The organism is Pyrinomonas methylaliphatogenes, from assembly GCF_000820845.2.
Classification (GTDB): Bacteria; Acidobacteriota; Blastocatellia; order Pyrinomonadales; family Pyrinomonadaceae; genus Pyrinomonas; species Pyrinomonas methylaliphatogenes.
On the sequence record NZ_CBXV010000004.1, the window covers coordinates 400343 to 458013 of the forward strand.

Here is a 57671-nt window from a genome sequence, read left to right on the forward strand (position 1 = left end):
GCCGGCCAACGAACGCGATGCGTTCGACGAGTACGTGAGCGATCCCAGCAAGCCCGTCCCGTACATCAACGGCATCGCCATCGGCATGACGCGCGAGTACATGGTCGAAGATCAACGCTTCGCCGCGCGTCGTCCCGACGTCCTCGTCTATCAAACGGAACCGCTCGCGCAAGACTTGACGGCGGCTGGACCGGTCAAGGTGACGCTCTACGTCTCTTCGACGGGCACGGATGCCGATTACGTCGTCAAGCTGATCGATGTATTTCCGGATGATGCGCCCGACCCGGAGCCGAATCCGACCGGCGTGCGCATGGGCGGTTACCAGATGCTCGTGCGCGGCGAACCCTTCCGCGCGCGTTTCCGCAACAGCTTCGAGCGTCCCGAGCCGTTGCGTCCGGGCGAAGTGACCAAGATCGAGTTCGTCATGCCGGACATCAACCACGCTTTCCTCAAAGGGCATCGCATCATGGTTCAGGTACAGAGCACGTGGTTCCCGCTCGTTGACCGCAATCCGCAAAAGTTCGTCCCGAATATCTATAAAGCCAGCGAGTCGGATTTTCAGAAAGCCATTCAGCGCGTGCATCGTTCGCGCGCACACGCTTCACACATCACCTTGAATGTGATGCCGTGAAATTTCGATCGGTGGTTTGGTCGGGGGCTTCTTCGAGGAAGAGCGATAGGAAGGGATGATTGGAGCACGCTCTCCAACGCCGAGGGCGTCGAACTAATCTACGATCTTACGGAAGGCAATTGCACCAGAGCTGTTGGTTCGAGATCATCTTGGTGCCGCCCCCCTCGGCGTCATCCACCCGTTGATCAACGTGTTCCCCTATAGTTCTACTTTTACGAGAGGCCGCCGTCCATCCCACCCGTATCTATCTTCCCCGGCTTCTCCAGATTCTTCCAGAGCGCCTCATCTAGCTGCTGGGCCTCAACCTGCTGCTGGCGAGTCATGGCCGTGTCTCCTCGGGTTCTTCGAACAGGCGCAGATACGGTTCGAAACGTAATCGTCGGTTGCGGGCATAGCCCGTAATCTCTCTGAGCAATCCGATGTCAACCAAGCGGCGAACAAGGTCGTTGGCAGCAGGCGTTGTGGTGTTCAACCAGTCGCGCACGATATTCACCGTGACGATGGGGTGGTCGAAGAGCTTCTCCATGACGCGATGTCCGTTCGCCGCTGCTCGCCCGGGCTTTTCGGTGATCCTAGCTCGGTACTCTTCGCACATGCGCAGGATCGCTGCTGCTTGCTCGGTTGCCTGCCGGCTCACTTCGGCAACACCGCGGAGGAAAAAGCCCAGCCATCCTTCCCGATCTCCCTCGTCGCGCACAGCCTGAAGCCGGTCGTAGTATTTGGCGCGATGCCGTTTGAAGTAGTACGAAAGGTAGAGGACCGGTCGGGATAGAAGGAGCGTGCAGCGAGTCAAGCCAACGCTCAGCCAACAGACGAAAGGTAGAGGACCGGTCAGGATAGAAGACCCTTTTCTATCAGCAGAAAGGTAACCAGCAACCGCCCGATACCACGGCAGCGTGGCAGACCCAGCTCACGAGGGCTGGGGAAAGGGGACACTAATTCTTGGTTGCTGAACACTTCAACCATTTGCAAAGGCATGTCCAACAAGACGCTCAAGCAGACCGTTCAACCAGCCTGTCTTTACATTAGAGATTTCAGCGTATCGGCCCTTGATGCCGAGGTGGACTGATTCTCTCTTTCCAAGATGCAACTTTGTTGACGAAGAACGCTTTGATTTCAGACCAGCGACTTTCCACCGTTTCTTGCTCCTGCATATTTTCCGCATCATCGAAGTATGTCAAAGCTTTGATTAAGATGCTGGAATTGTAGTTCGGGTATTTCTTTTCGGCCATTTGGATCAAATCATCGATCTCCCAATCGTGTGTTTCCATCAGATACCAAAGATCGTAGAAGTCTTTCTTCTCGCCACGTTGCGCGACTGCCACCGCTTTCATGCAGGCGATGTCTTTGTCGCTCGCCAGTTTGATGCCAACAGATGGCAACGTTTCGGTTTCCGCAAGCAGATCATATGGGTATTCGAAGAAAGAGATCTTTGTTCGTTCAATTCCGATCGTCAGCGTATGAGAAGCTTCATAGATGGTCTCGAAATGTGGACTGATCCGGGCGAGCTCTCCTTTGTAGAAGGATGTGTTAAGCTCCATGCCCGGCAGAAGGAAGAGATCCAGGTCCGTAGAAATGCGGTGCTGATACTTCAGAAGCAATGCTGTTCCACCCGCCAAATAGACCTCAGCGGAAAGGGGGCATGTTCCAAGCAGCGCGAGGATTCTCCGCAAGCGCTCGATTGTACTCTTCATCGGTGACGTCCAACATCAGCTTCCAGAAAGTCCGGTTTGAAGCGACAAACTCGCCGATACGACGCAAATAGATCTCCCGAAGGCGCTCCGTTTCGTATGTCTTCATTATCGTGATGATCTCATCGGTCGTGCCCAGACACATGGCGCGGATGATGAGCGACTCCTCGTCGCGTTTCCCGTCCCACGAATATTTCTCCAGAAATTCTTTCGGAGCAATCATTTTGACGTTCTCCCTAGCCCCCGTTAGCTGTCCCATGACACGAAGCCAGTCGCTTGAAGTTGTAAGTCTGCGCTATATGCGCATGGTTGATTGACAGCAGCCCTGCGGCGAATGCACACCGCAACGATTGCGTCGGTCGGGATGACAAGCCCGCAAAGTACACAACAAAATTGAACCGTTTGATCATCTCAAGCAACCTGTTCGGTTATGGGTGGGTGCTTGATCATCAACGTCAGATTCAGTTATTTCAGCTCAAATTGTAGTACAAATCGTTCAATGCAAAGAGCGCGCTTCCTCCAAGGCAGAAGCTCCCGCGCAAATTATATCGCAAATTATATTAGGCGTCGCGGCTCATGAGATCGCGTTCACTTGGTTCTCGAGCGCGTCGGCGAACCGATCAATTCGGCACATCCTCAACAGCAGGCCAAGCGCGATGGCGAGACAAAGCATCAAGGTGCACCTACGTGGTGCAACGAAGCGACGGCAAAATCCCGGTGAACAAGATCGTCGTCGATGACCCGAGAAGGTAGGCGCGCCTTGTTCACTTTACGCGAAAAGCAAGCAGCTCACCACACAACAGAAATTAAGAGAGGCAGCGATGATGTACGGAGTGGTGCTTCATGAAAGATAAAGGTGCGGTGTTTTCTAATTTCGTCGAAACTGATAAGATACATGAGGCGCTGCAACGAAAGTCCGCGTGCTTTGCTCAAAAGAGCAAGCCCGGACGCGCGCGCCCCCCGGAGAGCGCTGCGCCGCCCCCTGGAACGCGGCGCGCCTTCTGCTGCCGTCAAGCGTTCTTCGGCAGCGAGTCGGCGCCTTTCGGTGTTGACTTCTGCACCGCAGTTTCAAGGCAACTCCGCCTACGTCAACTACCCCACGCCTGAGGGTTGGGGCACCCGGCGCCGCAAAAACCCGTGGGTGAATCGCATTGCCACCGGGACGCTACGCGCGGCGAGCAACAGCTTGGCAGCGGCGTCGAATCCGCCAGAAGGAATTCCCGCGCCTTGCGGCCCTGGGGAGGAAGTCGAAACCATCCTTGTAGCCATGAGCACACGAATAGAACGAAGTCTCTTTCTGACGATAGTTGTCTTAACGCTGTTTTGTTCGTATCCGTTCGCTATGATGTCGCAAAACATCTCGTCTGACCCCGTTGCGGCGAAGCCGCCGGTGGCGAAGAAGATCCCGAAAGTCATTACCGCACACGGCGAAACGTGGACCGATGATTACTTCTGGATGCGCGACAAGAAGAACCCGGAAGTGATCGCCTACCTCGAAGCGGAGAACGCTTACGCCGATGCGGTGATGAACCACACGAAGGCGCTGCAAGAAAAACTCTATCGTGAAATGCTTGCGCGCATCAAAGAGACGGACACCGATCCACCGTACCGCGAGGGAAACTACCTCTACTACACGCGCAGCGAGCAGGGCAAACAGTACAAGATCTACGCGCGGCGGCGCGGCTCGATGGATGCGCCTGAACAGGTCTTGTTAGATCTCAACGAAATGGCCAAGGGCCATCCGTTCATGGCTATCGGCATCTTCGATGTCAGCCGCGACGAAAACCTGCTGCTCTATTCGACCGACACCACGGGCTATCGCGAATACACGCTTTACGTCAAAGATTTGCGCACCGGTCAAAACACGAAGATCGCTGAGCGCGTGAGCAGCGCTGCCTGGGCCAACGACAATCAAACGATCTTCTACGTCGTCGATGATCCGGTCAGCAAGCGGCCCTACAGGTTCTATCGCCACGTGCTTGGAAAATCTGGCGACGAACTTCTTTACGAAGAGAAGGACGAGATGTTCGCCGCGCGCGTCGGTCGCACGCGCAGCCGCGGCTTCATCCTGCTGACGCTGGCGAGCCACACGACTTCGGAAGTGCGTTACGTGCCGGCTGATCGGCCCGCTGAAGTGTTGCGTGTCATCGAGCCACGCGCGCACGGGCACGAATACTACGTGGATCACCGCGGTGATACGTTCTACATTCGCACCAACGACGATGGTGCGCTCAATTTTAAGCTGATGACAGCCCCCGTCACCGATCCGCAACGGAAGAACTGGCGCGAACTTGTGCCGCATCGGCGCGATGTGATGCTCGAAGACGTTGACCTGTTCGCCGACTTTATGGTCCTGTCAGAGCGCGAACAGGGCTTGCCGCGACTGCGCATCACTGACTTCAAAAGCGGTCAAACCCATTACCTGCAATTCCCCGAACCGGTCTATACGGCTTCGCTTGGCGTCAACCGCGTGTTCGACACGCGCACGCTGCGTTACAACTATCAATCGTTCATCACGCCTGTGTCCGTTTACGATTACGACGTTGACAAACGGCAGAGCCAATTGGTCAAGCAGCAGCCCGTGCTCGGCGGCTACGATCCGACGCAGTACCAGTCGGAACGCATCTATGCGACGGCCAAGGATGGGACGCGGATTCCGATTTCGCTCGTCTATCGCAAACCTTTGGTGCGCGATGGCCGCCGCCCGCTGCTGCTGCAAGGCTATGGTTCTTACGGCATTCCATTGAACGTTACGTTCAACTCGAACCGTTTGAGCTTGCTCGATCGCGGCGTCATCTTCGCCATCGCGCACATCCGCGGCGGCGGCGAACTCGGCAAAGCGTGGCACGATGCCGGACGGATGATGCAGAAGAAGAACACGTTCACCGATTTCATCGCTGCGGCGGAGCATCTGATCGCTGAGAAATACACCTCAAAGGATCGTCTGGTCGCGACGGGCGGGAGCGCCGGCGGCCTTTTGATGGGCGCGGTGGTCAACATGCGGCCCGATCTGTTCAAGGCGGTCGTCTCCTATGTTCCGTTCGTCGATGTCATCAATACGATGATGGATGCTTCGCTGCCGTTGACGGCAGGCGAGTGGGAGGAGTGGGGCGATCCCATCAGAAACGCGGAACACTTCCGTTACATGAAATCCTATTCGCCTTACGACAACATAGAGGCGAAAGAGTATCCGGCGATGCTGGTCCGCACGGCGCTCAACGATAGCCAAGTGCTCTTCCACGAGCCGACGAAGTATGTGGCGAAGATGCGCGCGTTGAAGAAGGACAAGAACCCGTTGATCTTGAAGATCAACATGGGCGCCGGACACGGCGGGGCTTCGGGCCGCTACGATGCGTTGCGCGAGACGGCCTTCGATTATGCCTTCATCTTGTGGCAGCTTGGCATTCAGGATTAATCCGAAAGATCATTCAGGATGGTGAAGGTGCGATAGTCTCTGCGCATTGTCCGAATCGTTACATATGCTCTCGCGCTGCGTCGTCCAAACCGAGCGCGCGTAGCAGTTTATCGAAGCGGGGATCGAAGTGAAGCGCGTCGAAGGCCGGGTCCGTGCCAAGGAAAGGCACGCTCGGGTCGTGCGCCCGGTAGGCTTTCTCAAGCCATTCCAATGCCTTCTCCTTCTCTCCGAGGCGCAGGTGTTCCACTGCCAACGTATAGCCAGAGGTGTAACCGGTTGAGGATGATCGCGTCGCTCGCTCCTCTTCATCGATTCGTTTGCGCCAGAGCGCCTCCCACTTCAGAGCATGATGTCGGTTCGCCGATGGATTCGAAGCGGTGCCCGAATTTATCACCATCGCCGTCATAAACTCTTCGGCGGCTTCCGGCAGCATCCCTTTGTGTTCGTAAGCTCTGCCGAGTTCGAAGCGGGCGCGGACGAATTTCGGATCTATCTCTAGCACTTTCCGGCACGCTTCGATTGTTTGATCATAGCGGTGCCAGTAATAAAAGACCTCTCCAATATCGGTATTAATCGCAAGCGATGTCGGATCAAGCTCTTGTGCCGATTCCAATTCAGAGAGGGCCTCATCGAAGCGGCCCATCGCGGCTAAGTATTCACCGTACCAGTGGTGAGCTGCCGCGTAACCGGGTTTAAGATGGATGGCGCGTTGGAACTCCTGTTCGGCGCCGGCCCAGTCCCAATCGAACCGGAATTTGATGTAACCTAAAGAGGCGTGCGCTTCGGCCAGCTGATCATCTATTTCAAGGGCTTTGGTGATGGCGGTTTTAGCTTGCGCGAATGATTCGGCGGGCGGAGCTATCCCGTACAGGCTGAACAGATTGTAACAATCGGCTAGACCGACATAGGCAAGGGCGAAATTGGGATCTACGGTCACCGCTTGTTGGAAATACTCGATCCCACGCTTGATCCCTTCCGTCGTCCTTCGGCTCCAAAAATAGCGCCCCTTCGCGTAGGCCTGGAGCGCCTCGATCTTCTCCGTCGCATGTCGTGTCAGCCTCACTGCGGCTCGATTCCCGATGTTAATCCTCAAGGATTTGAGGACGTGTGCCGAGATCCGGTCTTCCACAGAAAACAGATCAGTGAACCGTTCATCGTAACTGTCCGTCCATAGTGTGCGGCCATCCGCCACTCTGACGAGGCGAATGGTCGCGCGAAGCCTATCGCCGTCCCTTTGGAGCGTCCCTTCCAATATCGCATCGACGCCAAGTTCGCGCCCGATCTTGATCCCATCGAGTCCCTTCGCCGTGTATCCGCTCACGGCGCTTGTCGGGCGCACGGCGATCTGATCTATGGCCCCTAGCCGCGTGATCAACATATCGGCGAGGCCGAGGCTAAGGTACTGATCGTTCTCACTGTTCCCGATGGTCTTAAAGGGCAGGATCGCAATGGCGCGTATGGGCTGATCCGCGCGTGGATCGAGGGGGCGAGCCGAGCGAGTGTACAAAGCGATGAGAAGCGCGCTTGATAGGAGCGCGCAAATCGACAAAAACAGTCGCAAATTCTTTGGTCGCGTAAATGCGGACGGCGAACTTCGGTCGACGTGTTGCGGCGAAAGCATCCCTGCTTCGTTGCTTTCACCAGGCTCGATTAATTTTACTTCATGGACGAAACGGTAGCCCCTTTTGGAGACCGTCTCTATGTAACGCCGCCCGTTTGCGTCGACGCCCAAAATCTTCCTCAGCGCCGAAACGTGTACGGTTAAGTTGCTCTCTTCGACGAACGTATCCGGCCAGACGGTTCTTAACAGTGTGTCCTTATCGACTACGTGACCATGCTTTTCAACGAGCACAAGCAGGAGATCGAAAGCCTTGGGATAAAGGGGAACGATTTGACCGTTTCGCCAAAGGATTCGTTCCTTGGGATCGAGGCGGAAGGAGCCGAACTCGTAGATCAGATCGGGCTTCATCTTTCCGTGCCTGTTCCCTTTGCCTTAGGAACTTTTTAGGAAAATTTTAAGCCTTTTTTCGAGACTCCTTGAGCCGATGGGCGAAATTATAGCCCTCGATCTGACGGTTCACAACTTCGTTGATTGGATCGTGGCTTCCCCTACCTGGGCTATCTTCTCTGCGACTTTGCAGGGTAGACGATCGAGATTGATTCGCGTTCTTTGCGGGCTGATAGAAGTGGAACGGCGCGGACTACCGCGTAGACGATCGAGATTGATTCGCGTTCTTTGCCTCACCGTATGCAAGGACTGGGAGACTTTTCTCGGCATGTTCGATGGGCCGATTACTTTTGAGATCAGCGACCTGAAGGTCACGACGGGCGAGGACGTGGCCTTTAGTCACAGCATCCAGCACTTCGCTGGAAAGTTGAAGAACGGTAGTCCGCTCGACGTTACGGTGCGCGTGACGGACGGTTATCGCAGGGTCGGAGGCAAGTGGCTAATCGCGCACGAGCACGTTTCCGTGCCAGTTGATCTTGAGACTGGAAAGGGCGACTTATCGTCGAAGCCGTAGTTGTCGCCGCGTCGGTCAACTTAGGTTAGCCAAGCTGCCTTTTAACTGCGGAAGCGCGCCTGATCAGTCAATAGCTGGTGAGGTCACAGAAGATCTGTGCGCTATGTCTCCCATGGTGAGTTGCGCTTTCTCAATGTCAATGGAGAGCGAGATGCCAATCTATTCTGTGATTGAACCTGACGAGCAGGGATTCCACTGGGCGATTTCTGAAAAAGGGATTTCGGTATGCGGTTACAACGGGAGCCGCTTGACTGGAAAGACCAGAGAGGAAAGAGAGGAAAGGAGGATCACATGAGACTGAAAATCTGCTCGATCGTTAGCCTTCTCTTCGCTTTGGCCGTCGTGTACGTCATCGGTGCCAAGGTGGAGGCGAACAAGAATGGGTCGTCCTCGGCGCGTTACCAGGGGCAGCACGTATCCGACTTCGACGATCGTGACGATCGGTTTGATGACTTTGAGAGCCGGGTGCGGAAAGGATTTGCCATCGCTCCGGTGCCGCTCAATCTCAAGGGGAAGAACCGCGATCTGGTCGGACTTGGTAGCTATCTGGTCAACGCCGTCGCCGGTTGCAACGATTGCCATACCTGCCCGTCTTATGATCCGAACGATAACCCTTACAGGGGGCAGCCAGGGAAGGTCAATGCGCAGAACTATCTGGCCGGAGGCGTTCCGTTCGGACCCTTTGTCTCGCGCAATATCACGCCTGATGCGAGCGGCAAGCCTGCGGGCATGACCTTTGAAGAATTTCTCCACGTGATGCGCACCGGCGAAGACATCGAACATGAGCATCCGCAGTTCGGCCCATTGTTGCAGGTGATGCCGTGGCCCGTCTATCGGCACATGAACGAACGCGACATTCGGGCCATCTACGAATATTTGCGTGCGATCCCGCATGCGGAGCCGGGAGTTTGCTCCGGCGCCGGTCAGTGAGAGTTGTGACCGATTGGGATGCCTCGCATTTCGCTGCGGCGAACATTATTGATGGAGGTCTCGGTTGATGAGAGGGAGATTGGAACTGATAGCGATCGGTGGAATTGCGTTTCTAGGCTGTACCGTCTCTTGCTCCGACATGTCTTCACCACAAGCGCAAATAGAGCGCTGTCGTTACTTGGTTGAGCGCGTCGCCATGTGCGGCGATTGTCATACGACGATGACGGCGAGCCTGACCGAGCGCATTGGTTGCAAGGCAGCCAACTCGATTTCGTCCCACGCCATCCGATCCCGAATTGGGCCGATGCTGCGCCCGCCATAGCTGGTTTGCCAAGTTACACGGTAGAGCAAGCGGCGACGATTCTGGAGACGGGGATCACCCCGGAGGGCATCATCTCCGCTCGCCGATGCAGCAGTTTCGCATGAGTCACGAGGACGCGATGGCCATCGCTGCCTATCTGAAGTCGCTTGGACAGCAGGACCAGCAGAGGCGATGATGAGGCTGAACGATTAACGGCAGCTTACGGCCCTAATTGGGAACGGCTTCGCGAGCTGAAGTCGCGTTGGGATCCGGACATCTTCTTCCGCATGAATCAAAACATCGAGCCCCAAAAGGCCGTGTAAGAGTTGAGGGCAGCGCGGACCACGCAATCAGAGCAAAGCCATGAGCGGAACGGTGATCGGAAATTATCGGATCATTTGCAAGCTCGGCGAAGGCGGCATGGGGCAGGTCTTTCGCGCCATTGATGTGACGCTCCAGCGCGAAGTCGCCATCAAGATCCTGCATCCGTATTTGACGCAAGATGAGGCCATGCTTCAACGCTTTCGCGCCGAAGCGATCACCTTAGCGAAGCTCAACCATCCGAACATCGCCCTGCTTTACAGCTTCATCGAACACGGCGATGAGTGTTTCATGGTGATGGAATACGTTCCGGGCGAAACTTTGGAGAGCCTTTTGAGGCGCTGCGGAGCGCTGCCTTTACGCCAGGCTTTGGAGTTGTTCTGCCAAGTGCTCAGAGGTTTCGAGCATGCCCACGCCAAGAGCGTCATCCATCGCGACATCAAACCGAGCAATGTGATGCTGCGCGAAGACGGTCAAGTGAAGATCACCGACTTTGGGATCGCGCGTGTGCTCGGCGCGACTAAATTGACGCGAACCGGAAGGCTCATCGGTACTCCTGAATATATGTCGCCTGAGCAGATTCAGGGGCGCGAACAAGACGCGCGTTCAGACATCTACTCATTGGGGATACTGCTTTATGAAATGGTGACCGGACGTGTGCCGTTCAGCGGGGCGAGCGATTTCGAGATCATGCGCGCGCAGTTGGACTCATCGTCGCCTAGCGCGCGCGACTTGATCGCCGGGTTGCCGTCAGAGGTTGAAACGAGCATACGGAAGGCGCTGGAAAAGGATCCCGAAGCCCGATTTCAAAGCGTCGAGCAATTTCGCCAAACGCTCGAGCCAGTCATCGAACGGCTGCCTGCAACCGGGCAGCGAATACTTCCGCAAACGCCAACCGTGCCGGAGACAAGAATCGTCAACTCGCCGGATGGAGTGATCCTCAAAGAGACGCGCCTCGCCGATCGAACCGGCGCTGAAGCGGCGAGCTTGCCCTTCGCGACGACGAACGCCCGACAAGATTGAACCTTACCTCACCTACGACCACAACCCTTACAATATTCCGATCAACGGGAGGCACACCGGCTCTGGTTTTGTCGTTTCGAGCGATGGTTTCATCTTAACCAATCGCCATGTGGGAGCGGCGTGGCGGACGCGATTCGAGTTCCCCAGGGATAACCCTCTTTACCAGTTCGGCGTCGTCTTCTCCGCGGATAAGAGACGTCCGATCTATGTCGGGCGGATGCAGCCGCCGTTCGATTGGGTGCCTGCCGAGACTCAGCAAGAAGGCATTAGCGGCACCTTTGAGGGACAGAATGATATTTTGGATGTCGCCTTCCCTAATAGCGAGCAGCGTATCCCGGCCAAACTGGTGCGCGTCTCCGACCGGCATGATGTCGCCATGCTGAAGATCGATGTGCCGGAGGCGGTGCCGAAAGTGGAACTCAATGATAACTACGACACGATCAAGCCGGGGGATACGGCGATCGTCATGGGATATCCGTCGGTCTCGCCTCCTGTGGTCGGCATCATCAAGTCGGAGGACGCTTTCAATCGACAACCGAAAGTAAAATTGATCCCCGATCCGACCATCGCCGTCGGCAACATCGGGCGCATTTTGCGCAGCAAGGATCAGCCCAGCGATAAGGATTTGATCTATAGTTTGATAGGCGATGCCTATCAGCTTCAGATCAATACCACAGGCGCTGGCAACTCAGGAGGGCCAGTGTTCGATGACCGCGGTCGCGTCATCGGCATCTTTTATGCCGGGTCGGCGGCTGGAGGAGCATCCGTCACCTTTGCTGTTCCGATTCGGTATGGGAAGCAGTTGATGTCGGTCGGCGCAGCGTCAAATTGAGCGGTCGGCGCGTTGGAGGCGAAAAGCGCGAAGCCTTGATATGCGACCGTGCCTTCTTCAGCTCGGTTCAATTGTCGGCGATTATCGCATCCTCGGCTTTTTGGGACGTGGCGGGATGGGCGAAGTCTACCGCGCGCAGCACATGAAGCTCGGGCGTGTGGTCGCCATCAAGATCCTCACCGGCGCGCTCCAGGATGCGACGGCGCTGGAGCGCTTTCGTAACGAAGCACGCATCCAATCGCGTCTGCAGCATGCGAATATCGCTACGCTTTACGATTTCATGGAGGTTGATGGGCGCCCGTGCATCATCATGGAATATGTTGACGGGCTGACCCTGACGGAATTGATCGCCAGGCGCGGTCAGTTGAGCGTCTCCGAAGCGCTTGACATCTTCCGCTCGCTCGTTAAAGCGATCGCCTATGTTCATGAGTGCGGGATCGTCCACCGTGATCTTAAGCCGAACAACATCAAAGTCGATTCCAAAGGCGAAGCGAAGCTCCTCGACTTCGGCATAGCGCGCGCCGAATTGACGCCGAGGTTGACGGCCTCTGGACATATCGTTGGCACGATTGAGTACTTGGCTCCGGAGCAGTTGCAAACTGGATGCGCGGACCAACGATCAGATATCTGGGCCCTCGGCGCTCTGCTTTACGAAATGCTCACAGGGCGCGCGCCTTTTGCCGCTTCCACCATCGGCGAGATTTGCGATCGGATCAATCGCGCAGCTTATGAACCGCCGTCGCATCTTAATCCGGCTATCTTCCCGGAGTTGGAAGGTCTGATCGCTCGTTGTTTGAAGCGCGATCCGTCGGCGCGCTATCGATCCGCGGATGAACTTCTGGCCGATGTCGAGCGCCTCGGACGGCAGTTGGAGCAGAGAGCGGCTGGATCGCCCCGCGATCGGCTTGAACCGGCCAAGATGCATCGTCGACAATGGGCGCTGATCGGCGTGGCTGCGGGCACGCTCATCGTGCTAATCATCTTGGCGTTTTGGGCTTCAAGTTACAACGAGGGTCAAAGCGGTTCAGTCTCCCTGACTCGATCGGTCGCTCAGTCGGCCTTCCTCTCTCCCAAAGTAGACTCAACCATTGGAACGGCGCGGCCTCACACCATCATCATCGATGTCTTTGAGGGCCACGCTCAAGTCTACCGGGATAATCAGTTGCTGGGAACGACGCCATACGAGTTGACTGCGCTTCCGGGCCAGGTCGTGCGATTGAATTTAAAGAGCGAAGGCTTCAAAGATAAGACCGTCGAGTTCACCGTGAGCGAAACGCGCCACGTCTATACCTTCAGGATGGAAAGATAGCGCTATGTTCGGCAGATACCTGTCTCGTCTCCGACGCGGCGGCAAAAACGGGGGGCTGGCGAGCGGATTTCAGCAAGAGCGCGTGACGTCAGCCTTCGAAGTGGTCGCCAGTTTGCGAACTGATCCCGGTTGCATGCGCGATGTGAATGAAGATAGCGGATGCCATGTCCATCCGGGTGATCCTCATCTTCTCGGCGAACGTGGGATTTTAACCGTGGTCGCCGACGGCATGGGCGGTCACGCTGCCGGAGAAGTCGCCAGTCGGATCGCCATCGAAACCATCAGTCGGTCCTACTATTATGGATCGGGCGAACCTTCGGCGGCGCTCCGTCGCGCCTTTATGGAAGCAAATCGTCGGATCTGCGAAGTCGCCGCCGGGGCCGACAATCTACGCGGTATGGGGACGACTTGCACGGCGTTAGCGCTATGCGGAGAGAGGGCTTTTATCGCGCATGTCGGCGATAGCCGACTCTACTTGTTGCGCAACGGCAGGCTCTATCTTCTGACCGAGGATCATTCGATCGTTATGGAGATGGTGCGTCGCGGCACGCTCTCGCGCGAAGAAGCGCGTCATCATGCGGATAGGAATGTGATCACGCGCGCCTTGGGCACGAACTCGAACGTCGATATCTACATGCCCGCTTCACCGCTCACCGTACGGATTGGCGATATCTTCATGCTCTGTTCGGACGGCTTGCATGACTTAGTCGAAGATCGGGAGCTGGAGCAGATATTAGTCATGACCAGTACGCCTTATGAGGCGAGCGAGCGATTGATCGCCCTAGCGCGTGCGCGCGGCGGCTACGACAACATCACGATCGGCGTCGTGAAATTGCGCCCGGTGAATCGATCGGCGACCGAGCGGGCGCCAGTCACGCGCGAAACGGAAGCCGTGGAGTGAACGAACATCCTTCGGGGACGGTTCTCAAACGAGGCCTGACATGATGAGCGGTTCGCGATCCGCGTCCGCTGGCGCATCGATGATCTCCCACGCCCGCTCATCGCGCAAGAGGCGCGTAAGCAGCAGCGCGTGAAGCAGGTGTCCGCTGCGTTCAGCCGTGACCCGACCGATGATCGGCAGTCCGACTAACGCCAGATCGCCGATGATGTCAAGCGCTTTGTGGCGCACGAACTCGTCGCGGTAGCGCAATCCGGAAGGGTTGAGGATCCCTTCGGGAGTTAGAACGATGGCGTTATCGAGCGACCCGCCGCGGATCAAGTTGGCGCGGCGAAGCTGTTCTATTTCCGCCGTGAAACCGAAAGTGCGCGCCGGCGCGATCTCGCGCGCGAAGAACCGCTGGTCCAGTCCATCGACGCACAGCCGTTGTCGTCCGATGATGGGATGCGCGAACTCGATCTCGCAATCTATTTCGTACCCATCGAAAGGCTCGATGCTGATGCGGCGTTCCCCTTGCTCGATCGACACTCTACGTCGCACACGAAGCGCTTTGCGCGCCGCCGTCTGCTCGATCAACCCGGCGCGCTCGATCAACGCGACGAAAGGCTCAGCCGAACCATCCATGATCGGGATCTCCAGATTGTCGACCTCGATGTAGACGTTATCCACGCCGCAGCCGCGCAACGCCGCGAGCAGATGTTCGACGGTCGAGAGCATCACGCCTGTGCGCATGAGCGTCGTCGCGTAGCTGCAATTGGCGATATATTCGATGCTGGCTGGAATCTCGAAGCCGCCCAGGTCGGTTCGAATGAAGACGTATCCCGTATCGGGCGGCGCCGGGTGGAGTTTGACCGTGACCGACACGCCCGTATGTAAGCCGATCCCGCTCGTCTCCACCCCTTTCGCTAGCGTCGTCTGTCTGATCATCGCGTCTTAACGCCAGTTCGTTAAGCAAGCTTCATACCTTACGAGTCGAAAGATCGGTCCGACGGTCGCCTATGAACGTTTCGTCTAGCTCGCGAACTGAAAAATAGCCACTGAGCCTTGTGCTTTAGCGCTTCCCGGAGCGAGCGGATGGGATGGCGATGTGTGGCGCGAGCGCAACAATGATGTGGCTTGGGCGCGACACTGAGCTTGCGACGCTTGCTCTGTGGAGCGCTTGGGGGCGGCGCAAGATGGTGTTTGACACCGCCTAGAGGGGCACTTATGATCATCTGCAGCATGCCGGAAAAGGAGATAAGCAAGAGGGAAGAGAAGCCTACGGCGCGACTCTTTCTGATAGATTCGATGTCGCACATCTTTCGCGCCTATTTCGCCCCGATGGGCGCGCGGCTCGAACCGCTCACTAATAGCAAGGGCCAGGTGACGCAAGCCATCTTCGTCTTCACAAACATGTTGCGCAAGCTCCTCACCGAAGAGAAGCCGGATTACATCGCTGCGATCTTCGAATCTGGCGTGCCGACTTTTCGCCACGAAAGCTTCACCGCCTATAAATCGAATCGCGCCGCGATGCCCGATGAGCTCGAATCGCAGCTTCCGTGGATCATCAAAGTTTGCGAAGTCTTTCGTATTCCGGTCATCAACTTTCCGGGCTACGAGGCTGACGATGTGATCGGCACGTTGGCTGTACGCGCTGCCGAGCGGGGCATTCAAGCCGTCATCGTTTCGAACGACAAGGATCTCTGCCAGCTCGTGCGCGATCCGCTGATCATTTGCTTGAGGCAGAATCCGCAGAACATCAAACGGCGTGAACCGGTGCCGCCCATCGAGTGGTGCGATGAAGCGTGGGTCAAAGCGCGTTTCGGCGTCCCGCCCGAAAAGATTCCCGACCTGTTGGGATTGATGGGCGATCCGATCGACAATATTCCGGGCGCGCCCGGCATCGGCGCCAAAGGCGCAGTGCAGATCCTCGAGCAGTTCGGCTCGATCGAAAACGCGCTTGCGCATTGGGCGGAAGTGAAGAACAAAAGATACCGTGAAGCATTGCGCGACCATGCGGACCAGATCTTGAAATCGCGCGAGTTAGCGACGATCCGCACCGATGTCCCGATCGCAATCGAAATCGAAAGTCTGCGCGCGCAAGAACCCGACCGCGCCGCAGCTTACGCGCTCTTCCGCGAACTCGAGTTCCGTTCGCTGATGCGCGAATTTGCCGACGCCGCACACTTCGTGCAGGTGCGCGAAGGGCGAAACTATCAACGCCTCAGGACGAAGTCTCAACTGGAGGGGCTCGTCCGTCGTTTGTGGGATACGGACGGGTGGAGCTTCGCCGTCGCGGATTCGACTCCAGCTGGGGCCGGAGAACAGGGCGGCGCGCACGATGCGCGCGGAGCGCCTTCGGGAGTGGCGATCGCGACCGCCGCCGGCGCGGCAAATTACATCGACCTTAAGAATTTCGAGGGCGGACTGGATGAGGCTGCCGCGCTGCTGCGCGACGCCTTCGGCAACGGCTTGGTGAGCAAAGTCGTGCATGATCTCAAGCGCGCTGTCGCGCTGTTGGACCAGTTGAAGATCGAAATCGAAGGCGTCGCTGACGACACGTTGATCGCTGCCTACTTGCTCGATCCGGTGCGTAGCCGCTACGAGTTGAACGATCTGGCGCGCGATGCGACGGGAGCGGAAGCGTGGACCGAACCGGCGGAAGGCTGGACCGGCGATGAGTGGCGCGCGGCAGAAGCCGCCGACCTGACTCTGCAAGCGGCGGATGTTCTTCACGGGCGCGTGCTGGAGAACGGGCTGGAGATGATCTACAAGGAGATCGAGCTGCCGCTTGCCCCGCTTCTTTACCGCATGGAGCGGGCCGGGCTGCGCGTCGATTTGAAGGTCCTGCGTGAGCTGTCCGGTTACTTTGGCGAGGAGCTGCGCAAACTGACCGAGAGGATATATCGCGTCGCCGGACGCGAATTCAACATCAATTCGCCGAAACAGGTCGCCGAGGTCTTCGAGGAGTTGAACATCACGACCGGACGCAAGACCTCGACGGGAAGGATGTCAACCAGCCGCGCGTTGCTCGAAGAGTTGGCCCAGCAGCATGAGTTGCCGCGCTTGATCATCGAATATCGCGAGCTGGATAAATTGAAGAGCGTCTATACTGACTCGCTGCCCAAGCAGATCGCCGCTGATGGGCGCATTCACTGCCGATTGAACCAGACGGTGACGGCCACCGGCAGACTCTCTTCGAGCGAGCCCAACCTTCAGAATATTCCGATTCGCACCGAACTCGGCCAGCGCATTCGCCGCGCCTTCGTGCCGGACGATGGCTGCCTGTTCGTCGCGGCTGATTACTCGCAGCTCGAGCTGCGGCTTCTCGCACACATCACGCGCGATCCGGTCATGCTCGAAGCCTTCCAAAAAGGCGAAGACATCCACGCGCGCACGGCGCAACTCGTCTTCGGGGCCAAGACCGAAGCCGAGTTGCGAGAGAGAAGGCGATTGGCGAAGATCGTCAACTTCGCCATCGCCTACGCCATCGAACCTTACGGGCTCGCGCAGCGAGTCGGCATCTCGCGCAAAGAGGCCAAGAAAGTCATCGAAGATTACTACGAAACTTACAAAGGGGTGCGCCGTTTCATGGAGGAGACGGTCGAACGCGCGCGGCGCGAGGGCGTCGTCCGCTCCATCTTCGGGAGGATTCGCCCGATCCCGGCGATCAACGACCGCAACGCGCAGGTGCGCGCCCGGGCCGAACGCGAAGCGATCAACATGCCGATCCAAGGCACGGCGAGCGACATCGTCAAACTCGCCATGCTGCGCGTCGATGAGGCTTTCCGCCGCGAACGTCTGCGCGCGCAGCTCGTCATGCAGGTGCACGACGAGCTGCTCGTCGAAGCCCCGCGCGAAGAGGCTGAACGTGCGGCGCAGATCTTGCGGCGCGAAATGGAGGGCGCCGTGGAACTTGACGTGCCGCTTCAGGTCGAGGTCGGCATCGGCCAGAATTGGATGGATCTGAAGGAGTAGGTGGCACGGCCGTTCCCATCCCGCAAGATTTCTTGCGAACTGAGTTAAACCTTTGGCTGACGGTCAGTTATCCTGATTGGAGGCGGGCCGTTGGGAAGGATTTTCCGATTCGCGCTGGTCTTCAGCTCTATCATCGCGAAGCTCGGTCGAGGCCGCTAACCTCTTTGCAATCTCTCACATAGTCGGCAGATCGAAAGGTACGGGGCGGAAACGGCATACCCCTTGCTTCAGTCGCTTCAGCTAGTCGGGAGTCGAGCGCGACTACGCATGAAGGGTCAAATCATGGCTTTGTCAACGGTCAGGATCCTTTACGTCGAAAATCAAGCGTTAGTTTTCCTCACAGTCAAACAGATGCTCGAGCAAGAGGGATGGGAGGTTGACTACGCGCGCAACATGATCGGTGCGCTTCAGAAGATAGAGCGAGAGGAAGAGCGCTATGATCTGATCATTCTCGATTCAAAACTGCGCGGCGGGCGTGGGCTCGAACTCTTGCGGCGCGTCCGCGAATTGCCCTATCGGCGGCGAACGCCGGTCCTCATGTTCACCTCGGAGGAGTGTTTGAGCGAAGCGTTGAGCGCTGGCGCGGACGCTTATCTGCCGAAGCCCGAAGGCATAAGGAGCATTACGGCCACGATCCGTCGGCTGCTGAAGGCTCGAAAGGTGAGCCTCAGTCGAAACGTTCACTGACGGGTTTTCGGCTCCGCGAGGCGAGGTCTCTGAAGAGGCGGTTGTGGGCTTGTGCGGCGTGATGTGCTAGTATCTCGCCCCGGAAGTTATGGTTATGGCAGAGAGGAGACAGGAACGCGCCACTTTGCTCGATGGCGCTCGCGTTGCTGAGGAGATAAAGGCTGAGGTCAGAGAGGAGGTCGCCCGCCTCGAAAGGGAGCACGGGATCATCCCTTGTTTGGTGACCGTTCTGGTCGGCGATGATCCGGCATCTGCTGTCTATGTGCGCAACAAAGTGAACACGAGCATCGCGCTCGGTCTACGTTCTGAGCACCATGCGCTCCCGCACGAGACGAGCACCGAGCAGTTGCTCGCGTTGATCGCTCAATTGAACGCGCGTGCAGATGTCGATGGCATACTGGTGCAATTGCCATTGCCCAAAGGCGTCGATGCGATGCGCATTCTGGAGGCGATCGATCCGGCGAAGGATGTCGATGGATTTCATCCGGTCAACGTCGGGCGTATGATGTTGGGGCAGACCGCTCTTCCACCTTGCACGCCTGCTGGGATCATCGAGCTATTAGATCGTTATGGGATCGCCATCGGCGGCGCGCACGCTTGCGTCGTCGGACGGAGCAATATCGTCGGGCGTCCAGTCGCGCAATTGTTACTGCAGCGTGACGCGACCGTGACGATCTGTCATTCGCGCACGCGCGATCTCGCCGCGTTGACGCGCCAAGCCGATATTCTGATCGTCGCTACGGGGCGCGTGGCTTTGATCCGCGGCGAACACATAAAACCGGGCGCCGTCGTCATCGATGTCGGGACCAATCGCGTGACCGATGAAGAGACGATACGCGCCCTCTTCGGTGAGCGAGCGGAAGAGCGCGTAAACGCTCTGCGGCGGCGCGGCTATACTCTGGTCGGTGATGTGCATCCAGCGGAAGCTGAAAAGGTCGCGGGCTATTTGACTCCAGTGCCGGGCGGGGTCGGTCCGTTGACCGTCGCCATGCTTATGCGCAACACCGTCATGGCTGCACGCCAACGCAGGTTAAGATCGAATTGAAGTGACCGAAGATGTTGCGTGTCGGTCTTACGGGGTCGATCGCGGTCGGCAAGTCGTTTGTCGCTTCGGTGCTGCGCGAGTTGGGATGCCACGTCATAGATGCGGATGAGATCGCGCGCGCCGTCGTGGCGCCGGGCACGCCCGGATTGCGCGCCATCATCGAAGAGTTCGGGCCCGAGTTTTTGCGCGCCGATGGGAGTTTGGATCGCGGACGATTGGCCGCGGTCGTCTTCGCAGATGAGAGGAAGCGTAAGCGACTGAACGCGATCCTTCATCCGCTGATCATCGCCGTTCAGGAAGAGCGCTTGAAGGCTCTTGAGCGGGAGGACCCGAATGGGATCGCCGTAGTGGAGGCCGCTTTGCTGGTCGAAACGGGCGGATACCAACGTTTCGATAAGTTGATCGTCGTCCATTGTCGTCCGGAGATACAACGCGAGCGCCTGATGGCGAGAAATAAGCTGACGCGCGACGAGGCGGAACGTTGGATCGCCGCGCAGATGGCTCAGGAAGAGAAGATGCGTTATGCGGACTTCTTGATCGATACCTCAAACGGATTCGAGGATACGCGCCGGCAGGTGGAGGAAGTCTATCGCCGATTACGTGTGTTGGCTGGATCGAATTGAAGATCGCAGTTATTGGGAGGGTGTGGCGATTGTTGCATTGAGCATCTTGTCTATCGATTGTGCGCCGTGATAACGTGATGACGCCAGTGAACTCCCCCCCGTTCTTCGATAAGGTGGGAAATCAGATCCGTTTTCAGATCTCGCGGCGCGCGATCGCGCAAAAGGCCGTTTCCCGCGAGCGGCCTGCGGGCGGGATCGAGCGAGGATGGCGATTGGGTGATCGTTCGAACTTGCCCTCTCTCGTTTGGGATAGACTCTGCGAAAGCATAAGAGTTGGGGATTGGGCGAGAAGATGCTGAGCGCATGAGATGAGCGGGCTAATCTTTGGGGGACGGAGGATGAGAGGACGAGCGATCGGATCAACGATCTTAGCGCTCACGTTAGCGATCGCCTCTTGTTCCGTTCAATCTGGAGAAGCGGAGTACTTCGGAAAGACTGCTCCACCCGAAGGGCAAGTATTGCGTTACGTCTCCGGAGCGGAGCCGGAATCGCTCGATCCGCAGATGAGCACCGGACAGCCCGAAGCGCGCCTCTATATGGCGCTGTATGAGGGGCTGGTCGAATATCATCCGGTGACGCTTGAACCGATTCCGGCGATCGCCGAAAGATGGGAGGTGAGCGCTGACTCGACCGAGTTCACCTTCTATCTCAGGCGAAACGCGCGTTGGTCCAACGGCGAGCCGATCACGGCGCAAGATTTCGTCTACACGTTCCGCCGCGGACTGTCGCCCGAACTGGCCTCGCGGGCGGCTTATTTGGCCTATTACATCAAATACGCGCAGGCTTATAACGAGGGCGGCGTCTTCGTGCGCGATCCGCGTACCGGCGAGTTTCTGTTGAAGAGGGATGTTCCGCCGAGTGGCGATGAGAGCGCGCCATCGGCTGAGGGCGCGACCGTGATCGAAGGCGGAGCGCCCGATACCCCTTTTCATCGCTTCATCCGTTCGCCGTCGCGCCTCGTGCTTCCCGGGACGGAGCAGGAGCGCGCGCGCCTTTTCGCCGCGAACCCGAAGCTCAAATCGTTCGTCGCCGGCAAGGAGTTCGTCCCCGTGCGCGCTGAGGATATCGGCGTCGAAGCCGTGGACGATTACACGTTGCGCATCACGCTGGATCAACCGGCGCCTTTCTTCGTCAAACTGCTGGCCCACCAACTCTTCCGTGTCGTGCCGCGTAAGGCGATTGAAAGATATGGTGAAGCATGGACCAAGCCGGGGAATATCATTACCAGTGGTCCATTCATCCTGCAGTCGCATCGTCCGTATAGCGAGATCGTCATGGTGCGCAATCCATACTATTGGGACGCCGCGAACGTCAAGCTCGATAAGCTGATCTTCTATCCGATCGAAGATATGACGACGATGATGAATCTCTACAAGGCGGGATATATCGATGCGACTTACAATCACACGGTGCCGACCGGTTGGGTCGATTTCGTTCGCCGACTCAAAGATTACATGGACGCCCCGGAGGCTTCGATCTCCTACGTGATGATCAACACGACGCGCCCGCCGATGAACGATATCCGCGTGCGGCGTGCTTTCAGTTTGGCGATCGATCGGCAGGCGCTGGCGAAGTATCTGCGCGTCGTCAAACCTTTGACGGCTTTCTCTCCCGAAGGCATCTTCCCGAACTATCCGCAACCGAAAGGTGAAGACTTCAATCCGGAACTGGCTAGGAAACTTTTGGCGGCGGCGGGATATCGCGACGCGGCGGGCAATTATGATCCGAGCAAGTTTCCGGTGAGCGAGGTCGAGTACGTCTACAACACGAGCGATCGTAATAAAGAGGTCGCCGAATTTTTACAAGCCCAGTGGAAACAGAACTTAGGTCTGACGATCCCGATCCGGAACATGGAGTGGAAGACCTTCCTCGATTATCGGGCGAAGCTCAACTACAAGGGATTCGCGCGCGGCGCGTGGGTCAGCGACTATATGGATCCGAACACATTTCTCTCGCTCTTCTACACGAGGGGCGGCGACAACGGCACGGGGTGGTGGGATCCGAAATATATGCGCCTACTTGATCAAGCGAATCGCACGCTCGATCCGCAGAGGCGTTACGAACTGTTGGCGAAGGCGGAGAAATATCTGCTTGACGCCTGCCCGATCATCCCTCTTGCCACGTATGCGACAAATTGGTTGAAGAAACCTTACGTCAAAGGCATGTACCCGAATCCGATGACTTTGCATCCGTGGAAATTCGTCTACATCGAACACGATCCAGCGAAATGGGATCGCGGCATGCCGCAGATGGCCGAGGTCGTGAGATGAGCGGGGAGGTGGCGCGCAAAATTCGTCGGGCGAGGGGATCAAGAGTCAGATGACTATGTTTCGATTCATCATCCGTCGTTTGGTCATCACCGTTCCACTGGTTCTCGTCGTCATCTCTTTGACTTGGGGGCTGATCCGTTTAGCGCCGGGCAACTTTTACTCCAGCGAAAAGGCGCTGCCGCCCGCGATCGAGAAGAACATACGCGAGAAATACGGCCTCGATAAACCCTGGTATGTGCAGTATGGGCGGATGATCGGCAACGTTTTGCGCGGCGATTTCGGCCTTTCGCTCAGATATCAAGGCCAATCGGTCAATCAGATCCTGGCGCAGACGTTGCCCGTCTCGGCGACGCTCGGTTTGCTCGCTTACGGGTTGGCGCTCGTCGTCGGCGTCGCCGCCGGAACGCTGGCGGCGGTCAAGCAGAATTCGCGCCTCGATTACATTTCGATGGCGCTGGCGATGCTCGGGATCTCGGTCCCGAACTTCGTCCTCGGACCCATCCTCGTCCTCATCTTTTCGCTGAACCTGTATTGGCTCCCGCCATCCCGTTGGGGAGGTTTCCCGAGTTGGAACTTGGTCCTTCCGGTGCTGACGCTGTCGGCCGTTTACATGGCCTACATCGCGCGGTTGACGCGCGCCGGGATGCTCGAAGTATTGCGCTCGGATTACATCCGGACCGCGCGCGCTAAGGGATTGAGCGAGCGAGCGGTCATCTTCCGCCATGCGATGCGCGGCGGTCTTTTGCCGGTCGTTTCGTTCACTGGACCAGCGCTCGCCTTTCTGATCTCGGGCACGGTTGTCGTTGAGCGCATCTTCGCGCTGCCCGGGCTGGGGAACTATTTCATCAATGCGAGTTTGAATCGGGACGAACCGTTGATCATCGGCATCGTCGCTTTCACCTCGATCTTGATCATGTTGCTCAATCTGGCCGTGGATATCGCTTACGGGTTGATCGATCCGCGGATAAGGTACTGAGGGCGATGAGTGAGAGAAGTGATGAACGCCTGACGGGGATCGAAGATACGGTAAACGGCAAGCCGCATCTCATCTCGCCTGAAGAGATGGTTCCCGATAGAGCTGAGGCGTTCGGCGCTCAGGATGAGGAAGCGGTTGCCGGCGTCTCGCTCTGGCGGGATGCATGGCGGCGATTGCTGCGCAACAAGCTCGCCGTCTTCGGTCTGATCGTCGTCATCTTGATCGCTTTGGCTTCGCTCATCGGTCCGCCCATCATTCGTTGGGCCACCGGTTACACGTACGATTACATCCCGCGCGATCCCGATCTGATTCGCGCCTTCCCGCCGTTTACCGCGCCGGATGGCTCTTTCTCGTGGGCGCATCCGATGGGCACGGACACCGCCGGTCGCGATCTGTTGGCGCGCGTGTTGATCGGCGGACGGATCTCGCTTCTGGTCGGCATCATCTCGACGCTCGTTTCACTGTTGATCGGCGTCGCTTATGGGGCGACGGCTGGTTATCTGGGCGGGCGCGTTGACAACGTCATGATGCGTATCGTCGATGTGCTCTATGCGCTGCCATATATGATGATCGTCATCGTCCTGCTCGCCGTCTTCGGGCAGCGCTCGCCGATGGGGCAGCTCATCCTGCTCTTCATCGCGCTCGGCTCGGTCTCTTGGTTGACGATGGCGCGTATCGTGCGCGGGCAGGTGATCTCGCTCAAAAATCAAGAGTTCATTCTAGCCGCCCGCGCCACCGGCGTATCCACCCCAAAGATCATCTTCCGTCATCTCGTGCCGAACGTGCTCGGGCCGGTCATCGTCTATGCGACGCTCACCGTCCCGTCGGTCATGTTGCAGGAGGCGTTCCTTTCGTTCCTCGGTTTGGGCGTGCAGGCGCCGCTCTCCTCTTGGGGGAGTTTGGTCGCGGAAGGCATCCAGAATATCGCCATCTTCCCCTGGCAGATGATCTTTCCGGGTGCGACGATGGCGTTGACGCTCTTTTCGCTGAACTTCTTGGGCGATGGATTGCGCGATGCGCTCGATCCGCAGATGCGTAAAGTCTAGTCGGGGCTCGGCAGGTTAACGATGGACGGAATACTTCTTTCGATCAGAGATCTACGCACCTATTTTTACACCGAGGACGGCATCGTGAAGGCCGTCGATGGGGTGAGTTTCGATCTGCGCCGCGGCGAAACTTTGGGGATCGTCGGCGAATCGGGATCGGGGAAATCGGTCGCCAACCTATCGATCATGCGGCTCATCCCGGAACCTCCAGGGCGCATCGTTTCGGGCGAGATAATCTTCGACGGGGAAGATCTTCTTGCGCTCACGCCGCGCGAGATGCGTCGGATCCGCGGCAAGCGCATCTCGATGGTCTTTCAGGATCCGATGACCTCGCTCAACCCTTTCATGCGCATCTCCCGCCAGTTGATGGAGCTCACGCAACTCCATCTCGGGCACACGAAGAGGCAGGCGTATGCGCATGCCATCGAGATGCTCGAACGGGTCGGGATACCAGATGCGCGCATGCGCGTTGATTCCTACCCGCACGCATTCTCCGGCGGGATGCGGCAGCGCGTGATGATCGCGATGGCTCTCGCCTGCGAGCCCGAGTTGCTCATCGCCGATGAGCCGACCACCGCCCTCGACGTGACGATCCAAGCGCAGATCCTCGAACTCATCAAACGGCTGAAGCGCGAGACCGGGATGAGCGTCATCCTGATCACGCACGATCTCGGCGTCGTCGCCGGAATGGCCGATCGGATCATCGTCATGTATGCCGGCAAAATCTTCGAGATCGCGCCGACGGCGAAACTGTTTGCGACACCAGCTAATCCCTACACGAAAGGGCTTCTTAGATCTGTGCCCGATCCGGCGCGCGATGCGGGGCGCGAGCTGTATCAGATCCCCGGACTTCCGCCGGATGTCGCGCGGTTGCCGCCCGGGTGCCCGTTTGCGCCGCGGTGTGCGCTGGCGCAAGAGAGATGCCGTCGCGAATTTCCGCCTTTCGTGCAGATCGCGCCGGATCATCACTCGCTCTGCCATTTCGCTACGGAGGTGTATGCCGAATCGGTGCGCGAGAAGGAGGCGAAGGGGGCTAGTGATCTGAACCCGCTTTGAAGGAGTTCCGTCGGAAGTCAAAAGGCGATCTTCCCTCGAGTCGCTTTCACCAAAAGGTCGGTTTGCGGGCAAGACGCTCGCTCGGAAGCGCACGGGGGCGTCGATCCGTTAACTGAAAGGGGCGAACATCAACGTGTCTGAGGGGATGTGGGAAGCCATCAGCTCACAGAACGCATCGAGCGGATCGCCGAAGGTTCCGCCATCCGGCGATGGTCGCGATCTGCTGCTCGAGATACGCGATCTGCGCGTTCATTTCGATCTCGGTGGCGGGACGTTGTGGGATCGGATCACGGGCGGCAGCCCGGCGCGGCGCGTCGTCAAGGCCGTAGATGGCGTGACGCTCGTCGTCCGCTCAGGAGAGACGCTCGGACTCGTCGGCGAATCGGGATGCGGCAAATCGACTCTGGGGCGCGCCATCTTGCGTCTGATCGAACCGACTGGCGGACAGATCATCTTCCGCGGGCGCGACCTGGCGCGCTTATCGCGCGAAGAGATGCGGCGCGAGCGGCGACATCTGCAGATGATCTTTCAAGACCCATACGCTTCGCTTAACCCGCGCCTGACTGTGCGCGATATCATCGCCGAACCGCTTGAGACATTCGGCCTTACGCGCGGACTCGAAACGGAAGAGCGCGTGCGCGATCTGATGCGCAAAGTCGGCTTGAGTCCACGTTTCATCAAACGCTACCCACATGAATTCTCCGGCGGGCAGCGACAACGGATCGGGATCGCGCGCGCGCTCGCGCTTAATCCGAAATTGATCGTTGCCGATGAACCGATCTCCGCGCTCGATGTTTCGATCCAAGCGCAGATCATGAACCTGCTGAAACGGCTGCAACGCGAGTTCGATTTGACCTATCTCTTCATCTCGCATGATCTGCGCGCCGTGCGCTACGTCTCCGATCGCATCGCGGTGATGTACTTGGGGAAGATCGTGGAATTGGCCGAGGCGCGGGCCATCTACGAAGAGCCATTGATGCCGTACACTAAGGCGCTCATCTCAGCGGTTCCGGTGCCGGATCCGACGATTGAACTCACGCGCCGGCGAATCGTGCTCGAAGGCGACGTGCCATCGCCGCTCGATCCTCCGTCTGGTTGTCGTTTTCGTACGCGCTGCCCGTATGCGATCGCGCAGTGCGCCGAGGTCGTGCCGCCTTTGGTCGAGATCAAGCCGCGCCATTTTGCCGCTTGCATCCGGATCAGCCCGGATGAGCCGCAAATCGAGCGAGTCGCGGCAGGCGAAGCGCCGGGGTTGAAGCGCGCTTCGTGAAAATTTGGTCCCATTCGGATTATTTTATTGTTTGGACGGGCGGGCATCTTCAGACGCGCTCTCGCGCTTTGCCCCGGTCGGTGCGAGGGACGATCGGAATGTGAACTCTCGCCCTCTTCGATACAAGGAGTACATGGCAGATCGGTTCCAGGCGGTCGGCTGAAACTCCCTGCCATACTGAACCGCTAGTTTCTCTGGCTCCCGTGGCTTATGAGCGGAAAGAGCGTGTTGGAGGTGACCTCAGATTTCGGGAACGAATGAGATGACCGACGCAGCGCGGGGAAAAGTTGAAGGGCGTAGTGAATGGAGAGACGATGCGCCCGCCGATTGGCTCGAGAGGAATCGCGAGTTAGCGACTTCCTCAGGGCTCGCTGTCGCCATCGCCGCTCAGGATGAAGTGACGGTGGCCGCGTTCAATGACAACTCGATCTGTCGCGCGCTGCAAGCTTCGCCCAAGCATGCGCCGTCGTGCCAACCTTTCTGCGGGCGGGCGCTTGAACGCGCGCGCGAGGCTGGAGGCCTGGCCCACTATCGGTGTCATGTGGGGTTGCGTTGCGTCGCCGTTCCGATCGTCATCGGTGGGCGAGAGGTGGCCGTCGTCGGTGGCCGCGCCTTCCTCTTCAGCGCTGACTATCGCGCCTTCATCGAGCGCGTGCGTAACGGGGATTTGAGCGAAATAGATTTGAGCGAGCTCTTCCGGAACGTGCTTTTCACCACGCAGCAGCGTTTGGAACAGCTTGCAGCGCGGTTGGCGGAGATCGCCGCACGTCCGCAACCTTCGCTGGACGAGGCGGGCGCGGCGCACGTCGCCGAAGACCGGCGGGAGGAGCGTCTACAAGACGCGCTCGAAATCGCCTCGGGACAGACGTTGCGCGAAGTCTGCCATCGCCTTGGGCGAAAGTTGTCCGCGATGCTGAAGATCGACGCGCTCGCCGTGCTCGCGCGCTCGGGCCGCACGCTCGTCCCGCTTTATGTGAGCGGGTTGCTCATCTCGGAAGACTGGCGCCTCGATATTCAAGCGTTGGGCGGCGCAGCGCAAAGCTCCACTTTGCTCCTCGAAGCGGATGGGCACGGGAGAAGAGGAAGATCGGAGAGTTTGGAGATCTTCCCGCTTCACGCCGCCGAGGGGATCAGCGGCGCGATTGCGGTCAAAGTCGGCGCGCTTCTAGCTGAAAAACGCCAAGCGTTTCATTCTCTGTGCACGCAGATCGGCGCCGTGCTCGAAGTAGCGCGGTTGCGTGAAGAGCTCGGACGACGAAAGCACGCGACCGCGACGCTGCGATCTTTCCTCGAACGCGCGAGCGAGTTGGAAGTCGATCAGATGTATATCGCCATCTTACATCAGGTGGCGGAACTGTTGCGCGCGGAGCGTAGCTCTCTGTTGCTCTTCGATGAGGAGGCGAACGAATTGATAGTGCGCGCCGCTGTCGGTCCGCATGCGGAGGTGGTCCGCATGGAGCGGGTCCGTTTGGGTGAGATGACGTCTGGAAAGGTGTTGTGTGAAGGGCGCCCATTGCTCGTCCGGGACTTGACGGAAAGGCCTTCGGGAGCGGAGGAGAGGAGCTACCGGACGCGCTCCTTCATCAGCTATCCGCTCATCATCGGCAGCAAACGGATTGGCGTATTGAACGTAACCGACAGAAGCGATGGCGAGGCGTATGATGAGTTCGATCTGGAGTTGATAGAGATCTTGGCGCCGCAGATCGCTCTCGCCCTTTCGACCGCTGAGTGGCAGGAGAAGGCGCATCGCTTCCAGCAGCTTTCGGTCACCGATCCGCTCACCGGATTGTACAATCGCCGCTATCTAGAAGCGCGCATAATCGAGGAGTTGGAGCGGTCGAAGCGTCAAGGTTACGCGATGAGTTTCATGATGATCGATGTTGACGATTTCAAGCATTACAACGATCTCCATGGCCATCAGGCGGGCGATGTCGTCTTGCAGCGAATCGCCAAATGTTTGCGCGCAGATTTGCGCGCTAGCGATTCGGCGGCGCGCTATGGCGGCGAGGAGTTCAGCGTCCTTCTTCCGGAGACGAATTTGGCTGAAGCGGAGATTATCGCCGAGCGTGTGCGCCAGCGCGTTCAGTTGGATCAGCATCCCTTCGCCGAAGCGCAGCCGCTCGGAGCGATCACGGTGAGCATCGGGCTCGCCGCTTTCGGTCCAGCCCTCGATACGGCTGAAGCGATCATCGGCGCGGCTGATAAGGCGCTCTATATGGCGAAGAAGCGCGGCAAGAATCAGATCGCCCTTTATTCGGAGTCCGATGATGTCCTCAGAGGCGCAGAATAGACGGCATCCGATCCTCGGCCACGTCGCGCGCGCAGATTTCGTCGGGCGCGATGCGGAGTTACAGCGTATCGTGAATCTGGCGCGGCGCGAGACCGCCGAGCGCGGTCTGTTTCTGCTTGCGCCGCCGGGGGCCGGGCTTTCGGAGTTGCTGCGCCAAAGCTATGACGCGCTTTTCCATGATGAACTGGCGATCCCCATCTACTTCGCATGGAGTCTGCATGATCGAACGGCGAGCGCGGCGGCCCGCCACTTTCTGCAAACCTTCCTGTTGCAGTTGACGGCCTATCGGCGGCGTGAGCCCGCATTGATCGATGCTCATCCGACGCTCAACGATCTTTTACAATTGGCCGCCCCATCGGATTACGTCTGGCTCGAACAGTTGCTCGAATCCTACGAGCAGGTGCGCGCCGATGGGGACGAGCGTCAACTCGTTCGACTGTGCTTAAGCGCGCCGCAGCGAGCCGCCGCTGGCGGGGTGACGACCGTTCTCCTCTTCGATGACGTGCATCTTGCGGAACATCTGAGCGGCGAGACGGCGCTCGGCGCGGAAGTGGCGCGCGCTTGCATACGCGCCGGTACGCCATTCGTCATCGCCGGATTGAGGCGGCGCGTGTTGGAGGTCGTTTCTGCCGCCGACATGCTCTTCGAGCAGACTGGAACGCTTCACCTGGACCTGCTGAGCGAGGCGGATGCCCGTTCGTTGATCGAACGGTGGGCCGCGCGGCGGCAGATCCGGCTCAACGGCGCGACGTGCGATCTCATCGTTCAGGAATTGAAGGGAAGGCCGTTCTTTCTTACGGCTTTGCTACGCGCGGCGCAAGAGGCTAAAGAGGATCTCGACAACTTCCTCGCTTGTCAACGGCTTTATGTCGATGAGTTATTGGGCGGGCGCATCAATCGCCGTTTTGCTGAAGTTTGGGAGCGCATCGTGCCGAACGGGGCGATGCGGCGCGCCTTCGTGCGCGCCCTCTACGAGACGGCGAACGCGGCGCAGGGGCAGAGCCCCGTCGAGGCTTGGCTGAAGCGCTTGAGCATGAGTTCTGATGAGCTTCAGCGCACGCTGCGCCAGATGCACGCGCAGGAGTTGATCAACTTCAGCGGCACTTTCATCGAGGTTGCGGACGACACTGTTTGGCGCGATTATCTAGAGATCACTTACAGATTGGAGGTGGCCGCCGAACGGCGCGCGCTCGTCGTCGCCGATACGCTGTTGTCGTTGTTGATGCGCGCCCCGCAGACGATGGCGCGCCGTTATCGCAGCGAGGCGGCGCTGCATTTGCGCGAGTTGCTCGCGCGCTTCAACTGTCAGCGCGTGCCGGCCAGTCTCCTACATTACGATCGTTTCAGTCGGATGTACAAGGGGATGGAGCCGGAGGCGATCGCTTCGGCCCTCGATGCGGAGACCGATCTCGTGCTTTTGCCGCAGATCATCCATACCGCCCCGTGTCTCGCCTTTCATCAATCGTTCGAACGTCTGTGCGAGGAAGCGCAGTGCGTCGTCGCACACGGCTTCGATGCTGGCCAGTATGCGGAGGCGAATCAGATCGTTTGGTTAGCGGCGGAGATCGAGGCGAAGGTCGAGGTCGGGCGGGCGGTGGCCGAAATGTGGCATAATCGGCTCGTCGAACTCGCTCGCTCTTGCGGATTTAAGCGATTCCGGGTATGGTTAGTCGCGCCAGCGGGTTTCTCCGCCGAGGCGTGCGAATTCTTACGCGAGCGCGAGGCATACGGCTCGAATCGTCAACAGTTGGAGTTTCTGACGGCGCGCTTGAGCGTGCCTCTCTCCAAATCGACGACCGAAGCGCAGGCCGATGAATTCGAGATGGTCATCCCGATCGGCGAGGATACGGAGTTGATCGCCGCTCACACGGTCGAGCAGATTGCGCGCCGTTTGAACTTCGAGCCGGAAGCGATCAATCAGATCAAGGTGGCGCTCGTCGAAGCCTGCCTCAACGTGGCGGAGCACAGTTTGAGTCCGGAGAGGAAAATTTATCAACGCTTTCGCGCCGAAAGTGATAGATTAGTGATCACCGTGTGGAGCCGCGGTGTGGCTTTCCATGGCGAACCCAACAACAACGGCAAACAGACAAGCGGGAGGAGCAAACGAGGGTTGGGGCTGAAACTCATCCGCACGCTCATGGATGAAGTCGAATTCAAGCGTGTCGATGATGGGGCTTGTCTCCGCATGACGAAGTACTTACATCCACGGACATCTTCGTAAGAAGGGGGAGCTTACGGCGATGGAGAGACTACCGTCCGGAGGGCGTCAAGAGCCTCCCGGGATGACAGAGGCCGCGGTCGTCTACGCCGGGAATTACTTGAACCGATTGAGCGGCGAGAGGATCGAACGTGAATGTCGGCTTCGTTTAGAAGCGGGATGTCGCACGCTCATCGTCAATTTCCGCGATACGGAATTGGTCAACAGCATTGGCATTTCGATATTGCTCGGCATTATCGATATCGCACAGCAGTACAACGCCTCCGTAACGTTCGCCGAAGTCAACGCGCAGACGGCTGCGCTCTTTGAGATGCTGGGACTGACGCGATATGTCTCGTTGGTGCAGGGCGAGAGCGCGACGAACGGACCGAGACCTATCTGGCCGATGGATTGCTGAAAGGGGAGTCTGTGCTGGAGAAGACTGACCGTTTGCTGCACGCCTTTGCGGCGTTGGCGGATTTGGGGCAGGAGATCGCGGATGCGCAGAACTTCGAAGAGATGGCGCGCGCCTCGCTCTATGTCGTGCTCGGCGCGCTCGCCATCCGGCGCGGCGCGCTCGCCATCTATGACCCGAATCTCGAACGGTTACGATTCGTCGCCGCGCGCGGCCTCCAAAGTGAGTTGGCGGAGGAGGCGCTCGATCGGGAGACGGCTTCGCGCTTGGGCGATGGGCCGACGCGCGGCATATGGCTCGCGAAAGCGAGGGATCTGCCGGCGTTGAAGGCTTTGGCGGCGGCGCGGTTCGAGTTGTTGATGCCGCTTGTCGTGCGCGGCGAGTTGATCGGCCTTCTCTTGCTGGGCGATAAGGCGAGCGGAGAGCCTTTGCGCGACGGCGATCGCGAGATCATCGCGGCGATGGCGCGCCATATCGCCGTTGGGATTCACAATCATCGTTTGATGGCTGAAGTCAGATGTCGGGCCGATGAGAATCGCAAACTCTACGATGATCTGCGAGAGCTTTACCACGACACGGTGCGCGCTTTTGCCGTCGCCATCGATTGTAAAGACGCCTACACGCGCGGCCACTCCGAACGGGTCGGAAAGTATGCCGCGATCATCGCACGCGAACTCGGCTGGGATGATGATGCGGTCGAAGGGATCCGTGTCGCCGGATACCTTCACGACATAGGCAAACTGATCGTCGATCGCGAAGTGATGAATTCGCCGCGCAGGTTCTCAGCGCGCGACGTGCCGGAACTTCGGGAGCACACGATCGCTGGCTACGAGATCTTGACGCGCATCAAACACCCTTATACGGATCTGCCATTGCTTGCGCGATACCATCACGAAAGGCTCGATGGGACCGGTTATCCCGAGGGTCTACAGGGCGATCAGATTCCCTTGGGGGCGAAGATCGTCGCGCTCGCCGATGCTTTCGACGCGATGACGACGGATCGCCCATACCGAAAGAGACGGCACTTCACCGAAATCATCGCCGAATTGAGGCGTTGTACCGGGACGCAGTTTGCCTGCGACGTCGTCTCGGCGCTCTGCCGTGCGCTATTGCGCGAAGTCGATGAGGCGTTGCGGAGTGGCGAGCGACGCAAGATATTCGACGAACTCGAATGGGATTACATACAACCGGAGCACACGCGCCCGTTGCTCGAGGCGCTTCTTACCGAAGCCCATCTTCCGCCCCAGTTTAACGCTCCATCAGGCCTCGCCTGGGGGATCGAGTGAGCGCTCGATCGCGCGCTTGTCGTATTGACAGGCGCGCTTGCCCTATAGTAGCGTCTTTGTCTAGACGCGATGAGCTATAGATGGTGCGTAAGCGCTATTGTCGCCGATGGTCTGCCATCCGCTGAACCTGCGTCCCTTTTACCTCGACGAGCAAGGAGATAGTTTCGCGGTTTGAAGAAGGTAGCTCTTCCACCACGAGGAGTAGAGACCCTTTTCGGCGTCCATGACCAGAACATCAAGTATCTGGAGTCGCTGCTGGACGTGCGCGTGGACGCGCGCGGACAGGAGTTGATCGTAACGGGCGATCCACAGGATGTCGAGACGGTCGAGCGCATCTTGGAGGATTTCGCCGCGCTCATGACCGAGGGGCGATCGTTCACCGATCGCGAACTACGCGAAGCCTTCGCCCAGATCGCCGAAGATCGCGCCTACAGCCTGCGCGATTACTTCACCAAAGCGCGCTTCAATCCGGCGGGCAAGAAACAGGTGGCGCCGAAATCGGCCAATCAACGCCGTTACATCGAGGCGATCCAAAAGAACGACATCGTCTTCGGCATAGGCGTCGCCGGAACGGGGAAGACGTATTTGGGAGTCGCAATGGCCGTGCAGGCGCTCATGCAGAAGCAGGTGAGCCGCATCATACTGGCGCGTCCGGCGGTGGAAGCGGGCGAAAAGCTCGGTTTCTTGCCCGGCGATTTGCAGGACAAGGTCGATCCCTACTTGCGCCCGCTCTATGATGCGCTCTTCGATCTGATCGATGCCGATCGCGTGACGCGCCTTATCGAGAAGAGGATCATCGAAGTCGCTCCGCTCGCTTTCATGAGGGGCAGAACCCTCTCTGATGCCTTCATCATCCTCGATGAGGCGCAGAACACGACGAGCGAGCAGATGAAGATGTTCCTGACGCGCATCGGCTTCGGATCGAAAGCCGTGATCACGGGCGACGTGACGCAAATAGATCTACCGGCAGGGAAACGGAGCGGATTGGTCGAAGCGCAGCGTGTGCTTTCCGGCATCGAGGGGATCGAGTTCGTCTATTTCACCGAAAAGGATGTCGTGCGGCATCGCCTGGTGCAGATGATCATCAAAGCTTACGAAGAGCATTCGAAGAAGAGTCAGCTTTGACCCTTTCGACCTTGCGGCGTGTGGTCCAGCGATGAGGATCCAGTCGTGAAGCATGAGCCGAAACGTCGTCGAAGTCATCAACAGACAACGTCGTCGCTCGATGGATTGCGCATACTGGAGACGGTTTGCCGAACGCGCGCTCGACGCCATAGGGTTAGAGGGCGCGGTGGCGACGGTCGTCTTCGTCTCGGATCGCACGATCAAGCGTTTGAACCGGCAGTTCCGCGGGCGCGATGCGGCGACCGATGTGCTTTCGTTCCCCATGGCTGAAGATCCGGTCGATCGGCGCCCTGAGGAGCCGCTCGGGGATGTGGTCGTCTCGGTCGAGCGGGCGGCGGAACAAGCGGCTGAACATGGTTTAAGCTTCGAACGCGAGGTGGCCCAGCTCATTCTGCACGGATTGCTGCACCTGTGCGGTTACGATCATGAGACGGATGATGGAGAGATGAACCGCTTAGAACTTCGCTTGCGCCGCCGCCTCCGCGTATGATTCACCTGCGCAACGTATGGAGATCGAGCTAGCCTTAACCGTGCTGTTCCTCGTTGCATTGGCCTTCCTCGCAACGATCGATATCGCCTTCAGTTGCCTGAGCGATGTGGGGCTCAGGCTCCTGTTGGCCGATCTCGAGGAGCGACCCAGTCGCGCGCGACTCTTCTTGAAGGAGATACTCGACGATCGCGCGCGTTTCCGCTTCACGCTCTCGACAACGATCCAGGTGCTCATCGTCTCGACGACGGTGCTCGTCACCTCGCTGGTCCTGCGATTCTATCCCTATCAAGGGTTCCTCGGCATCGCGTTCATCATCGCGCTCGCTCTAGCGCTCTCGTTTCGACAGATCATCCCGCGTCTGATCGCGCGTTACAGTCCAGAGCGGATCATCCTCTTTCTGCTGCCGGCGTTTCACCCGCTGTATCGCGCCCTCAGGTGGCTCCCGATGCCCGCTAATGGCGGATTGTCGCGCTGCCGACGAAAGGAGGCGGAGGACGAGGGCGAGACGATCGAGGATGAAGAGGACGATGACGAGATCCAGGCGCTCATCGATGTCGGAGAGGAAGAAGGGATTTTAGAGGAAGAGGAGAGCAAGCTGATCCACTCGATCATCGAGTTCAGCGAAACGCGCGTGAGCGAAGTGATGACGCCGCGCACGGAGATCGTCGCGCTCCCGATCACCGCGACGGTTCGCGAAGCGCGCGATACGATCATCGCCTCAAAATATTCGCGCCTGCCCGTTTATCGCGATCAGATCGACAACATCGAGGGGATCATCTACGTGCGGGATCTGTTGCAATATTGGGCCGAAGGGCGCGAAGATGAAAAGATCGCCGCGCTCTTGCGCCAGGCCTATTTCGTGCCGGAAACGAAAGAGGTCGCGGATCTGCTCGAAGAGATGCAAAAGGCCCATGTCCAACTCGCGATCGTCATCGACGAATACGGAGGCGTCGCCGGGCTCGTGACGGTCGAAGACATACTCGAAGAGATCGTCGGCGAGATCGAGGATGAGGATACAAAGCGCGAGGGCGTCGATGAGATCATCGAAGAGGCCGACGGCTTCTACCGCGTCCTCGGTTCGACCGAGATCTGGAAGCTCGAGCAGCTTTTCGATCTGAAACTGGAGAACGGCGATTTCACGACCGTCGCCGGAATGATCATCGACCAGTTAGGATATGTGCCGCGTCCCGGCACGCGATTGCAACTGCATGGTCTCGAGATCGAGATCTTGGAGGCGGACGATAGGCGCATAGAACGCTTGCGTTTGCGACGTGCGATCGAAACGCCGAATGAGTCGGCATCGATGTCATAAGCTTCTCGCCGCTTGATTCGATCCCTTGGTAAAGCGAAGACATCCCGGGCGACGAAGGGGGATGAAAATCGCCCCACGGTGTTGATTCTATCGTTGCATTGCCGATAATTACATCTGGCCTCGATGTGGAACGATTCAAAGCGCAAAGTTCAGGGCGCGGTGAGCGAAAATGAAGGAGTGGGACGATGAGTAAAAACGGACAGGGAGGTCAAACGCGGATCTTCTATAATTGCGAGCGGTGCCCGGCCTTCTGCTGCGCCGTCTATGAACGCATAGCCGTCACGCGCCGCGATATCGCGCGTTTGGCTCGCCATTTCGCCGTGACGATCGAGGAGGCGACCAAACGTTTCACGAAACTCTATGCTGGAGAGCGCGTGCTAAGAAGGGCTCGCGATCCGCTCTTCGGACAAGCGTGCATGTTCCTCGATCGCCAGACGCGCCGTTGTTCGATCTATCATGCGCGCCCGCAAGTGTGTCGTGACTATCCGGCCCGTTCGCGGTGCGTCTATTATGATGTGCTCAAGTTCGAGCAACGGCAGCAGGATGATCTGACCGTATTGCCGCTCGTGCAGATAACCTTCAACCGCACGAGCGCCGACCGAAATGGTCGCCAGTAAAGGCACGTCTTCGCTGATCTCGGCTATCGGTTGCGGAGAAGAGGAGATGAGAGAGTTCTTAGCGGAGCTGATCGGAAAGAAAGTGGATCTGCTTTGTCTCGGGATGGCCAATCTGCGCGGCGAAGTGGTGCGGGTCGATGGCCACGTGCTCCACTTGAGGGATGGCGATGGACGGATCGGGTATGTCGCGATCGATAAGATCGTCGCCGTTTGGGAAGCTCAGGATAATGAGCATCGCGCGGGTTTTACCGTGCCCAAATGATGAGGCTTAGGGCTTAAACCAGACGCCTTCCGGTCGATAAACTGATGGGCAATCCCCCGGGATACCTCGCCTAAACCCGAACGAGGAGATCGCGTTCCGGAGAAGCGGCGATGTGATCATTCGGCAAGTTGAATGACTTTATCGGGAATGCGGCGAAATCCGTCAATACGCTCCAGCCAATAATCGTTGAAAGGAGAATAGGTCACGCCTTGCGAACGCGAGGCATGATAGAAGCCGTGTTCATCGGCGACGATGCCGACATGCGTCAGATTGTTGAAGAAGACGAGCGTCCCGAATTTGAACTCCTCGCCCGCCGGAACGGGAGCCAGACGCTGCCAAAGCGAACGGGCGCTGCTTCGCTCGAAGTTGATGCCGATCGCCTGGAAGACGCTCCAGACGAAGCCTGAGCAATCGAAACTGTATGGCCCAGCCGCTCCGTAAGCGTATGGCGCGCCGAGCCGTTCGTTTATCGCCATCAATAGCAGATCTCTAAACGGAACGCTCGGAGCTTTCGCTGTGGGGATGACCGGGGAGGAGGGAAGCGCAAGATCGTTCATCAATAAAGGCGCTCCGTTTGCCGTACTCGTTACAGCCACGCGACGTGGGCGCGTCTGCTGAGCCGCAGTGCCCGAAAGCATAAGAAACCCAACCAGAACGCAGGAGCAAAATCTTCCGAAGAGCATGGGGGACTCGTTCACCTCATCATCGGAAAAATCGAAACTCTCGCCAAAAACTGCGTGAGGAAGGGTTGCGGGCGAGGATTCTAACGCGGTGCGCTGTTGCGACGCAACAAGCAATCTGACCGTTTTGTGATGAATCACACTGAAGGGATGGGCTGAATCGAAAAAGGACGGTCATTTCGCTTCGCTTTCGGACTTGGAAGGTGAGTCTGAAAAGAGGGAAATGGCCGATCCTCGCCGGTTTGGGGGAGAAGGGCAGGGGGGATGTGTCTAAATGGGACAGGCGGATCGGGCTAGCCATTTTCGAGCTTATCCGAGGCACCTAGGGGCCGCGCTCCATAGCGAGAGCGGTCGACGCGTTTCAAGCCTATTCGAAGATTGCGGGCCGTTTGGCTAGCCCTTGGGGATGGAAGCGTGATAGCATGGCGGGCCGCAAACGGCGGAAGGAGGGGTAGGGAAGGATGATTCGTTTTGAGGCGCGTGTATCCGATCATCGTGTGGAGGGAGCGGCGAGGCTTCTGCTCCTCGAACGGCTGCAGGAGATGGGGTTTGTCCCTCTGATCCGCTCGACGAGAGCGCGATGTTTCGAGATCGCGCTCTCTGGGCCGACGCGCGTCAAAGAGATGGAGCGTGCGGTCGCGGCTTGGATGGAGGCCGAGCGCGATGAACCTTACATCCGCGGAGAGGTCTTCTTCCTCCGCGACGTAGCGCTCTTTTTGATCTTCGGCGCAGAGGAGCCCATGCGCGCGGGCGTCGTTTATGACAAAGAGTTGGGGACGGAGCCGCTCGCGGCCCTCGAAGACTTTTGTCGGAGGATAGACGAAGCGCTCATCGCTTTGCGACGCGCTGGCGAGATCGAGTCGGTGGCGGCTGAAGGGTGGAGAAAGAGCGAATCGCCGCGCGGGCGCGGTTGGGATCGCTTCGTCGAAAGGGCGAGGGCGAGCGCCGAAAGCTTAAAAGGGAGCGCGTCGCAAGCGGTCGCTCTAATGGCGAATGAGGATGTTCGCCGTCTCTTACGACGTTTGAGGGAAGGGATTGCAGAAGGGCGAGCGGTGGCAGATGAAGGGCAATCTGATGAGGCGGCGGTCGCACAGTTGGCGGAGGCGGGGCTGTTACGGCGCGAGATAGTCATCGTTTGTCGTCGTGAGGGACGAGCCCTGTTTCGTTTGCCATCGCCCGGCGCGCTCAATCTGATCATGACGAGCAACGCGGTATGCAGCGAGTGCGGGGCAGCGGTAGCGGATGAGAAGGTCGAAGAGCGCGTCGCCTTGACGGAGCAAGCAAGCATGTGGCTCGATAGCGGCGCGTGGCTTGCCCTACGCATACAAACTTTATTGCGCGATTTGGGCATAAGCGAAGATCAGGCGGCCATCGCGCTCATGCTTGACGGTGACGTGCAGGCGTTGATCGAAGCGCATCGCGAGCGGTTCTTGCTCTTTGCGCATGATGGCGATTTTGCGCTTCAACACGCGCGCCAAGCGCTCGACGCTCTGATCGAATCGGAAGCGGACCATTTGCTCGTCGTGGCGACGGGACGGATCACACAGGAGGCACGTGCGCGATTGCGGGATTATGCGCGGCGCCGAGGTGTTGGGGAACTCGTTCTGGCCGAAGGTTTCGAGGCCGCGTTGGTTGAGATCCGCCATGCTTTCGATCGCGCCGCGCAACGGGCTTTGATCGCCGAGTTGAGCGAGTTAGACGGGAGTTTAGGGCTCTGCGTCGGCCATCTAGTTTGGACGCGCTTCAGGATGGCCCAGAAGGGCGAATCCTTGCGCGATGTTGCGGAATCGGCCATTGGCGCTGTAGTTGGGAAGTTAAAGGATCTTTGAGCCCCTCGATCGCGCGAGATGATAACAATAGGAAGGATCTTTGAGTCTTGGGAAGAAGGCAATGGATACTGTGAAACCTGCTGGCCTATGAAAGTGAGTTAAAGGATCTTTGAGTCACTCGATTCCTTGACACTGCGGGCATATCGATGCTTCAATGTGAAATTTGATTACGTGGTGATTTAGGGCGACTTGCGGCCACGTAAAACAAGCAGCTAAACAGCTCGGCGCGTCTTTCCGCCGTTCAACCCAAAAGGTTCAGATTCGAGGCGAGAGGCCCTGCGTCGTCCGAGCGCGGGGCTTACGTTTATCGGGGGAAGAGCGCCGGAGGTGGATACTGACTCGAACGATGAAAGATTTCCTCTCCACTCTGCGCGAGCGCATCGTCGTCTTCGACGGTGCGATGGGAACTAACATTCAGACCAAAGGTCTCACGCCCGATGACTTTCATGGTCTCGACGGTTGCAACGAGTATCTGGTCATCTCGCGCCCGGACGTGATCGCCGGGATTCACGCCAGCTTCTTCGAGGTCGGGTGCGATGTGGTCGAGACCGATTCGTTCGGTTCAACCTCGATCGTGCTCGCCGAATATGACATCGCCGATCGCGCCTATGAGCTGAATTTCAAAGCTGCGCAGTTGGCGAAGAGCGTTGCCGCTGACTTTTCGACCGCAGAGCGTCCGCGCTGGGTCGCCGGTTCCATCGGCCCGACCACGAAACTTCCGAGCCTCGGTCACATCAGCTTCCGCGAGATGAAAGCGGCTTACGATGTGCAGGTGCGCGGGCTACTTGATGGCGGCGCCGACATCCTGCTCATCGAGACGTGTCAGGACCTTTTGCAGACAAAGGCGGCGTTGCTTGCCGTCTTCGACTGTTTCGCCGAACTCCGGCGGCGCGTCCCCGTCATGGTGCAGGTGACGATCGAGACGACCGGGACGATGCTGCTCGGAACCGAGATCGGCGCGGCGTTGACGGCGATTCAACCTTTCGCCATCGACGTCTTCGGCATGAACTGCGCGACCGGTCCGCAGCAGATGACCGACAACGTCCGCTACCTTTGTCAAAACTCCCCGTTTCCCGTCTCAGTGTTGCCGAACGCCGGGATCCCGGAGAACATCGGCGGGCGCGCCGTCTATCGCGAGACGCCGGAATCTTTCGCCGCGGCTTTGCAGCACTTCGCGCGCGACTTCGGCGTGTCGATCGTCGGCGGGTGTTGCGGCACGACGCCCGAACATCTGCGCGCCGTGGTCGAAGCCGTTCGCGACATCACGCCCAAAGAGCGCCACGTCGAGTGGACGCCAGCGGCAAGCTCGCTCTACATCCAGCAGCCCTATCGTCAAGAGAATTCGTTCCTCATCATCGGCGAGCGTTTGAACGCTTCCGGCTCGAAGAAGTGTCGTGATCTGCTCAATGCCGAAGACTGGGATGGTTTGATCTCGCTCGCGCGCGAGCAGGCGCGCGAAGGCGCGCACGTCCTCGATGTCAACGTCGATTACGTCGGGCGCGATGGCGTGCGCGACATGCGCGAGCTCGCGTCGCGGCTCGTGACGGGCGTGCAGTTGCCGCTTATGTTCGATTCGACCGATTGGCAGAAGATGGAAGCGGGGCTCGAGCACGCGGGCGGCAAATGCATCCTGAATTCGACCAATTACGAAGATGGCGAGCCGCGCTTCAAGAAGGTGATCGAACTGGCGAAGCGCTACGGCGCCGGCGTCGTCATCGGAACGATCGACGAAGAGGGCATGGCGCGCACGGCGGACAAGAAGTTCGAGATCGCGCGCCGCGCGTATCGTCAAGCGACGGAAGAGCTGGGCCTGCCGCCCTATGAAATATTCTTCGATCCGCTGGCGTTGCCGATCTCGACGGGAACGGAAGAGGATCGGCGCAACGCGGCGGAGACGATCGAAGCCATTCGGCGCATCAAACGGGAGCTTCCCGGTTGTTTTACGCTGCTCGGCGTCTCCAACGTCTCGTTCGGATTGACGCCGGCGGCGCGCGTCGTCCTGAACTCGGTCTTTTTGCACGAAGCGATCGAAGCCGGTCTCGATGCGGCCATCGTCCATGCCGGGAAGATCCTGCCCCTTAGTCGCATCAGCGAGCACGAACTCGAAGTCGCGCGCGAGCTCATCTACGACAAACGTCGATTCGACGGGGGAGTTTGCACCTATGACCCGCTCGCCGAGTTCACCAAGCTGTTCGAAGGCGCGACGGCCAAGCGCGAGGCGAAGATCGCCGAAGATCTGCCGGTCGAGGAACGGTTGAAACGTCACATCATCGACGGCGAGAAGATCGGGCTCGAAGATAATTTGCGCCTCGCGCTCGAAAAATATTCGGCGCTTGACATCATCAATCAGATCCTGCTCGATGGGATGAAGGTCGTCGGCGATCTCTTCGGCAGCGGTCAGATGCAATTGCCGTTCGTCCTTCAATCCGCCGAGGTGATGAAGGCGGCGGTTCGCTTCCTCGAACCCTTCATGGAGCGGAAGGCGACCGACGCGGCCAAGGGGACGATGGTGCTCGCGACGGTCAAGGGCGATGTGCACGACATCGGCAAGAACCTCGTGGACATCATCTTGACCAACAACGGCTATCGCGTCATCAACCTCGGCATCAAGCAGCCGATCGAAAACATCATCAAAGCCTATGAAGAGAGCCGGGCTGATTGCATCGGGATGAGCGGTCTGCTCGTCAAATCCACGGTCATCATGAAGGAGAATCTCGAGGTCTTGAACGAGCGCGGCATCACCGTGCCGGTTGTGCTCGGCGGCGCTGCCCTGACGCGCCGCTACGTCGAAGAGGATTTGAAGCCGCTCTATCGCGGGCCGCTCTTCTACGCGCGTGACGCCTTCGATGGGCTGCACGTTATGGACATGCTGACGAGCGGTAACGGCGACGCGCGAAAGGACGAAAAGAAAATGGCGGGCGAGGCGGAAGATGTCCCGCTCGCTGAAGAGGCGAAACTGGGCCAGCGGCGACGGGGGCGTACGGCGCGCGTCCGTTCTTCGTGTGGGGCTGAAAGCCCGGATGCGGTCGTCCGCTCCGACGTGCGCACGGATGTGCCCATTCCGACGCCGCCTTTCTACGGTTCGCGCGTCGTCGAAGAGATCTCGCTTGACGAAGTCTTCGCCTATGTGAACGAAACGGCTCTCTTCAAAGGGCAATGGCAGTTCAAGCAGGGGCGTCGTTCGGCGGAGGAGTATCGCGCCTTCGTCGCCGAGCACGTCCGGCCCATTTACGACGAGTTGAAAGAGCGGGCCAAACGCGAACGGTTGCTTGTGCCGCGCGTCGTCTATGGCTACTTTCACTGCCAGTCGGAAGGCAACGATCTCGTCGTCTATCGCGACGACGCGCGCACGGAGTGGCTTCGTTTCACCTTTCCGCGTCAGTCTTCGGGGCGGCGCTTGTGTCTGGCCGATTTCTTCGCGTCGAAAGGCTCTGGACGGATGGATGTCGTCGCGTTCCATCTCGTGACGATGGGCCGCCGCGCGAGCGAGTATTCGCGCGAGTTATTCAACTCGGACCGTTACTCTGAATACTTGTTGTTTCATGGCCTGAGCGTCGAAGCGGCGGAAGCGCTGGCCGAGCTCTGGCACAAGCGCATACGCGAGGAGCTGGGGATCGCCGACCGCGACGCGAAAGACTTGAACATGCTCTTTCGCCAAGGTTATCAGGGGTCGCGTTACAGCTTCGGCTATCCGGCCTGTCCGAACCTCGAGGATCAGACGAAGATCTTCGAATTGCTGGACCCGTCGCGCATCGAGGTCGAGTTGACCGAGGAGTATCAGCTTGACCCGGAGCAGTCCACTTCGGCTATCATCGTCCATCACGAAGAAGCCAAATACTTCTCGATCGACTGAAGCGCTCTGCCGAAATTTCGCGGCAGGCGTTGGCGCGATTTCCTGGATCACGGAAAGGCACTTTCGCCGAAGCTTGAGTTAGGATGCCTCTGCTTGAAACGGAAGCGCTTTCTGCGGATAGGGCGCGGAATGCCGCGTTGCCATCGGCGCCGAGTTCGCCTTCGGCAGCGGAGTTGGCTGTGCTTTCGCCGATGGAGAGGATTATCTTTCGACTGGTCCACCGGATGAACGGCGGGCGGTGGAAGGATCTTTGGACGTGGTGTCAGCGGGTGATCGGCGCTGGCTGGATCCATCTAGCGACCTACAACATCATGCGCGTTTACGGCCTCGAGAATTTGGAGCGCGCGTCGCCTGATCGGCCCATCCTGCTCGTCGCCAATCACCGTTCGTTCTTCGATATGTATGCCGTCTCGACCGTCCTCTTTCGCCGGACCGATTGGCCCAAGAGACTCTTCTTCCCGGTGCGCGGAAGGTTCTTCTACCAGTCGCCTCTTGGCGCGCTGGTCAATTTCATCATGGGCTGGTGGTCGATGTATCCGCCCATCTTCGCGACGGCGGAGAAGAGGGCGTGGGACGCTTACGCGATGCGGCGTTTGGTCGAACTTTGCCGCGAAGGGCGTGGCCACGTAATCGGCTTTCACCCCGAAGGGACGCGCAACAAAGGGCCAGATCCGTATTCTTTTCTGCCGCCGCAGCCCGGCATCGGAAGACTGATCAAAGAAGCTGATCCGCAAGTCATTCCGGTCTTCGTCACAGGCTTGTGTAACAGTCTGCCGCGTCAAATCATGCGCAACTGGACCGATGGTGAGAAGATCAGAATATACTTCGGCGCGCCGCTCGACCTTTCGCGTTTTGCCGATCGGCGTGGCGGATTGAAGACCTATAAGGAGATCGCCGATTTCGTCATGGACAAGATCGCGGAACTGGCCGAACTGGATCGGCGGATGTATGCGGCATCGCCCCGCCGCGAAGTGGCCGGATAGAAAGCGCGCGCGATCTGCGCTGAAAGCGCTGGCTCGATGCCGCACAGTCGGATTCGGGATGTGCGCTTGCCGATCCAGATCCTTGCGCGCATGGGATGGGCTCGCAGTCGTTAAGTTATGAAGCTGCCTCTCGTCATCGTCAATCCGGCTTCCGCTTCAGGCGCGACGCGGCGCCGATGGCCACGCCTTGCGAGCGAACTGCGCGCTCATTTCGGCCCTTTCGCGTGCGCCTTCACCGAGAAGGCGGGCGATGCCATGCGGATCGCCGAAGAGGAAGCTCGCGCCGGTCGCCGCTTCATCATCGCGTGCGGCGGCGATGGGACCATCTCGGAAGTGGCGAATGGGTTGTTGCGCGCTGGGACGGAGACGGAGTTGGGCATCCTGCCGAGCGGAACGGGCGGGGATTTTCAGAAGACCCTGCGCATACCGAGACGCGCCTCCGATGCGGCGCGCGCGTTATGCGAAGGGCGAACGCAATTGATCGACGTCGGGCGCGCCAACTATGTCGGATTCGCCGGGCGGAAGGAGGAGCGTTTCTTCATCAACGTCGCCTCTTTCGGCATGGGAGGCGAGGTGGTCGCGCGGCTCAAGAAAGGGACTACGCGCCTATTCGGCGGCAGGCTCGCTTTCGCCTATTCGATGTTGCGCACGGTCTTCGGTTTCGAACGCCCGCGCGTCGCCGTATCTCTCGACGGCAAAGAGGAGATATATCTGGACGTGATCAACTTCTGCATCGCCAACGCGCGCTATTTCGGCGGGGGGATGAAGATCGCGCCGGAAGCGAAATTGGCGGATGGTCTTTTCGATATCGTCGTCATCGGCGATATGCCCTCGGTCGAGGTGGTCCTCAAATCTTACAGCATCTACCTCGGCACGCATCTCAGTCTCGATCAAGTGAGCCATGCGTATGCGCGCTCCTGCGTCGCTCGGGCCGTCGAGGGTGGAAGAGAAGTCAGTTTGGAGATAGATGGCGAGACCGTCGGTCGGCTGCCAGCATCTTTTGAGATCCTGCCTAGCGCGTTGCGCGTGCGTTGCCCTTCCATCTGATCAGATTGTTTTCGGCCATTTCGAGCCTTATCATGTGAGTTCAGCGGTTCTCTTCCGAATCATCCTCGGGAAAGGAGCGGGCCGTGAAATTCATCCTCGACAACATCGAGCTGATTTTGAGCGGGGCCGGGTTGATCGTCATCTGGTTGGTCCCGTCGTTCGTCATCTACGGTCGCTACGACATTTGGCAGGTGACGGCCCTTACGGCGATCACCGTCGGTTTACTACATGGGGTGATCTTCTGGTTGATCAGGCGCAGACAGCGACAGGTGAGGGAGGAGGCGATTAAGGAGATGCGACTGATGCTGCGGGACATCATCAACAATCAACTGACGATCATCATGGCCAGCGCTTCGCAAAGCGAGACCAAAAACGTCGAGCGCGTGACGCGCTCCATCCAGCGCATCTCCGAGTTGCTCGAAACCTTATCAGAAGAATCGCTGAGGGCATGGAAGAGCAGGTATGCGCGAACTTTGAAGCCGCGTCCATAAGTTTCGGTGTGATCCCCGCATCGCTCATCCGTCGAGCGTTTACATCCTCTCGGGGACGCTTATGCCGAGAGTATTGAGCGCTTCGGTCAAGCGTCGTCGCACCAGATCGGCGATAGCGATGAGTACGGCCTGTTTGACCGCGTCCTCTTCGCCGATGATGCGATGACGGTGGTAGAAGAGGTTGAAGGCTTTAGCCAGTTGGAAGGCGTATTTCGCCAAGTGGGCTGGTTCGGCGGCGGTCGCGGCTTGCGCGATCACCTCTTCGAGGCGTGCCGCAAGCATCACCAGCGTCCAAAGCTCATCGCCGCTTTCGCTTGCGAACACGCGGCGGAGAAGATCTGCCGTTTCGCCATTCCGAAGGGCATCTTCGATCATAGTCGCGGCGCGCTCGCGCACCTCCGGGTCAAGTTTGCGGAAGATCGAACCGGCGCGCACAGCGGCGTACTGGCAATATGGTCCAGTTTCGCCATCGAACGAGAGGGCTTCTTTGAAGTCGAAGGCGATGACGGAATTGCGCGTCCACTTCAGAAGGAAATAGCGCAGCGCGCCGACAGCTATCTCGTGAGCCACAGCTCGTTTCTCTTCTTCCGTTAGGTCGGCATGGCGCGCTTCGACTTCGCCGAGCGCTCCGGCTTCCAATTGGTCGATCAAATCATCGGCTTTGACGCCCAGCCCTTTGCGTCCGCTCATCTCGACGAACGGGCGCGCTCGATCCTCTTCGCTCAGTTCGATCCCTAATTCCTCGCAAGCGGCGGGGCTGAGCGCGACCATCTCGTAGGCGAGATGCACGCTCGCGTCCGCGCCGACTTCCGGGGCGAGCGCGGCGACGGCTCGTTTGACGACCTCTTGGGTGTAGGATTGGCGTGAATCGATCACGTTATAAACGATCGTCCCGCCGCCGAACTTCGGCGCTGCCGGATCGTGTTCGCGCGCGTCGCTCGTCGTAACCCACACGCGGTGGCCATCCGGATATGTGCGAAAGGGCTTGTAGTAGAAATCGAGTCCGAGAAGGCCGAGTTTCCAGAGTTGATAGGCGATGTCTTTGCCGGCATAGGTGACTGTGCCGTTCGAGCGAACGAGGATCTTATCCGCCTCGTGCTCTTCCGTCCCCAGGTGTAGATCTGTCGGCATGACCCAGCAGCCAGCGTTCCGGCCTTCGGTTTCGTACCGGATGACGCCAGCGGCTTTCAAGCGTTCGAAGGCGCGCTCCCAGAAGTGCAGATGCAGGATCTCCGATTCGCGCGGCAGCACGTCGTAACGAATGCCAAGCCGCTCCATCGTCTTCAAGTGACATTCAACGATACGCATCGAGACGTAATCGGCCAATTCGGCGATCTCGTTATCGCCTTTCTCGATCGCGTGCAAGACTTCGGCGCGCAGCCGGAGCTTTTCTGGGTCTTCGGGGCCATCTGGATCGCCGTTGCGATAGAAGAGGCCGACGCGCGCATAAAGATCCCAACAGTAATAATCGAACGGGCGATCGACGGGCAGCGATTGATCGAGAGCGCGTACGTCCGATAGCGCCATGCCTTCGAGATGGATGAAACCGACGACCGTATCGGCGACCTGAACGCCCGTGTTGTCTATGTAATTTTGGACTTCGACCCGCTCGCCGGCGGCGCGCAAGATGCGCACGAAAGCGTCGCCGAGGACGGCGTTGCGCAGGTGACCGATGTGCGCCGCCTTGTTCGGATTGATGTTCGTATGTTCGACGATTCGTTTAGGGCGCGCTTCGGGTTCGGCTGCCGGTCTCGTTGATGATCTCTTTTCCGAAAACAGCTCGGCGAGCAAACGCGCGCGGTCGAAGAAGACGTTCAAATAACCTGCCCCGGCCACTTCGACGCGCTCGACGCCTTCGACCGTCTCGAGTGCTGGGCGGAGGATGTCGGCTATCTGGCGCGGCGCGCGCGACGAGCCGGTCGCTTGGCGGATCCTCTTGGCGAGTTCGAAGGCGATGGGAAAGGCGACATCGCCCAATTCGACGCGCGGCGGGACTTCGAGCGGAATCTGCTCGAGCGCGATGTTGAACTGCTCCTGAGCGGCTTGCCGGACGCGCTCGCGCAGTTGAGCGTGAAGATTCAGCAAAGTCGATCGCGTGTTCATCTCCTCTCTTCTTCGGCAGAAAAGACTGAAATTTTAAGGGCACTCCTCGCCAAGGGCAAGCGCGCGTCGGCACCTGAAGGCAGCCTTCGCCGACGGTTCGGCATCAGAAACGAACTCGAGAAGCGTTCGGTGCCCCTTCGATGCATGAGACCATCTTTCGCTTGTGCGCGGGCTAGCGTAATATATTCGCTCAAGTTTCGGGGGAGTTTGGCGTCCGGGAGGATATATGCTTTGAGCGGAGAACTCAGCGGGCGAAGGGCGTTGGTCCTCTTCCTGTGCATTGCATTCAGCGTCGCGGGATGCGCGCAAGAAGAGCGCGTTTTACGTTGGGGGGCCGACCCGAGCGGTGGCGCGCCATATGTCTTCACCGATCCAGCCCATCCAGATCGATATATCGGCTACGAAAAAGAGATGGTCGAAGCGCTCGCGGCACGTATGGGGCGGCGAGCGGTGATGGTCGCCACTGATTGGGAGGGGATCGTGCCGGCACTCGAGCGTGGCGAGTTCGACATCATCGTCAACGGCCTTGAGCCGACCGCGGATCGCGCGGCGCGAATACTCTTCAGCAAACCCTACTACGTCTTCCAACTACAGCTTACGGTTCGCCGTGACGAGCGGGTGATCAATTCGCTTGAAGATTGTCGGAATCGATTGGTCGGCACGCTCGGGAACACCGCCGCCTCGCGGTTGCTCGCGCAAAAGGGGATCAGGTTTCGCAGCTACGCTGAGCCGGGCACGGCCTATCGCGATCTCGAACTGGGGCGCGTTGATGCCGTGCTCATGGATGTGCCGATGGAGATCTATTACGCGCGCGGCAATCCGCGTCTGCGTCCGGCTGGCCCACCGTTTTATCGCGGCGTTTACGTCATCGGGTTGCGCAAGGGCGATGAGGCTCTGAAGGCCGAGGTTGATGCGGCGATCGAAGCGATCATGCGCGATGGGACGCTGGAGCGGATCTTGCGCAAGTGGGACCTTTGGGATGATGCACAGGCCGAGCTACAGGCGGCTGTCAAAAGAGGCGAAGAGCCGCGATACGAGATGACCGCCGCGACGTTCAATTGGACCGACGCTCTCGCCCGTTTGGCGCGAGCTGCGTTGATTACCGTCCTGCTCGCTTTCGGGGCGATGTTCATCGCGTTGTCTCTGGGCTTGTCGCTCGCCGTCGGGCAATCGAAAGGGCCATCTTGGTTGCAGGCCGTATGCACTGTTTACATTGAGTTCTTCCGCGGCACGCCAGTGCTCGTGCAGTTGCTCTTCCTTTACTTCGGGTTACCGCAGATAGGCATCGCCTTGCCCGGATGGTTAACGGCGCTCGTCGGATTGGGTCTCAACTACGCGGCGTATGAGTCGCAGGTCTATCGGGCGGCGTTCGAGGCCGTGCCGCGCGGGCAGTGGGAGGCGGCATACTCTTTGGGCATGGGCCCGGCGCTCGCTTTTCGGCGCATCATCTTGCCCCAAGCTTTTCGCATCGCTTTGCCACCGGTGACGAACGACTTCGTCTCGCTCTTCAAAGACACATCGGTCGCTTATGCCATCTCCGTCTGGGAGTTGGCGACCGCCTATCGTGAGCTGGCGAATGCGACGGGCGAATTCTTACTGTTGGGCGCGATCGTCTCGGCTTTCTATCTGGCGATGAGTCTTCCGTTGGCTCATATTGCGCGACGGTTGGAACGCCGGCAGCAGCGGCGTCAAGCGCTTCAAGCTCTAGTTGTGGAGGCAGCGACGTGATGCGCGTTGAGGGATTGCGAAAGAAAGCGGGCGGCAGACAGATCTTACGCGGCATAAGTTTCGAGGTCCCTTCGGGCGCGACGCTGGGCATCATCGGCGCTTCAGGCAGCGGCAAAACGACGCTGCTCCGATGTCTGAACGGTTTGGAGCGCATCGACGACGGGTTCATCGAATGTGGCGAAGTTAGGCTCGAAGCCGGTTTGTCGGAGGAAGAATATCGCCGCCGTGCCAAGTTGTTGCGGCGGCGAGTCGGCTTGGTCTTCCAGCATCTACATCTTTTCCCACATCTGACTGTGATGGAGAACATCGTCGAAGCGCCCATCCACGTCTTGGGGATGAAGCGGGAAGAGGCGGAGCGAGCGGCGCGAGAGCTGCTGGAAGAGGTCGAACTGCAAGGCCTGGCAGATCGCTATCCCGAGTCGCTATCAGGCGGCGAACAGCAGCGCGTCGCGATCGTGCGCGCTCTCATCATGCGTCCCAATGTGCTGTTATTTGACGAACCGACGAGCGCGCTCGACCCGCGCCGAAGCGCGAGCGTACGTGCGCTATTGCGCCGATTCGTCGCTCAAGGGCATACGATGATCATCGTATCGCACGCGATCAGATTCCTCGAGGATTTGGCGGACCAGTTGCTCTATATGGAGAGCGGAGAGGTCATAGAATACGATCGCGCCACCGAACTTCTGCAAGATCCGAAAGATAGTAGGACGCGAGATTTTTTGCGCCAAGCTATCTGACTCGTCCTATGTCACGCTCGCTGCCGGGGATAACGGGCGTAGGACGCGAGATTTTCTGCGTCAAGCTATCTGGCAGAGACGGCGTTTGTCACTCGAACTTACCCACAAGCCCTACTTGAGTTGAGGCGAACTTGAAGATTTAGCGTTTCGGCGCAAGATCCTTGCGCCCATCGCCAGTCGGCAACCTCGTCATCGAACTCTCAATTCACCCGCTGCGCAAGGTGGGCTCTTCGCTCCAAGTTGCCGAAGTTGTTGAAGCGGACGAGAGTTTGCGAGAGGAGGCATCTAATTGAGATGAGGTGATAGCGCGATCGCGAGGATCAGGTTCTCCACTCGTCGTGTCGGGTTGGCGATCGTGAGGATCTCGTACGATTGCGCAAGAACACTTTGTTGTTGGGAGTTGGTCTTGGCTTTAAAAGTCGAGCTGCGGCCAGTCTGCTTGACATCTCAACGGCGCGCTCTGTTACCATCGCTTCTTCTTGCGATGGGACAAGATAGATGTCCGGTATAGAATGCTCTTCTCGTGATGAAGCCGATTGGCGAACAAAGAAGCTTAGCCCATCTGTTTGAGCGAGTGAGAGGCGCGCGTCGCGTCTTCGTTCTGACCGGAGCGGGCGTGTCGGCTGAATCGGGCGTGCCGACCTTTCGCGGCGGTGGCGGCGCAGCCGTGTGGAAAGGGATGCCGTTTAACGTCATCTCTTCGGCGGAGATGATCGAACGCGATCTGCCGGAGGTGTGGGCGTGGTTCGATTATCGTCGGAGCGTAATCGAGCGCGTGCGCCCTAATCCGGCTCATGAGACGCTGGCCCGTTGGCAAGATCGCTTCGCAGATTTCGTTTTGGCGACGCAGAATATCGATGGTTTGCATGAGCGCGCTGGCTCGCGCTGTGTGCTTGAGCTTCACGGCAGCATTTGGCGCGCGCGCTGCCTCAATTGCGAAGCGCGCAAGGATCTGCGCGCGGATGATGACGGGAAGCGTCCGCCGTTATGTTCCATCTGTGGCGCGATGATGCGTCCGGATGTCGTCCTTTTCGGAGAGTTTCTGCCTGCGGAGGTCTTCGCGCGCGCCGAAGAGGCCGCTCGCTCGTGCGATCTTTGTTTCGTCATCGGCACTTCGGCCATCGTCTATCCGGCGGCGGGTTTGCCTGAAATAGCGCGCGGTGCAGGGGCATATCTTGTCGAGGTAAATCCGGAGGAGACTCCGCTCTCGGCGCTCTGTCACGAATCATTGCGCGGGCGTGCGGGCGAGATCCTTCCGTTTCTGGACCGGCATATCTTCGGCTCGGAAGGAGTTGATGTCTGAAACGAAGCCTTTAAGCTATGCGGCGGGCGCTCCGAAGATGGGAGGCTGGCTTTACGGCACGTGAGAACGAAAAGGATGTGAGATGAGGACGCTCTATTTTGATTGCTTCGCCGGAGCAAGTGGCGACATGATCCTCGGCGCGCTGGTCAGCGCGGGGGTCGAGGCCGGCGCTTTACGCGAACGGCTCGCGGCGCTCAACCTTTCGGGGGTCGAAGTCAAGTTCGATTCGATCGATCGCTCGGGCATCAGTTGCGTGCGCGCTGACGTGCGCACAAGCCAAGACCATGCGCATCGCCATCTCGGCGACATCCTGCGCATCATCTATGACGCGCGATTGAGCGATGGCGTCAAAGAGCGCGCCGCGCGCATCTTCTCGCGTTTGGGTGAAGCGGAAGCGCGCGTCCATAATGTTCCGGTCGAGCGCATACACTTTCACGAAGTCGGCGCGCTCGATGCTATCATCGATGTAGTTGGCGCGTGCATCGGCTTCGAGCTGTTGGGCATCGAACGTTTCGTCTCGTCGCCTCTGCACGTCGGGCGCGGGATGGTCGAGATGGCGCACGGTCGCTTCCCCGTTCCGCCTCCGGCTGTAGTCGAACTGTTACGTGGGGTGCCCATCTACGCGAGTGAGATCGTGGGGGAGCTAGTCACGCCGACGGGCGCAGCCATCATCAGCACGGTTTGTGAAGCTTATGGTCCAGTACCATTGATGCGGTTGGAGCGATTCGGTTACGGTGCGGGCGCGCGTGAGTACGAACGGTTCCCGAACGCGCTGCGCGTGCTGATCGGCGAGACCGTCGATGAGCGAACGAGCGAGAGACTGAGCGTGCTTGAGACGAACATCGATGACGCTTCGCCGCAACTTCTCGGTCACGTGATGGATCGGGCGTTGCAGGCCGGCGCGCTCGATTGTTTCTTTACGCCCGCGCAGATGAAGAAGAATCGTCCCGGCGTGCTCGTCTCCATCCTGTGTCGTCCGCAGGATAAAGAGCGCATGATGACGCTGCTCTTTGCCGAGACGACGACGCTCGGCATACGCGCTTACGAAGTCGAACGGTGGGCGCTCGAGCGCGAAAGCTGGCCCGTGGAAACAGCGTTCGGACCGGTTGAAGTCAAGATCGCGCGCCTGAATGGACAGATCATCGGCGGGACGCCGGAATATGAAACCTGTCGCGCGATAGCCGAAAAGAAGGGTGTGCCGTTGCGCGAGGTGGAAGCGGCGGCGCGCGCGGCTTTTTCGAAGCTGGTGAGCGATGGCGAGCTTTCTCGGAAAGTTTGATCTTAAAGTTCGGCTTCGAGAAATTTCGTTAACTGTTCATTAGTCTTCTTTTCGTCGGGAGTTTGTGATGAACACGCAATTTTCCGCAACGGAACCGGATGAGGAGATAGCCGAAGCGCCGCCAGCGCGGCGTCAGGTCGATCTCGGCAAGATAGCGCAAGGCGTGCGATTGATCCTCGAAGGCATCGGCGAGGATCCGGACCGACCCGGCCTTCGGCGCACGCCGCAGCGCGTGGCCGAAATGTACGCCGAACTTACCGCTGGTATGGACGAAGATCCGCACGAATACATCGTGCCGTTGCCCGGCGACACGCATGACGAGATGGTGATCGTCAAAGACATTCAGATCGCCTCGCTGTGCGAGCATCATCTGGCGCCGTTTGTCGGTCGTTGTCATATCGCTTACATCCCGAAGGACGGGCGCATCATCGGGCTATCGAAGCTGGCGCGACTGGCTGACGCTTTCGCGCGCCGTCTTCAGGTGCAGGAACGCTTGACTTCGCAAATCGCCGATACGCTCTACGAAGCGCTGAAACCGGTCGGCGTGATGGTCGTCATCGAGGCCGAACACACCTGCATGACCGTGCGCGGCGTGAAGAAGCCGGGATCGCTCACCATCACGTCGGCCATTCGCGGCGGCTTCCGCAAAGATCAACGAACGCGCGCCGAAGCGATGGCCTTGATCAAGGGAAGAGGGTAACGTCGCTTAGTGCTCGAAGATCTCTTTCGGTTAGAATGGTCAGTCCGTTCGCAGTTTAGCGATCAAACGAGGGGCAGGAGGGATTTTGATGACATTCGTGCGTCGGGGCGATTCTAGAACTCTCTTCAAGATCTTTCTCATCACTCTGTTCGTTCTGGTAAGTTTTATGCTGGAAGATATGCTTTCAACCTACGCCGCCGGTCCAATCGTTAGCGAGAAGGCGATTCGCGCGCACATCAAGTTCTTGGCCGACGATCTCCTCGAAGGGCGTGCCCCCGGAACGCGCGGCGGAGAACTTGCCGCTAAATACATCGCCGCGCAATTCGAAGCGATGGGGCTGCAACCTGCCGGCGTAAACGGCAGCTATTTTCAACCGGTCCGCTTGGTCGGCGTCAAAGCCGATCCTTCGACCAAACTCATCGTGCGCGGCGACGGGCGCGAAGCGAGTTTCAACTTCGGCGATGAATATGTCGCAAGCACCGGCGCGCAAACCGAAGCCGTCTCGCTGAAGTCTGAGCTCGTCTTCGTCGGTTACGGCATCGACGCGCCCGAGTATCGTTGGAACGATTACAAAGGAGATCCGGCGGACTTTCGCGGCAAGATACTCGTCATCATGGTCAACGATCCGCCGGCCACTCAGGCGGAGCCGGATCTTTTCGGCGGGCGCGCGCTCACGTATTACGGGCGCTGGACATACAAGTACGAAGAGGCGGCGCGGCGTGGAGCAGCGGGCGCGATCCTGATCCACACGGATGAATCGGCGGGTTATCCGTGGAGCGTCGTGCGCACCTCGAATGGATCGTGGCGGTACGATCTGGCGCGCGAGCCGAGCGACGCGACGCCATATCTCAAGCTCCGCGCGTGGATGACGAACGACGCGGCAAAACGTTTGTTCCAGCTCGCTGGCCTCGATCTGGACGAGCTTCGCCGCCAAGCCGCATCGCGCGACTTCAAACCCGTCAAGCTCAATCTTCAGGCGGAGATCGATCTTCGCAGCGAGCTAAAGCGCGTCGAAGCGCCGAACGTGCTAGCCGTGTTGCCCGGACGCGACGCGCAACTGCGCAACGAATATGTCATGTACACGGCTCACTGGGATCATCTGGGAGTGGGCGAACCGGATGCGCGCGGCGATGCGATCTACAACGGCGCTGTTGATAACGCGACCGGAGTCGCCGCCGTGCTCGCCATTGCGGATGCTCTGTCGAGACTGCCGGAGAGCGAACGACCGCGCCGTTCGATCCTCTTCTTAATGACGACGGCGGAAGAGCAAGGATTGCTCGGGGCCGAGTGGTTCGCAAGGTATCCGACAGTTCCGATAGAGAAGATCGCGGCGGACATCAACCTCGATGCGCTCAACGTTCTGGGCGTCACGCGCGATTTCGTCGCACTGGGCGCGAACCGTTCGACGCTGCAGCAAGTCGTCGAGGCCGTGGCGCGCGATCGCGGGTTAAAAGTCAGTTCTGACCCGCGCCCTGAACAGGGATCGTTTTTCCGGTCGGATCACTTCCCGCTCGCTAAAGTCGGCGTCCCAGCCATCAGCTTGGAAAATGGCGAAGATTTCGTCGGACGCCCCGCGGGTTGGGGGCAGCAGCAGTTCAACGAATACAACACGAAGCACTATCATCAACCGTCGGATGAATACAGCGATGCGTGGGATTTGCGCGGCACGGTTCAAGAGGCCGAGATCGCGCTCGACATAGGGCTGCGCGTCGCCAACTCTAACGAGATGCCGCGTTACAATCCGAACGATGAATTCGCAAAAGCGAGAAAGTAACTGAGAAAGCAAGTGTCTGGTTCAGGTGTTCGATAACTCCTTACTGGTCCAGTATGGGCAGCGACCAGGGCTTTTCAACCTGGGGCAAGTTAAAAGTCTTGCTTCCGACACCTGATCTCGGCATTCGCCATTGATCGCCAAGAGATGAAAACTTTCTACGTTACGACGCCGATCTACTACGCCAACAGTCTGCCGCACCTTGGCAGTCTCTACACGACGTTAGTGGCCGACGCGCTCAAGCGCTACAAGAAGCAGCGTGGCTATGAGACCTTCTTCTTGACAGGCATGGACGAACACGGGGTGAACGTGCAACGCGCCGCCGAAAGGGCCGGGCTGCCGCCCAAGGAGTTCGTCGATCGCGTCGCCGAGATTTTTCAGCGGACTTTCGCTGCGTTCGGTTTGGACGGCGCGCATGGTGGCTACGACATCTTCATGCGCACGACGGCGCCGTTCCATTACGCTGGCGTGCAAGAGTTCTGGCGTCGCGTCGCGCGCGCGCGCACGCCTAAAGGCAACGCGGCGATCTACAAAGGGCATTACGAAGGCTGGTTCTGCGCGGCGTGCGCGTCCTACAAGACCGAAGACGAATATATCAAGCCGCAACGCCCGGACGAGGCGCCGCGCTGTCTGGTTCACGAAACCCCGCTCGATCGCGTTTCGGAAGAGAGCTACTTTTTCCGCCTTTCGGATTACGGCGAGGCTTTGCTGGAGCTCTACGAACGGCAACCGAATTTCATCTGGCCCGAAGAGCGGCGCAACGAAGTCATCAGCTTCGTGCGCGCCGGATTGCAGGACCTTTCAGTGAGCCGTTTGAAAAGCTCCGTCGCGTGGGCCATCCCGGTGCCGGATGATCCGGAGCATACGGTCTATGTTTGGTTCGATGCGCTCACCAACTATATCACGGCGATCGGGTTCGGCAACGAGGAGCGGGAACGCGCTGCCGGTTTCGAAAAGTTCTGGCCCGCCGTTCATTTGGTCGGCAAAGACATTTTGCGTTTCCATGCCGTTTACTGGCCAGCCTTCTTGATGGCCGCTGGACTCAAGCAGCCGTGCGCCATCGTCGCGCATGGCATGTGGCTTGACCGCGACGGGCGCAAGATGTCAAAAACGCTCGGCAACACGATCGATCTCGAAGTGCTCCATCGCCACTTTTCAAACGACGTGGTGCGCTACTTCTGTCTGCGCGAGATGGTCTTCGGGCAAGATGGGCGTTTCAGCTATGAAGCGGTCATCGAACGCGCGAACAGCGATCTGGCGAGCGGGCTCGGCAATCTCGTGAGCCGCACGCTGACGATGATCGCGCGTTACTGCGCGGGCGAAATCCCATCGCCGGAGATCAGCGAGGCGAACTACCTGCAGGCTAAACGCGCTGGCGTCAACCCAGATCCATCAGATCACGCATCGGCCTTGGAGCTGGCGCGCGATCAATTTGTCACACACTTCGACGAGTACAGCTTCAGTCGCGCGTTGGAATCAGTGTGGAACATCATCGCGCGCACGGATAAACTGATCTCCGAAGCGAAGCCATGGGAGTTGGTCAAAGATGAACGGCAACGTGAAACGTTGAACGCCGTGCTCTACCGCGCGGCGGAGACTCTGCGCTGGCTCGCCGTCTTGCTCCATCCGGTGATGCCGGATGCGACGCGTCGCATCTGGCGGCAACTCGGCCTGACAGGCGACCCAGCCGAATATGACCCGGCGCGTTTGGCTTGGGGCGAGCTCGCCGCCGGAACGCGCATCGGAGAGATCGAGGCTATATTCCCAAGAATCGAGCGAAAGAGGGTTATGGCAGAGATCGAACGGGAGAGCAAAGAGAAAGAGGAAGGGGCGCAGGCAACGCAAACCGATGCCGTGCCGGGACCTTCTTCGACGCAAACCGTGCCGCCTGTTCAAGGCGCGACTGAAGCCGTCCCGCCAGCCGAATTGATCGGCATCGAGGATTTTGCGCGCGTGGATCTTCGCGTCGGCGAGATCTTGACCGCCGAGCGCGTGCCAAAGTCGGACAAGCTTCTGCGCTTTACGATCGATCTCGGCGAAAAGGAGCCGCGCCAGATATTGGCCGGCATCGCCGGCTATTACGAACCGGAAAAGCTGATCGGCAAGAAAGTGATCGTCGTCGCCAATTTGAAACCGCGTAAGCTGCGCGGCTTCGAATCACAGGGGATGGTGCTCGCCGCTTCGGTCGGACCGGAAGATCGTCCGGTGCTGGCGACTTTCACGGAAGAGGTGCCGAACGGAGCGAAGCTAAAGTGAAAAAGTATTTTGCGTCGTGATTGGCGATACTCTATTCTCTCGAAGTTGGATGCAAAGCGATGAGGCGCCCCATCTCGCATGGCGTCGCATCCGGTGAACAGCCGATATACATGG

47 protein-coding genes and 1 riboswitch (1 of these 48 cut by a window edge) are annotated in these 57671 nt (G+C 58.7%); of the genes, 40 read left to right on the forward strand and 7 right to left on the reverse strand.

What is annotated here, in order from left to right; translation table 11 throughout:
• A protein-coding gene (locus tag PYK22_RS06275) for a CocE/NonD family hydrolase (protein WP_041975276.1) crosses the window boundary here: on the forward strand, window positions 1–631 show its final stretch. 1262 nt of this gene lie to the left of the window's left edge; 631 of the gene's 1893 nt are visible here — the last part of the coding sequence; its start codon lies off the left edge, out of view; it ends in the stop codon at window positions 629–631.
• Window positions 632–950: 319 nt separating this feature from the next.
• On the opposite strand, the gene PYK22_RS06280 is transcribed toward PYK22_RS06275, so the two are convergent.
• The 3 genes from PYK22_RS06280 to PYK22_RS06290 form a co-directional block, all read right to left on the reverse strand.
• On the reverse strand, window positions 951–1424 hold the full coding sequence (locus tag PYK22_RS06280; RefSeq protein WP_211197629.1) for a Fic family protein: 474 nt from the start codon (window positions 1422–1424) through the stop codon (window positions 951–953).
• A gap of 241 nt (window positions 1425–1665) precedes the next feature.
• Window positions 1666–2250, reverse strand: coding sequence for a nucleotidyl transferase AbiEii/AbiGii toxin family protein (locus tag PYK22_RS06285; RefSeq protein ID WP_162199806.1), 585 nt, complete (start codon window positions 2248–2250; stop codon window positions 1666–1668).
• A 7-nt stretch (window positions 2251–2257) separates the two neighbouring features.
• Complete coding sequence (locus PYK22_RS06290; RefSeq protein WP_157770708.1) at window positions 2258–2545, reverse strand: hypothetical protein; 288 nt, start codon at window positions 2543–2545, stop codon at window positions 2258–2260.
• Window positions 2546–3664: 1119 nt separating this feature from the next.
• On the opposite strand from PYK22_RS06290, the gene PYK22_RS06295 reads away from it, so the two are divergent.
• Window positions 3665–5737, forward strand: a complete 2073-nt coding sequence (locus PYK22_RS06295; RefSeq protein WP_041975635.1) for a S9 family peptidase — start codon at window positions 3665–3667, stop codon at window positions 5735–5737.
• A gap of 58 nt (window positions 5738–5795) precedes the next feature.
• Here PYK22_RS06295 and PYK22_RS06300 read toward each other — a convergent pair whose 3' ends face one another.
• Window positions 5796–7706 carry a tetratricopeptide repeat protein gene (locus PYK22_RS06300; protein ID WP_041975279.1) on the reverse strand — a complete coding sequence of 637 codons (1911 nt, stop codon included), beginning with the start codon at window positions 7704–7706 and terminating at the stop codon, window positions 5796–5798.
• Window positions 7707–7959: 253 nt separating this feature from the next.
• Between PYK22_RS06300 and PYK22_RS17505 the strand changes: the two genes are divergently transcribed.
• The 8 genes from PYK22_RS17505 to PYK22_RS06335 all read left to right on the forward strand — a co-directional run bounded on the left by PYK22_RS17505 (window position 7960) and on the right by PYK22_RS06335 (window position 13876).
• On the forward strand, window positions 7960–8259 hold the full coding sequence (locus PYK22_RS17505; protein WP_157770709.1) for a YybH family protein: 300 nt from the start codon (window positions 7960–7962) through the stop codon (window positions 8257–8259).
• Between the two features lie 291 nt (window positions 8260–8550).
• A complete protein-coding gene (locus PYK22_RS06310; RefSeq protein WP_157770710.1) occupies window positions 8551–9189 on the forward strand; it encodes a cytochrome C in 639 nt (212 codons plus the stop codon).
• Between the two features lie 198 nt (window positions 9190–9387).
• Window positions 9388–9615, forward strand: a complete 228-nt coding sequence (locus PYK22_RS06315; protein WP_157770711.1) for a hypothetical protein — start codon at window positions 9388–9390, stop codon at window positions 9613–9615.
• 42 nt (window positions 9616–9657) lie between these two features.
• Window positions 9658–9813 (forward strand): BBE domain-containing protein, encoded by a 156-nt coding sequence (locus tag PYK22_RS18305; RefSeq protein ID WP_083437653.1) that lies wholly within the window; start codon window positions 9658–9660, stop codon window positions 9811–9813.
• A 40-nt stretch (window positions 9814–9853) separates the two neighbouring features.
• Window positions 9854–10834 carry a serine/threonine protein kinase gene (locus PYK22_RS06320; protein ID WP_060635404.1) on the forward strand — a complete coding sequence of 327 codons (981 nt, stop codon included), beginning with the start codon at window positions 9854–9856 and terminating at the stop codon, window positions 10832–10834.
• A gap of 40 nt (window positions 10835–10874) precedes the next feature.
• A complete protein-coding gene (locus PYK22_RS06325; RefSeq protein WP_268871521.1) occupies window positions 10875–11666 on the forward strand; it encodes a S1 family peptidase in 792 nt (263 codons plus the stop codon).
• A 40-nt stretch (window positions 11667–11706) separates the two neighbouring features.
• Window positions 11707–12975 carry a serine/threonine protein kinase gene (locus tag PYK22_RS16495; RefSeq protein ID WP_083437655.1) on the forward strand — a complete coding sequence of 423 codons (1269 nt, stop codon included), beginning with the start codon at window positions 11707–11709 and terminating at the stop codon, window positions 12973–12975.
• A 4-nt stretch (window positions 12976–12979) separates the two neighbouring features.
• Entirely contained in the window at window positions 12980–13876 is an 897-nt protein-coding gene (locus PYK22_RS06335) for a Stp1/IreP family PP2C-type Ser/Thr phosphatase (RefSeq protein WP_060635406.1), read from the forward strand.
• Window positions 13877–13900: 24 nt separating this feature from the next.
• Here PYK22_RS06335 and lpxC read toward each other — a convergent pair whose 3' ends face one another.
• Complete coding sequence (gene lpxC / locus PYK22_RS06340) at window positions 13901–14800, reverse strand: UDP-3-O-acyl-N-acetylglucosamine deacetylase (protein ID WP_041975282.1); 900 nt, start codon at window positions 14798–14800, stop codon at window positions 13901–13903.
• 279 nt (window positions 14801–15079) lie between these two features.
• Between lpxC and polA the strand changes: the two genes are divergently transcribed.
• The 18 genes from polA to PYK22_RS06435 all read left to right on the forward strand — a co-directional run bounded on the left by polA (window position 15080) and on the right by PYK22_RS06435 (window position 36797).
• Window positions 15080–17830, forward strand: coding sequence for a DNA polymerase I (gene polA, locus PYK22_RS06345; RefSeq protein ID WP_060635407.1), 2751 nt, complete (start codon window positions 15080–15082; stop codon window positions 17828–17830).
• Between the two features lie 282 nt (window positions 17831–18112).
• Window positions 18113–18517, forward strand: a complete 405-nt coding sequence (locus PYK22_RS06350) for a response regulator (RefSeq protein WP_041975650.1) — start codon at window positions 18113–18115, stop codon at window positions 18515–18517.
• 94 nt (window positions 18518–18611) lie between these two features.
• A complete protein-coding gene (locus PYK22_RS06355) occupies window positions 18612–19562 on the forward strand; it encodes a bifunctional 5,10-methylenetetrahydrofolate dehydrogenase/5,10-methenyltetrahydrofolate cyclohydrolase (protein ID WP_041975283.1) in 951 nt (316 codons plus the stop codon).
• Between the two features lie 11 nt (window positions 19563–19573).
• On the forward strand, window positions 19574–20185 hold the full coding sequence (gene coaE / locus PYK22_RS06360) for a dephospho-CoA kinase (RefSeq protein WP_060635409.1): 612 nt from the start codon (window positions 19574–19576) through the stop codon (window positions 20183–20185).
• Window positions 20186–20523: 338 nt separating this feature from the next.
• Window positions 20524–22455, forward strand: coding sequence for a peptide ABC transporter substrate-binding protein (locus PYK22_RS06370; protein ID WP_041975285.1), 1932 nt, complete (start codon window positions 20524–20526; stop codon window positions 22453–22455).
• Between the two features lie 55 nt (window positions 22456–22510).
• A complete protein-coding gene (locus PYK22_RS06375; RefSeq protein ID WP_041975286.1) occupies window positions 22511–23431 on the forward strand; it encodes an ABC transporter permease in 921 nt (306 codons plus the stop codon).
• 5 nt (window positions 23432–23436) lie between these two features.
• Window positions 23437–24477, forward strand: a complete 1041-nt coding sequence (locus PYK22_RS06380; RefSeq protein WP_173568269.1) for an ABC transporter permease — start codon at window positions 23437–23439, stop codon at window positions 24475–24477.
• A gap of 21 nt (window positions 24478–24498) precedes the next feature.
• The gene (locus PYK22_RS06385) at window positions 24499–25533 is read left to right on the forward strand and encodes an ABC transporter ATP-binding protein (protein ID WP_041975287.1); all 1035 of its coding nucleotides are present in this window, start codon (window positions 24499–24501) and stop codon (window positions 25531–25533) included.
• 145 nt (window positions 25534–25678) lie between these two features.
• Complete coding sequence (locus tag PYK22_RS06390; RefSeq protein WP_083437657.1) at window positions 25679–26803, forward strand: ABC transporter ATP-binding protein; 1125 nt, start codon at window positions 25679–25681, stop codon at window positions 26801–26803.
• A 262-nt stretch (window positions 26804–27065) separates the two neighbouring features.
• Complete coding sequence (locus PYK22_RS16500; RefSeq protein WP_060635410.1) at window positions 27066–29093, forward strand: diguanylate cyclase; 2028 nt, start codon at window positions 27066–27068, stop codon at window positions 29091–29093.
• On the forward strand, window positions 29071–31314 hold the full coding sequence (locus PYK22_RS16505; protein WP_060635411.1) for an ATP-binding protein: 2244 nt from the start codon (window positions 29071–29073) through the stop codon (window positions 31312–31314). The genes PYK22_RS16500 and PYK22_RS16505 overlap by 23 nt, the downstream gene beginning before the upstream one ends.
• A gap of 19 nt (window positions 31315–31333) precedes the next feature.
• Window positions 31334–31708: an STAS domain-containing protein gene (locus tag PYK22_RS06405; protein ID WP_041975288.1), complete on the forward strand. Its 375-nt coding sequence runs from the start codon at window positions 31334–31336 to the stop codon at window positions 31706–31708.
• A gap of 11 nt (window positions 31709–31719) precedes the next feature.
• Window positions 31720–32991, forward strand: coding sequence for an HD-GYP domain-containing protein (locus PYK22_RS16510; protein ID WP_060635412.1), 1272 nt, complete (start codon window positions 31720–31722; stop codon window positions 32989–32991).
• Between the two features lie 171 nt (window positions 32992–33162).
• Entirely contained in the window at window positions 33163–34116 is a 954-nt protein-coding gene (locus PYK22_RS06415; protein ID WP_041975289.1) for a PhoH family protein, read from the forward strand.
• A gap of 52 nt (window positions 34117–34168) precedes the next feature.
• Complete coding sequence (gene ybeY, locus PYK22_RS06420; RefSeq protein WP_041975290.1) at window positions 34169–34606, forward strand: rRNA maturation RNase YbeY; 438 nt, start codon at window positions 34169–34171, stop codon at window positions 34604–34606.
• 16 nt (window positions 34607–34622) lie between these two features.
• Window positions 34623–35918 carry a hemolysin family protein gene (locus tag PYK22_RS16515; RefSeq protein WP_060635413.1) on the forward strand — a complete coding sequence of 432 codons (1296 nt, stop codon included), beginning with the start codon at window positions 34623–34625 and terminating at the stop codon, window positions 35916–35918.
• Between the two features lie 185 nt (window positions 35919–36103).
• Window positions 36104–36535 carry a YkgJ family cysteine cluster protein gene (locus PYK22_RS06430; RefSeq protein WP_041975292.1) on the forward strand — a complete coding sequence of 144 codons (432 nt, stop codon included), beginning with the start codon at window positions 36104–36106 and terminating at the stop codon, window positions 36533–36535.
• Window positions 36536–36581: 46 nt separating this feature from the next.
• Window positions 36582–36797: an MM0924 family protein gene (locus PYK22_RS06435; RefSeq protein WP_157770712.1), complete on the forward strand. Its 216-nt coding sequence runs from the start codon at window positions 36582–36584 to the stop codon at window positions 36795–36797.
• 116 nt (window positions 36798–36913) lie between these two features.
• Here the strand turns inward: PYK22_RS06435 and PYK22_RS16520 are convergent, their stop codons facing one another.
• On the reverse strand, window positions 36914–37354 hold the full coding sequence (locus tag PYK22_RS16520; RefSeq protein ID WP_157770713.1) for a C40 family peptidase: 441 nt from the start codon (window positions 37352–37354) through the stop codon (window positions 36914–36916).
• Between the two features lie 584 nt (window positions 37355–37938).
• On the opposite strand from PYK22_RS16520, the gene PYK22_RS06445 reads away from it, so the two are divergent.
• From PYK22_RS06445 to PYK22_RS06465, 5 genes are all read left to right on the forward strand, one after another.
• Window positions 37939–39306 carry a hypothetical protein gene (locus PYK22_RS06445; RefSeq protein ID WP_157770714.1) on the forward strand — a complete coding sequence of 456 codons (1368 nt, stop codon included), beginning with the start codon at window positions 37939–37941 and terminating at the stop codon, window positions 39304–39306.
• A 161-nt stretch (window positions 39307–39467) separates the two neighbouring features.
• A riboswitch (SAM riboswitch) is annotated at window positions 39468–39543 on the forward strand.
• 109 nt (window positions 39544–39652) lie between these two features.
• A complete protein-coding gene (metH, locus tag PYK22_RS06450; protein ID WP_041975295.1) occupies window positions 39653–43159 on the forward strand; it encodes a methionine synthase in 3507 nt (1168 codons plus the stop codon).
• 83 nt (window positions 43160–43242) lie between these two features.
• Window positions 43243–44142, forward strand: coding sequence for a lysophospholipid acyltransferase family protein (locus PYK22_RS06455; protein WP_041975296.1), 900 nt, complete (start codon window positions 43243–43245; stop codon window positions 44140–44142).
• A gap of 117 nt (window positions 44143–44259) precedes the next feature.
• Window positions 44260–45189 carry a diacylglycerol/lipid kinase family protein gene (locus tag PYK22_RS06460; RefSeq protein WP_041975297.1) on the forward strand — a complete coding sequence of 310 codons (930 nt, stop codon included), beginning with the start codon at window positions 44260–44262 and terminating at the stop codon, window positions 45187–45189.
• A gap of 83 nt (window positions 45190–45272) precedes the next feature.
• Window positions 45273–45680 carry a hypothetical protein gene (locus tag PYK22_RS06465; RefSeq protein ID WP_041975298.1) on the forward strand — a complete coding sequence of 136 codons (408 nt, stop codon included), beginning with the start codon at window positions 45273–45275 and terminating at the stop codon, window positions 45678–45680.
• A gap of 39 nt (window positions 45681–45719) precedes the next feature.
• Here PYK22_RS06465 and PYK22_RS06470 read toward each other — a convergent pair whose 3' ends face one another.
• Complete coding sequence (locus PYK22_RS06470) at window positions 45720–47783, reverse strand: arginine--tRNA ligase (protein ID WP_041975299.1); 2064 nt, start codon at window positions 47781–47783, stop codon at window positions 45720–45722.
• 231 nt (window positions 47784–48014) lie between these two features.
• On the opposite strand from PYK22_RS06470, the gene PYK22_RS06475 reads away from it, so the two are divergent.
• The 7 genes from PYK22_RS06475 to metG all read left to right on the forward strand — a co-directional run bounded on the left by PYK22_RS06475 (window position 48015) and on the right by metG (window position 57557).
• On the forward strand, window positions 48015–49511 hold the full coding sequence (locus PYK22_RS06475; RefSeq protein ID WP_060635415.1) for an ABC transporter substrate-binding protein/permease: 1497 nt from the start codon (window positions 48015–48017) through the stop codon (window positions 49509–49511).
• A complete protein-coding gene (locus tag PYK22_RS06480; RefSeq protein WP_041975300.1) occupies window positions 49511–50248 on the forward strand; it encodes an amino acid ABC transporter ATP-binding protein in 738 nt (245 codons plus the stop codon). Before PYK22_RS06475 ends, PYK22_RS06480 begins: the two co-directional genes overlap by 1 nt.
• 526 nt (window positions 50249–50774) lie before the next feature.
• On the forward strand, window positions 50775–51551 hold the full coding sequence (locus PYK22_RS06485; protein ID WP_041975301.1) for an SIR2 family NAD-dependent protein deacylase: 777 nt from the start codon (window positions 50775–50777) through the stop codon (window positions 51549–51551).
• Between the two features lie 82 nt (window positions 51552–51633).
• Window positions 51634–52830 (forward strand): nickel pincer cofactor biosynthesis protein LarC, encoded by a 1197-nt coding sequence (larC, locus tag PYK22_RS06490; RefSeq protein ID WP_041975302.1) that lies wholly within the window; start codon window positions 51634–51636, stop codon window positions 52828–52830.
• Window positions 52831–52897: 67 nt separating this feature from the next.
• The gene (folE, locus tag PYK22_RS06495) at window positions 52898–53530 is read left to right on the forward strand and encodes a GTP cyclohydrolase I FolE (RefSeq protein ID WP_083437661.1); all 633 of its coding nucleotides are present in this window, start codon (window positions 52898–52900) and stop codon (window positions 53528–53530) included.
• A gap of 88 nt (window positions 53531–53618) precedes the next feature.
• On the forward strand, window positions 53619–55304 hold the full coding sequence (locus PYK22_RS06500; RefSeq protein WP_060635417.1) for a M28 family peptidase: 1686 nt from the start codon (window positions 53619–53621) through the stop codon (window positions 55302–55304).
• A gap of 144 nt (window positions 55305–55448) precedes the next feature.
• Complete coding sequence (gene metG / locus PYK22_RS06505; RefSeq protein ID WP_041975303.1) at window positions 55449–57557, forward strand: methionine--tRNA ligase; 2109 nt, start codon at window positions 55449–55451, stop codon at window positions 57555–57557.
• Window positions 57558–57671 lie beyond the last annotated feature (114 nt).

What these genes read in the sequence shown, in the direction of transcription:
- PYK22_RS06290 (WP_157770708.1), bottom strand. Translation starts at nt 2,545, where the DNA reads ATGATTGCTCCGAAAGAATTTCTGGAGAAATATTCGTGGGACGGGAAA.
- PYK22_RS06295 (WP_041975635.1), top strand. Translation starts at nt 3,665, where the DNA reads ATGATGTCGCAAAACATCTCGTCTGACCCCGTTGCGGCGAAGCCGCCG.
- PYK22_RS06300 (WP_041975279.1), bottom strand. Translation starts at nt 7,706, where the DNA reads ATGAAGCCCGATCTGATCTACGAGTTCGGCTCCTTCCGCCTCGATCCC.
- PYK22_RS06310 (WP_157770710.1), top strand. Translation starts at nt 8,551, where the DNA reads ATGAGACTGAAAATCTGCTCGATCGTTAGCCTTCTCTTCGCTTTGGCC.
- PYK22_RS06320 (WP_060635404.1), top strand. Translation starts at nt 9,854, where the DNA reads ATGAGCGGAACGGTGATCGGAAATTATCGGATCATTTGCAAGCTCGGC.
- PYK22_RS16495 (WP_083437655.1), top strand. Translation starts at nt 11,707, where the DNA reads ATGCGACCGTGCCTTCTTCAGCTCGGTTCAATTGTCGGCGATTATCGC.
- PYK22_RS06335 (WP_060635406.1), top strand. Translation starts at nt 12,980, where the DNA reads ATGTTCGGCAGATACCTGTCTCGTCTCCGACGCGGCGGCAAAAACGGG.
- lpxC (WP_041975282.1), bottom strand. Translation starts at nt 14,800, where the DNA reads ATGATCAGACAGACGACGCTAGCGAAAGGGGTGGAGACGAGCGGGATC.
- polA (WP_060635407.1), top strand. Translation starts at nt 15,080, where the DNA reads ATGATCATCTGCAGCATGCCGGAAAAGGAGATAAGCAAGAGGGAAGAG.
- PYK22_RS06350 (WP_041975650.1), top strand. Translation starts at nt 18,113, where the DNA reads ATGGCTTTGTCAACGGTCAGGATCCTTTACGTCGAAAATCAAGCGTTA.
- PYK22_RS06355 (WP_041975283.1), top strand. Translation starts at nt 18,612, where the DNA reads ATGGCAGAGAGGAGACAGGAACGCGCCACTTTGCTCGATGGCGCTCGC.
- coaE (WP_060635409.1), top strand. Translation starts at nt 19,574, where the DNA reads ATGTTGCGTGTCGGTCTTACGGGGTCGATCGCGGTCGGCAAGTCGTTT.
- PYK22_RS06370 (WP_041975285.1), top strand. Translation starts at nt 20,524, where the DNA reads ATGAGAGGACGAGCGATCGGATCAACGATCTTAGCGCTCACGTTAGCG.
- PYK22_RS06375 (WP_041975286.1), top strand. Translation starts at nt 22,511, where the DNA reads ATGTTTCGATTCATCATCCGTCGTTTGGTCATCACCGTTCCACTGGTT.
- PYK22_RS06380 (WP_173568269.1), top strand. Translation starts at nt 23,437, where the DNA reads ATGAGTGAGAGAAGTGATGAACGCCTGACGGGGATCGAAGATACGGTA.
- PYK22_RS06385 (WP_041975287.1), top strand. Translation starts at nt 24,499, where the DNA reads ATGGACGGAATACTTCTTTCGATCAGAGATCTACGCACCTATTTTTAC.
- PYK22_RS06390 (WP_083437657.1), top strand. Translation starts at nt 25,679, where the DNA reads ATGTGGGAAGCCATCAGCTCACAGAACGCATCGAGCGGATCGCCGAAG.
- PYK22_RS16500 (WP_060635410.1), top strand. Translation starts at nt 27,066, where the DNA reads ATGACCGACGCAGCGCGGGGAAAAGTTGAAGGGCGTAGTGAATGGAGA.
- PYK22_RS16505 (WP_060635411.1), top strand. Translation starts at nt 29,071, where the DNA reads ATGTCCTCAGAGGCGCAGAATAGACGGCATCCGATCCTCGGCCACGTC.
- PYK22_RS06405 (WP_041975288.1), top strand. Translation starts at nt 31,334, where the DNA reads ATGGAGAGACTACCGTCCGGAGGGCGTCAAGAGCCTCCCGGGATGACA.
- ybeY (WP_041975290.1), top strand. Translation starts at nt 34,169, where the DNA reads ATGAGCCGAAACGTCGTCGAAGTCATCAACAGACAACGTCGTCGCTCG.
- PYK22_RS16515 (WP_060635413.1), top strand. Translation starts at nt 34,623, where the DNA reads ATGGAGATCGAGCTAGCCTTAACCGTGCTGTTCCTCGTTGCATTGGCC.
- PYK22_RS06430 (WP_041975292.1), top strand. Translation starts at nt 36,104, where the DNA reads ATGAGTAAAAACGGACAGGGAGGTCAAACGCGGATCTTCTATAATTGC.
- PYK22_RS06435 (WP_157770712.1), top strand. Translation starts at nt 36,582, where the DNA reads ATGAGAGAGTTCTTAGCGGAGCTGATCGGAAAGAAAGTGGATCTGCTT.
- PYK22_RS16520 (WP_157770713.1), bottom strand. Translation starts at nt 37,354, where the DNA reads ATGAACGATCTTGCGCTTCCCTCCTCCCCGGTCATCCCCACAGCGAAA.
- PYK22_RS06445 (WP_157770714.1), top strand. Translation starts at nt 37,939, where the DNA reads ATGATTCGTTTTGAGGCGCGTGTATCCGATCATCGTGTGGAGGGAGCG.
- metH (WP_041975295.1), top strand. Translation starts at nt 39,653, where the DNA reads ATGAAAGATTTCCTCTCCACTCTGCGCGAGCGCATCGTCGTCTTCGAC.
- PYK22_RS06455 (WP_041975296.1), top strand. Translation starts at nt 43,243, where the DNA reads ATGCCTCTGCTTGAAACGGAAGCGCTTTCTGCGGATAGGGCGCGGAAT.
- PYK22_RS06460 (WP_041975297.1), top strand. Translation starts at nt 44,260, where the DNA reads ATGAAGCTGCCTCTCGTCATCGTCAATCCGGCTTCCGCTTCAGGCGCG.
- PYK22_RS06470 (WP_041975299.1), bottom strand. Translation starts at nt 47,783, where the DNA reads ATGAACACGCGATCGACTTTGCTGAATCTTCACGCTCAACTGCGCGAG.
- PYK22_RS06480 (WP_041975300.1), top strand. Translation starts at nt 49,511, where the DNA reads ATGCGCGTTGAGGGATTGCGAAAGAAAGCGGGCGGCAGACAGATCTTA.
- PYK22_RS06485 (WP_041975301.1), top strand. Translation starts at nt 50,775, where the DNA reads ATGAAGCCGATTGGCGAACAAAGAAGCTTAGCCCATCTGTTTGAGCGA.
- larC (WP_041975302.1), top strand. Translation starts at nt 51,634, where the DNA reads ATGAGGACGCTCTATTTTGATTGCTTCGCCGGAGCAAGTGGCGACATG.
- folE (WP_083437661.1), top strand. Translation starts at nt 52,898, where the DNA reads ATGAACACGCAATTTTCCGCAACGGAACCGGATGAGGAGATAGCCGAA.
- PYK22_RS06500 (WP_060635417.1), top strand. Translation starts at nt 53,619, where the DNA reads ATGACATTCGTGCGTCGGGGCGATTCTAGAACTCTCTTCAAGATCTTT.
- metG (WP_041975303.1), top strand. Translation starts at nt 55,449, where the DNA reads ATGAAAACTTTCTACGTTACGACGCCGATCTACTACGCCAACAGTCTG.